Below are 55790 nucleotides of genomic sequence, written 5' to 3' on the forward strand. Positions count from 1 at the left end.
GGCACGGGCCCGGTGGGCAACTCCCCTGCGGGAGAAGCCGCATAATGCTGGCGGGCGGCATACGACGGCAGTTGTGGAGTTATGTGGTGCTGTGCACCTGGTGTTGCTGGTGTGCCGTATGCGGGGCCTGACGGAAGCAAGACTCTGCCGGACGCCGACGCCGCAAGGCAATTCTTCGTTGCGTGTGAAAGCTCACACCCCGTTTGCGCCAGGTGTTTTACGGAAACCGGCGGACAGCAAGGCGCCGCCCGGCTACGCTCTTGCGCTTCGCCGGGCGGCGCCAACTGCCGCATTCCGTACTAGATCTGGCCTTCCTCCAGCATTTCGGTCACGAGCGCGGCGATCTGGGAGCGCTCGGAGCGAGTGAGGGTGACATGCGCGAAGAGCGGATGGCCCTTCAACTTCTCGACAACGGCGACGACTCCGTCATATCGGCCGACGCGCAGATTGTCCCGCTGTGCCACGTCATGTGTGAGAACGACCCGGGAATTCGCCCCGATTCGGGACAGAACCGTCAGCAGAACATTCCGTTCCAGTGACTGGGCCTCGTCGACGATGACAAACGCGTCGTGCAGCGAACGGCCACGGATGTGGGTGAGCGGCAGGACCTCCAGCATGCCGCGCCCCAGGACCTCCTCGATCACCTCACGGCCCGCCACGGCCGAGAGGGTGTCGAAGACCGCCTGCGCCCAGGGGCTCATCTTCTCGGCCTCGGTGCCGGGCAGATAGCCGAGCTCCTGCCCGCCCACGGCGTACAGCGGCCGGAAGACCATCACCTTCTGGTGCTGCCGGCGCTCCAGGACCGCTTCGAGGCCGGCGCACAGCGCCAGCGCCGACTTTCCGGTGCCTGCCCGGCCGCCCAGCGAGACGATCCCGACGTCCGGGTCGAGGAGCAGATCGAGCGCGATGCGCTGCTCGGCGCTGCGGCCGTGGATGCCGAAGGCCTCCCGGTCACCGCGCACCAGCCGGACATTGCCCTCCGCCGTGACCCTGCCGAGCGCCTTGCCGCGCTCGGACTGGAGGACGAGCCCTGTGTGGACGGGCAGCTCGGCCGACTCGGGGACGTAGAGCGTCTCCTCCGCGTACAGCAGATCCACCTGTTCGGCGGAGAGGGACAGGTCCGACATACCGGTCCAGCCGGAGTCGGTGATGGCCAGTTCGGCGCGGTACTCCTCGGCCAGCAGACCGACCGAGGACGCCTTGATACGGAGCGGCAGGTCCTTGGAGACGACCGTGACGTCATAACCCTCGGCCTGCAGATTGCGCGCTACCGCCAGAATCCGTGAGTCGTTGTCCCCCAATCGGAAGCCGGCCGGAAGGACGCCGGGATCGGAGTGGTTGAGCTCGACACGGAGCGTGCCGCCGAGGTCGCCCATGGGGATGGGGGCGTCAAGACGGCCGTACCGGACACGGAAGTCGTCCAGCAGGCGCAGTGCCTGGCGGGCGAAGTATCCGAGTTCGGGATGGTGCCTCTTGGCCTCCAGCTCTGTGATCACCACGATCGGGAGCACGACTTCATGCTCGTCGAAGCGGCTCAGGGCGTTCGGATCGGCCAGCAGAACGCTGGTGTCGAGAACATAGGTGCGCCTGTCGGGCATGCGGCGCTTTGTGCTGTTCACCACGGAAGGACGTACCCCCTCGGATGAGGTCGGGGTGCGACGGCGTCGCGGGGGAGTGGGCCGGGCTCGGGCACCGATGCGCGGGCCGAGCTCCGGCCCTCCGCGCGGTCCGCACGATCAGTGCGGTCCTTCGTGTGCAAAGGGCCTCCCGGGTGAGCGGTCTCGGCCGCTCACTGAGATACGACGTTCGTGGATCGGACGTCGACCTGGAAGGGATATTCCCTCGAACATGCGCTGCCATGCCAGGGCATATGACGACGCGTGGATGAACAGAGGGTGATCACCCCGCTGGAGGAGGGTGCGCGGGCCCGTCTCTTGGACCAGGGCCGATCGGGTGAGCGGGGGGTCAGGTGCCGTAGCGGCGGTGGCGCGCCGCGTAGTCGCGCAGCGCGCGCAGGAAGTCGACTTTGCGGAACGCGGGCCAGAAGACTTCGCAGAAGTAGTACTCGGAGTGGGCGCTCTGCCAGAGCATGAATCCGGACAGCCGCTGTTCGCCGCTGGTACGGATGACCAGGTCCGGGTCGGGCTGACCGCGGGTGTAGAGATGCTCCGAGATGTGTTCGACGTCGACGATCTCGGCGAGCTCCTCGAAGCTCGTCCCCTTGTCCGCGTGCTCCAGAAGCAGCGAGCGGACGGCGTCCGCGATCTCCTGCCGTCCTCCGTAGCCGACGGCGACGTTCACCAGTATTCCGTCGATCCCGTCGGTCGCCTGTTCGGCTTCCTTCAGTACGGACTGGGTGCGGGCGGGCAGCAGGTCCAGCGTGCCGACGTGGTGCACGCGCCAGCGGCCGTCGGCGGCCAGGTCGCGGACAGCGTTCTCGATGATGCCGAGGAGGGGGACGAGCTCACCTTCGGGCCGGTCGAGGTTGTCGGTGGACAGCATCCAGAGGGTGACGACCTCTACATCGGTCTCGGCGCACCAGCCCAGCAACTCCTGGATCTTGCTCGCTCCGGCCTTGTGTCCCTGCTCGGCCGTGCCGCCCGAAGCCTTGGCCCATCGACGGTTGCCGTCGAGGATGACGCCGATGTGCTTGGGCACCTGGGCGTGGTCGAGTCGGCCTTCCACCCGGCGCGCGTAGAGCCCGTACACCAGGTCGCGCAAGTTCACTGAGTCCACCTCTCGGTTCTGTCGGGCTCACCGGCCCGTCGCGCCGGGGGTCCGGGGGACCGCGGCGCCAGTCGTCGGCGTGCCGGTCCCCGGGAGACGCGGCACTGTCCCTGACCCCCGTGCGTGCAGCAGCCCCGAAGCCGCCACAGTACTGCGCGCGGGCCACGGCAGCCCAACCCGGTCTGTCACAAGTCCGTGATAAGGAGGGATGCATGACTGATTCCCCGTTCTACCGAGCCGACGGGAACCGCTACGAGTCGATGGAGTACCGGCGCACGGGCCGCTCCGGGCTCAAACTTCCCGCGATCTCCTTCGGCCTCTGGCACAACTTCGGCGACGACCGCTCTCTTGACTCCCAGCGCGCCATCCTGCGGCGCGCCTTCGACCTCGGCGTGACGCACTTCGACCTGGCGAACAACTACGGGCCGCCACCCGGATCCGCCGAGGTCAATTTCGGCAAGATCTTTTCGCAGGACTTCTCGGCCTATCGAGATGAACTGGTCATCTCGACCAAAGCAGGCTATCTGATGCATTCCGGACCTTACGGTGAGTGGGGTTCGCGGAAGTATCTGTTGTCCTCCCTCGACGCCTCCCTGCAGCGGATGGGCCTGGACTACGTCGACATCTTCTACTCCCACCGCTTCGACCCGGACACTCCGCTCGAGGAGACGATGGGCGCGCTGGCCTCCGCCGTGCAGCAGGGCAAGGCGCTGTATGTGGGTGTGTCGTCGTACAGCGCCGAGCAGACCGCGGAAGCGGCCCGGGTGCTGACGGAGATGGGTGTCCGTCCCCTCGTCCACCAGCCGTCGTACTCCATGATCAACCGCTGGATCGAGGACGACGGCCTGCTCGACACCCTGGAGAGCGCGGGCATGGGCTGCATCTCCTTCGTACCACTTGCTCAGGGCCTGCTCACCGGCAAGTACCTCAAGGGCATCCCCGAGGGCTCACGGGCCTCCCAGGGCAAGTCCCTGGACCCGAACCTGCTCTCCGACGAGGTCACCCGCCGGCTGAACGGCCTCAACGACATTGCCGCCGCGCGCGGTCAGTCGCTCGCGCAGCTGGCGCTGTCCTGGGTGCTGAGGGACCCGCGGATGACGTCCGCGCTGATCGGCGCGTCCAGCGTGCGGCAGCTGGAGGAGAACGTCGCGGCGCTGGCCGGCCCTCCGTTGAGCGCCGCGGAGCTGAAGGAGATCGACGCCTTCGCCGTCGACACCGCGGGCACCAATATCTGGGCCGGACGGAGCTGACGCATGCACCGCGGAACAGAAAACGGGCCGGTCCGTGGGGGGATACGGACCGGCCCGAGGGGGGGTTTCCACCATAACCCTTCCCCTGCGGCACGGAGCGCCACGCCATGCCGAAGCCGTCCACGGGAATCCCCTGACGGCCGGGCCCCGGCAGCCCCGGGCCGGTGAGCAGCCGATTCCGGGCCCGCCGCCTGCCGGGACCGTACCTCCCAAGAGGGACCCCCGGGCGCGGGCCCGGGGTTGACGAGCGGACTTCCGACTTTCCGTCAGACTGCTGAATACCTAGCCGTGTTGGCGAGAATCTGCCCCATGAAGGCGTCGCCCCACTCGCCGAGCGGCAGCAGTGCGGTGTTGGGCGCCTGGCCCAGTTCGATACCGTTTCGCCAGTACATCACCCACCGGAAGTCAGGGGCGCGGGATCCGGCCGCACCAGCGCCGGATCCGGTGACGTACGAGGCGGAACGAGGACAGTAACTGACCCAATTGGCTCCTAGGGTCGCCGTATGACCAAGCGCAAGGTGACGTGGACCGAGGCCAACGCCCGCCGCATCGAGCGACAGGGACTGGCCGCCCCCGCGAGCACCTCTCCCGCCGGCATCGCCGCCGCCCTGCTCGGCGCGCACGCACAGGTACTGTCCGCCGCCGAGCTGTCGCTCGCCCTGCGGCTGGCAGGCGGTGCGACCCGGGCCGATGTGCGCGCGGCACTGTGGAGGGACGGCAGCCTGGTGAAGACGTTCGGGCCGCGCGGCACCGTCCATCTGCTGCCCGCCGCCGATCTGCCCCTGTGGACCGGAGCGCTCTCCGCGATCCCGGCCGGGGCGAGTCCGATGCCGGCGGACGTACGGATGACGGCAGCGCAGACCGATCAGGTCGTCGATGCCGTCCGGGACGCCCTGGACGGCGTGGAACTGACCGTTGACGAGCTGACCGACGCGATCGTGGCGCGCACCGGCTCCTGGGCCGGCGACCGGGTGATGGACGCCTTCCAGGACAAGTGGCCGCGCTGGCGGCAGGTCATGCACACGGCCGCGCACCGCGGCGCGCTCCGCTTCGGGCCGGACCGCGGCCGGAGAGCGACCTACACCAGCCCCGGTGTCACGCCCATGGACGGGCCCGCCGCGCTCGACGGGCTCGTGGACCGCTACATGCGCGCCTACGGGCCGGTGACGGCGCGGCACTTCGCCAGGTGGCTCGGCGCGCCGAAGGGGTGGGCGGGGCAGTTGTTCGCGTCGCAGGCGAAGGCGGGACGGATCGAGGAGGTGTCGTTCGAGGGCTGCCCGGCGTGGGTGGCCGCGGGCGACAACGTGTTCACCGCCGGGCCGCCGCCCGGTGTGCGGCTGCTGCCCTACTTCGACGCCTACACCATCGCCTCGCAGCCCCGCGAGCTGCTCTTCCCGGGCATCGCCTACGAGCGGGCCCTCGCCGGCGGTCAGGCAGGGAACTTCCCGGTGGTGCTCGTCGACGGGTCCGTCGCCGGTGTGTGGCACCAGCGGCGGTCCGGGCGCCGGATCGCCGTGACCGTGGAGCCGATCGGGGACGCCCTCACGACGGCCGCGCGGCGCCGGGCGCTGGAGCGGCAGGTCGAACGGGTCGGTGAAATCCTTCAGGGGAACGCCGAGTTGACGGTCGGGAACGTCAGTGTCGGGCCGCACGCCTGAGGCGCAGCAGGGTGATCCCGTCCCGCCGGTCGACGCGCTCGTATCCGTAACCGCGCTGCGCCTCGTTCAGTTCGGCGGTCTGCTGCTCGGGCGGATAGGGCCAGTGGCCGGTCTTGTAGGGCCATGCCTCCGGCGCTCTGCTGTCATGGATGATCCACTCCGCGGTCGGGCGGGGCAGCTTCCCCGTGTCGTACTCGTACAGCCGGGAGCCGACCGGGAAGGTCGGGAAGAGAACCACCTGGCAGCGCGAAGTGAGCTGCGGGACCAGGCGGTTGGAGGCGGCGACCGTGACGCCGTCGGGGATCTGGGCGAGCAGCGCGCGGGCCGCCCTGATGTGGGGCGTCGTGTGCCAGGTGGCGCGCTGGGCCAGCTGGGCGAGGGGGAACGAGGGCAGCATGACCACGGTGACCGCGAGGACGGTGACGAGCGAGGCCCGCAGATGGCGGTGGGTGAGCGGATGGTCCGAGCCGCGCCACTGGCGCAGCGTGTCGATGAAGCCGGCGAGGACGACCGGCATCAGGACGGCGCTGTAGTGGAAGGCAGTGCCCCAGTGGAAGCCGTTCTGCGACAGCATCCGCCAGGTGAGCGTGGGGACCGCGATCAGCGAGAGCGGCGAGCGCAGCGCGAGCAGCGCGGACGGGGCGAAGACCAGGATCAGGGTCATGGCCTTGATGTCGGGGCGCAGCGCGTCCAGCGGAGCGAAGGCGACGGTGGTCAGGAGAGAGCTGTGGGAGCCCTCGGCGAGGTTCTCGCCGTGCGCGTAGCCGCCGGCCGGATTGAAGGCGGGCAGCAGCAGCTTGATCTCGATCGCGGAGGCGAGCAGTCCGGTCGCGGCGGCGACGATGCCGAGTCGCCGTGGGCCCTTCCAGGCGACGTAGACGCCGAGGGCGGCGAGCGTGAGCCCCAGGTCCTCCTTGATCAGGACGAGCGGGGCCGCCCAGACGACGGCCGTGACCCAGCGTCGCCGGCCCAGTGCCTCCAGGGCGAAGGAGACCAGCGGCACGGCGAGCGCGACCTCGTGGAAGTCGAAGGCGGCGGCCGACGCGATGCCCCAGCTGAGGCCGTAGCCGATCGCGACGACATGGGCCGGGCGGCGGCCGAGGTCCCGATGCGCCCAGCGCACGAGCGGTACGGCGGCGAGCGCGAGCAGCGCGGACTGGGCGAGGAGCAGACAGACGGGGGACGGCCACAGCCGGTAGAGCGGGGCGAGGACGGCGAGCGCGGGATGGAAGTGGTCGCCCAGCAGATTGAAGTGGTCGCCGCGCAACGGGACGACGGGGGAACGCAGTTGGGAGTAGGCGCGCACGGCCTGCTCGAAGATGCCGAGATCGTAGCCGGTGGTACGCATCAGGACATGGCGGCGCACGGCGACGGTGGCGTAGAGGAAAAAGAAGGCCGCCGCCCAGCTCCAGGGGAGCAGAGCGGCGGGGAAGCGGGCAGCGGGCCGGAACCCGGGCTCCGGCGAGGGGGCGGGGATGAGGGAGCGCAGTACTCCGCGTCGAGCCGCCGCATTGTCAGAAAATGTCCGCATACAACCGGATGCTAGACGGGGACCTGCGCGCTACCCGGGCTTGACCGCCTCGATGAGGAAGCGCGTCGTCGTGGCGACGAACGGCCCCTCGGCCTCGATCTGCTCATGCAGGGCCGCGAGCTGTGGACGGTACTGCTCGACCGTGAAACCGGGCACCATCCAGATCACCTTCCGCAGGAAGTAGACGACTGCGCCGATGTCATGGAACTCCGTACGCAGCGACTGGGCACGCAGGTCCACCACATCGAGCCCCGCCGCCTCGGCCTCCTGCTTCGCCCTCCGGGGATCGCGGGCGTTCTTGACCTCGGGCCGCTGCGGCCCGAGAAAGTACTCCACGAGCTCGAACACGCTGGCCGGGCCCACCTCCTGGGAGACATACGTGCCGCCGGGCCGCAGCACCCGGGCGACCTCGCCCCACCAGGCCTTCACCGGATGCCGGCTGACGACGAGGTCGAACGCCTCGTCCGCGAACGGCAGCGGAGGCTCGTCGGGATCGGCCACCACCACGGCGCCGAGCGGATGGAGCAGGGCGGTGGCGCGGGCGATATTCGGCGGCCACGACTCCGTCGCCACGGTCAGCGGCGGCAACCTGGGTACGGACGCGAGGACTTCACCCCCGCCGGTCTGGATGTCCAGGGCGGCAGAGGCACGGGCCATCCGTTCGGCCATCGAGCGGGCGTAGCCCCAGGAGGGGCGCTCTTCGGTGGCCCGCCCGTCCAGCCAGGAGAAGTCCCAGCCGTCGACGGAGACGGATCCGGCCTCCGCGACGAGTTCGTCGAAGCTGCGCTGTGTCATGAGAGGGCGTGTCCCGTGGTGCTGTCGACATGACCGGGGATCTCGCCGTCGTGCCGGTCGCCGGTCGACTTCGTACCGGAGGGCTCGAACATCAGGATCGAGCCACCGGGCGAAGAGGGCTTGTGCTCGGTGCCCTTCGGGACGACGAAGGTGTCGCCCTTGTGGAGCTCGACCGTGGACTCGGTGCCGTCGGCGGCGCGCAGGGCGATGTCGAACCGGCCGTCGAGTACGAGGAAGAACTCGTCGGTGTCCTCGTGGACGTGCCAGACGTGCTCGCCTGCGGTGTGGGCGATCCGTACGTCGTAGTCGTTCATGCGGGCGACGATGCGAGGGCTGTAGACCTCGTCGAAGGAGGCCAGGGCCTCCGTGAGATTGACCGGCTTCGCGTGGATGGAATCCATGCGACCGATTCTTGTGCGCGGAACGGGCCGTGTCGTGCGGATATCCGCGCCGCGGGTGCGTGGCGCGGGGTGCGCGTGGGAGGCGCTGACGCTGGGTGCGCGTGGGAGGTGCGGGGTCGCGCGGGCACGGCGGCCGGTCAGCCCGTCGCGGCGAGGGCTCCGAGCAGCATCCCGGCGAGCGCGCCCACGATCATGAAAGGGCCGAAGGGGATCGCGGTCTTGCGGTTCGCGCGGCGCAGGGCCATGAGCCCGAGTCCGTAGAGCGAACCCAGCAGAAATCCCGCGAAGGCACCCGCGAAGAGCACCGTCCAGCCGTACCAGCCGAGGACGACGCCGAGGGAGAGTGCGAGCTTGACGTCGCCGAAGCCCATGCCGTTCGGGTGGATCAGAAAGAGCATGAAGTAGGCGGCCCCGAGAACGAGCCCGCCGAGCAGTGCTGAGGGCGAGGAGCCGCCGTCGCCGGGGAGCAGTTCGGCAAGCCCGAGGAGGACGGCGGCACCGGCGGCGAGCGGGAGGGTCAGGCCGTCGGGCAGACGGTGGACCGTGCGGTCGACCAGGGCGAGCAGCACGGCGAACGGCGTGAGCAGCAGCCAGACGGCCAGCTCGGGACGCGCGCCGGTGGTGGCGGCGAGGACCGCGCAGACGAGTGCGGTGACAAGGGCCGCGCTGATGGGCGCGGCGACGAGGGCCGTGTCGGCGGGGGCTTCGTCGGTGGGAGCTTCGTCGGTGGGGGCGGGTGAGCCTTTGGGGGGCCGGTCCGACGTCCCGGGGACCGGAGTTTCCGGGCCTTCGGCGGACGCCGGAGTGCCTCGGTCTTCGGCGGACGGGACCGGGGCGGCGTCGGGTTCGCGGGGCGCCGTGGCCTCTGCCGTACGCCGGGAGCGGGCCGAGAAGACGGCGGTGCAGCGCGGACAACGGGACCCGCCGAGCCAGCCCCGCGCGGGCCCGGTGAACGGGTGCCCGGCCGGGCACGCGGAACGCCACTCCTCGTCCGGCTCAACGGAGAGCCGGTACGCGGCACGCGGGACGAGGAGCCCCGTGACAGAGCCCCAGAGGGCGGCGACGGCGATCAGCGTGGCGTACACGGCAGCGAGCGTAGGGGGCCCGGCGGCCCCGGTCATGGGCCCTGGGGCCCACTCCTGATGATCCGGGCCCAGGGGCCGGACCCCGGGCGCTACGGTCTACGACCATGGGTCGACGACGTCAATGGCACAACGGGACAGGGACGTTGAGGGTCACCGGGCCGAACGCGCCGGGGACGGTCCCGGGGCAGGATGCCGGCCCCTGCCCCGGCCCCGTGCCGGTGACGGTTCCGGTGGAGATCGCGGCCTCGTACGGAACACGGCGGCGCGGGCTGCTCGGGCGCGACGGCATCGCGGGCGCGATCCTGCTGACGCCGTGCAGCAGCGTGCACACCTTCCGGATGCGCTTCACGATCGATGTGGCGTATCTGGACAAGGAGTTGAGGGTCGTCGACGTCCACACGATGAAGCCGGGGCGGCTGGGCAGGCCTCGTCTGCGGGCGCGCCATGTGCTGGAGGCGGAGGGCGGGGCGATGGCGGAATGGGGCGTACGTCCCGGCGTACAGCTGAGTGTGGAGACGGCCGCGACCACCGCCTGAGCCCGTCGCGCCACGTGCGCGGCCACTGTCGCAGTTTGACCGCTGTCGGACCTTGACGACTGTCGGACCTTGCCCCTCCTGTCGGAGCTTGAGGGCTGTCGGAGCTTGAGGGCTGTCAGGGCTGGAAGACCAGGGGGACCGGAACGCCTTCGAAATCGCCCGTGACCTGGTAGGCGAAGGCGTCATCACCGGCCCTGGCGACCGGCAGGGCTGGGTGGTCGTCGGCGGAGTCGGCGGCCTGGACGCCGCCGTCCGTGCCTTGACCGACGCCGCAACTGCCGCTGACGGCCTGGCAGATCTTTCCCGATCGCCCTGCCCACCTCGGGCACACCACCGGTCGCCACCAGCGCATCCATGATCGCGATGACGACCACGACCAGGCCGATGTACTCCACCGCGGTCTGGCCCTGACTGCGACTTCCGCAGCCCGAGTGCCTCGCCTCGGTGCATGGCACCAGCGCACGCACCCGCCGGCGAAGCTGACGCACTACCCCCATACGCGGCATGGGCACGACGCTACGGGCGGGCGGGTACGCAGTCGTGGGCCCCAGGACCCAAAGCCGGACTCACCTGGGCAGCGCGGAAAATGGGCCCCGCCGGGGACTGCGGCGGGGCCCACCGGAAGCGGCTAGGAAGCGGTGCCGCGCGGGAACGAGACCTCCACGCGCCGGTTCTTCCGGCGATTCTCCTCGGAGTTGTTCTCGGCGATCGGGAACTGTTCGCCGTACCCACGGATCTCGTACGAGATGCCCACGGCGGCGAGCTCGTTGGAGAGCTGTCCGTGCACCGCGTCGGCGCGCTGCTTGGAGAGGACATCGCCGTGCTCGGACGAGCCGAGGTCGTCCGTGAAGCCGAACACCCGTACCTTCTTGGCGTTCTGCTTCCTGATCTCGTCGGCGATCGCCCTGATGCGGGAGTTGGCCGCGCTGCTCAGCTCGGCGCTGTCCTTGCCGAAGAGGACCTCGGCCTGAAGGCTGAACTTGACCTCGGAGTTGGAGTCCTCGCGCTGCTCGTTGCCGGCCTCGTCGCCGACGACCTGCTTGATCTCCAGGACCTTGCCGGGAGCGAGGGTGGCGCCGTCGACCATCTTGAGGTCGGGGTCGCTGACGTCGATCTTTCCCTCGTACACCGAGGTGGCCTTCGGCCGTGGCCCGTCCTCGGCGCCCGCGGAGGGGACGGCACAAACGGTCAGAGCGAGGGCGAGGGAACCGACGACGACGGCCCGCCCGCACACAGAAGCAGTACTGACTCGCATGAGCTCACTCGCTTCCGAGCCGAAGCGTCACCGACTGGAAGGTGGGCAGCGAGAAGGTCACCTGGTTGACGGTCTCGGGAGGGGCCGGGAACTGCATGAAGACAGGCACGCTGGCCTTGGCCTCGACGCTGCTGAGGGTGGTGACCAACGGCCGGTTCTCGGTGTCCCGCAGCACGTAGTAGCGCTTTTTCTCCTTGGCGTCCACAAAGGTGGCTCCGGCGAGCGAGCCGCCTCCTACGGCCTGCGCGATCTCCAGCTCGGAGCCGCGCCAGTCAGTGGTGTCCTGGAAGTCCTTGTCGGTTGTGTTCCGGAGATTCCCTTGGATCGTCACAAAGCCACCGGTGTCCCGTACCGCTGCGGTGATATCCAATTCGATGCCCTTTTCACCTTTCAAGGTGGCGATGACCTTGTCCGACGGTGGTTTGGCACTTCCGGGATCCCCATTGCCTCCCTGATCCACCGCGCCTCCGTTGTCCGGAGTGGAGGACTGGCCGGCAGGGGAGGGCTTGTCCTGCTTGTCGCCGCTGCCACATGCGGCCAGCGCGAGAGTGAGCGCCACCGCCGCGGTGACGGCCGCCGCCGCCCTGCGCGCCTGCGAGATCTGCCGCATGCTCATCACTGCGATTCCTCTGCTAGTCATCACTCGGTCAGTCAACGTCGATCAAACGCACGGTGAAGAGATCGGCCAGATCCGGCACGCTACCGAGGTCGTGGGGGTCGATCAAAGCGTCCAGGCCGTCGCAGTCCAGCTTCGCTCCATTGAGCGAACACTTCGGTACGACCACGCCTCTGGCCACGGCGGCGCCTTTTCTGTCCGCCGTGCCCGGGATCACCGAATCACCGATGGTCTTCTTCGTTTTGACTCCGACCGTGAACCCCCAGTACTGCCCGTAGTAGGTCAGGCACGTGGTCCTGTCCGAGTCGTTCTTCTGCGCGTAGGCATCGGCGGCAGCACATGCCGTGCCGGAAGGGAAACCTCTGCCGAGAATGAGATCGGCCCAGTTGACGGGCAGTTCCGGTCCGAGCAACCGCTCCACGATCTGATCCCGTGCGTCCTTGGCTGCTGCCAGCGCGGCGGCGTCGGCAGCGCCCTGCGCCCGGTTGCGCTGATCGGCGGATTCACCGACCACGAAATACGCGAACGCGAGGAAGAGCAGGCCCGCCACCACCGTGATGTAGATGGGGAAGGCCTGCCCTGCCTCGCGTTGTCCGCGGGGTACTCGCCGCAGTGTCAGCCGCCGGCGGTGCCGACAACGTCCTTGATCTTCTTGCCGATCGTCTCGCCGATGTCCTGCCTCATGGTCACGATGATCGCAATGATCGCGATGACCGCCACCAGCATGCCGATGTACTCGACCGAGGTCTGCCCCTCGTCCGCCCTCCGGCGCATCCGCTCGATCGCCGTGTTCCTCCAGCCGCTCACACGAAGCTGTGTCGCAACGGCCGCCTTGAGCGCGATGTCCTTCGACATGGTGTTCCCCTCCGGGTCCGGCCGGCCGTGCACCGGCCGGTTCGCACGTCTCGTCAGTGCCTTCCGCGTAACCGGCTTCCTCCTGGCCGGTGCCGCTCTCGACACGAGAAACGTACGGCGGGAGAGGGGTTCCCGAAGAGGGTCCCAGGGCCCAATCCAAGGCCCAAAAGGAGGGTTGGGCCCGGCCCTCCGGCAGCCGGGGCCGGGGAGGCCCGTAGCGTGTCGCCGTCCCCTCAGCCATGGCCCGTCCCCCCTCCCCTCGGCCCACCGCCACCGCCGTGACCGTGTGCCGTGCCGAGCCAGACCGCGATGGCTTCGCTGCGGCTGGCGCTGTGCAGCTTGGCGAAGATGCGGTTGATGTGGTTCTTGACCGTCTTCTCGCTGATGAAGCAGGTGGCGGCGATCTGCTGATTGGTCATGCCCGATGCGATCAGATCCATGACCTCTGCCTCCCTTGAGCTCAGTCCGAACGCCGCCGGGGAACCCGCTCGTCGAGCCACGCCCTGCGGCGCATCCGGTGATGCCGGCTCCCGCACCCCCGAAGACTGTCCCACACTTGATTGCATACGCGAAGTCTCGTACCGCGACTGCAATGAGTTCGATACAAACGACCCTTGCGCTGAACGCGAGTTGGCACGCTGACGCGGGTCCGGCTGCGAGGGGATGCCGTGTGCAGTCGCACCTTGATATGGCGGGGGGACGCCCGGAGCGCCGCCGCCCTGAGCACCGGAGGTGAACATCTGCCCCAGCCCGTCCGGCAGCGGCAGCGGCTCCGTCGGCGCGGACGACTCGCCCCTCACATGGGCGAGCAGCGCGTTGGCCGCGGTGGCCGTGAAATGGGCCCGGCCGTGACGGATGTCCCGTACGGCGTCCACCAGCTGGTCCGCGGTGAACTCCCCGTGCACCAGGTAGCCGCCCGCCCCCAGTCGCAGGGCCTCCCGCACGATCTCGCTCTCGCGGCTGTACGTCAGCATCATCACCGGGGCGATCCGCGCCAGATGGGGCAGCGCGGAGATGCCGTCGACGCCCGGCATCCTGACGTCGAGCAGCACCACGTCGGGCCGGTGCCGCTGAGCCGCCTCGTAGGCCGCGCGTCCGTCGGCGGCCTCGGCGACCACCGCGATGTCCTCGCGGCCCGAGAGCAGCACATGCAGTCCGGCCCGTACGACGGGATTGTCGTCGGCGACGACGACGCGGAGCGGGGGCGGGGTCGGCGGAGCGGGGAGGTCGGGGAACCCTCCGGGTGCCGCGGCCGGCGGGGGGAGCGGTACCTGGGCAGGAGTGTGCTCGGAGCGGATGAAGGTGCTGTGCGACGACGTGTGCTGGGACACGTGCGAGGCAGGCAGGTGCTGTCCGGATGTGTACGACGAGTCGTCCGGCATGATGCGGCCTCCTTTCGGTGTGTGGGGGCTGAGGTGGGGGGATCGGCTAGTGCGGGGTCCACGGAGGCGCAGCGGCCGGGGGCCCGCCGGGCAGGAGTGCGTTGACGGGGATCTCCAGGCGGACTTCCGTTCCTTGGGTCGCCCGTCCTCGTCCGATGCGGATACGGGCGCCGATTCCGGCCGAGCGCTCGACCATGCCGACGAGTCCGAAGTGGCCCGCCTTTCGGAGGTCGTCGAGCGATGTGCCGGGAGGCAGGCCGCATCCGTCGTCGTAGACGCTGATGCGCAACGCGCCGTCGACGACTCCGACGGACACGTCGAGACAAGTGGGGCGTGCGTGGCGGTGGGCGTTCTCCATCGCCTCGGACGCGATGGTCAGTAAGTGCCGTGCCACGGCGTGCGGCACTTCGGGCACGGGCTGGTCGCCCAGGGTGCGCCAGGTCGCTCGCATGCCCGTTCGCCGGGCGAAGTCGTCGGTGCGCGCGCCCAGTTCGGCCACCACATCCACGCCGGCGGCGCCGGGATCCGTGCGACGGCGCAGGTCGGAGAGCAGCTCGCGGGACTCGGCGGCGGCGCGGCGGGCCGATCTGGCGACCACCTCTGCCTGGTGCTTGACCGTCAGCGGGTCCATGCGGTCGGCCGAGGAGGCCAGACCGTCGGCGGCCAGTGCCACTCCGTGGAGGGTCTTGGCCACGGAGTCGTGCATCTCGCGGGCCAGACGGGCGCGTTCGCCTTCGACGGCCTCGGTCACCGCGAGCCGCGAGCGTACGTCGCTGAGCGCCTGGGTGGCAGTGCCGAAGCGGAGCATCAGCTGGCGCAGGCTGACGCCGACCGCGCCCAGCACGGCGCAGAGGCCGGGCAGGAGTGTGGAGCCGGCGAGCGAGACGTTGAGGTCGGGGTTGGCGGCGTAGGCGGCGAAGATGATGAGGATGGTGAGCGAGGCGAAGACCCCGGCTCCGCGCCAGCCGTAGACCAGGCCCGCCAGCAGCGGCGTGCAGATGGTGACGTAGCTCAGTGGGCTGGCCGGGGTCGCGGTGATCAGCAGCAGGGCGCCGAAGACGGCATCGGCACCGAGCAGCCAGGGGTGCTTGAGCAGCAGCGGGCCGAAGCGCTCCCAGTCACGGAACAGGACGTACGAGCCCATGAACGTGACCAGGACGGCCAGACCGACCAGGAGGGTGGGCCAGCCCGACGCCGTGCCCGTGATGGCGAACGGGGTGGCCAGCGCGATCATCGCCAGCCGGAAGCCGAAGACCTGGCGGCACATGGCCTGGAGGGCGCTGAGCTGAATCTTGAGCGCGGGCTCGGCGGGCGCGGGCTCGGGGGACGCGGGCTCGGGGGACGCGGAATCGCCGGGCGCGGAATCGCCGGGCGCGGAATCGCCGGGCGCGGAATCGCCGGAGGCAACGCCGAGCACACCGTCCGCCGTCAGGCGGCCGGCCGGTCCGGTGGACACCGGGTGGAGCGCCATGGGCCTTTCCCCCTTCCTCGGAATCCGCCGCTCAGCCGCCGAGGCTCATGCCGGAGCCGAGGAACATGCCCGCCCCGATCAGGAGGATGGTGGCCGGGACCATGAGCATGGTCACGATGCCGGTCGCCTGGGGGACGGCCTTGGACGCCCTGCGCCGGGCGTTCTGGGCGTCGGTGCGGCGCATGTCGTTGGCGATGGCGATCAGCGTGTCGACGATCGGCGCACCCAGTTCCTCTCCCTGCTGGAGGGCGGTGACGAACTGGGCGACCTGTTCGGAGGCGTTCCGCCTGCGCAGCTGCTCGAAGGCGTCGCGGCGGCTGACGCCCATGTCCATCTGACGCAGCGTGATCTTGAGTTCGTCAGCCCACGGGCCCTGATACCGCTCCGCCACCCGGTCGAGCGCCTGCCGGAAGCCCAGGCCGGCGGAGACGACGACCGCCAGCACATCGAGGAAGTCGGGGAGTGTGCGCTCGATGGCCGCCTTGCGGGCCCGTGTGGCCGCCCAGATGCCGACCTCCGCCCACCAGATGCCGAAGGCCACGAACAGCAGGGCGAAGAGGGGGTGGGCGTTGATGATCAGGGCGAAGGCCCCCAGCGCACCGATGAAGCCGTAGACCGCGCGGCGGGCGGCGTAGCGGTCCACGGTCAGACCGCCGGGGTTGCCCGCCATGTCGAGCCTGACGCGCAGCTTGTTGACCCGCTTGGGTCCCATCATCCGCAGCACGGCTGGTGCGTAACGCATGCCCAGACGGTCGATGCCGCTGCCCACGGCGCCGGTGCGTGTGGAGCCCACTTCGAGGGCGAGGAGGAGGTCCGTCGGCAGTCTGGCGTCCGCGCGGTACAGCCGGATGCCGTAGAACATGCCGGTGACGCAGAGGGCCCCGGCGAGTGCGAGCAGCAGTTCCATGGCGTCCCCTCAGACTTCGATCTTGGCCAGTCGGCGGACGAGGAAGAAGCCGACGAGATACAGGCCCAGGGCGGTCAGGACGACCGCCTGGCCCAGGGTGTTGCCGGTTATCTTCTCCAGGGCTCCGTCCCAGACGCTGTCCATGAGCATCAGCATCGCCAGGCCCATCCCGGGGACGATGTACGCGGTCAGCGTCACCTGCGACAGCTGTGTCCTGACCTCGCGCCGGGTCTCCTTGCGCTCTTCCAGCGTCTCGGTGAGGTTCCGCAGAGAGCTCACGATGGCGCCACCGGACCGGTTCGAGAGGACGAGCGTGGTGACGAGGACGACCAGTTCGCGTGAGGGCAGCCGGTCGGCGAGCTCGCCGAGCGCGTCGTCGACGGAGTGGCCGAGCGCGAGGGCGTTGGCGACCTTGGCCAGTTCGTCGCCCGCCGGTTCTTCCAGTTCCTCGGCGGCCAGGCTGATCGCCATCCGCAGCGCGAGTCCGGCCTGGGTGGCGTTGGCGATGATGCGGGAGAGCTCGGGCAGCTGGTTGATGAACTTCTCGATGCGCTTCTGGCGCTGCCAGTTGAGGAAGGCGAAGGCGGACCAGAGCGCGATCAGCCCGGCGATCGGGCCGAAGAAGGAAGCGAGCACCGAGCTGGCGAGGAGCCAGAAGCCGGCGACTGCGGCGACCATGTAGACGAAGAACTCACCGGGTGTGAGGTCGAGTCCGGTGGCGGAGAGGCGCTGCTCGATCCTCTTGCCGAAACGGGTCTTCTTCAGTCTGCGGTCGATGCCCTGGAAGCGGCGCCGCCGTCCGGGCGTGGTGATCTGCTGCGTCGAGGACAGACGCAGTTCGAGCGCGGCGCGCTGGGCCCGGCCGGACGCGTAGGTGTGGACGCCCGCGATCAGCAGCACGCTGAAGAGCAGGGCGGCGCCGATCGTCAGCTGATCCAGTCGATTCATTTCCTGGCACCTGCTCGTTATTTGGCTTCTCTGGAGGCGAGTTGCTCGACGGACTGTGCGATACCGAAAACCTGAGGTACGGGCTGTCCGGCCAGGTAGAAGCGCTCGGCGACCCGCCGGGTGAGGGGGTAGTACTCGAAGTGCCCGTGGATCTTTCCGTCGGCGCTCATGGGCTGGGCGAGGAAGCGGCACACCGAGACGATCCTGAAGGGCTCGCGCCCGTGCGAGTCGAGGACGGCGATCTCGGAGATCTTGCGTGAGCCGTCGGCATGCCGGGTGAGCTGCACGATCACATCGAGGGCGGAGTTGATCTGGTCCTGAAGGGCCGCGAAGGGAACCTCCACTTCGGACATCGAGGCGAGTGTCTGCAGCCGCATCAGCGCGTCCTCGGCGCTGTTGGCGTGGACGGTGGCGAGCGAGCCGTCATGACCGGTGGACATGGCCTGGAGCATGTCGAGGGTCTCGCCGCCGCGGACCTCTCCGACGATGATGCGGTCGGGGCGCATCCGCAGCGAGTTGCGTACGAGATCGCGGATGGTGATCCGCCCCTTGCCCTCGACGTTCGGCGGACGGGACTCCAGCCGGATCACATGGGACTGCTGGAGCTGGAGCTCGGCCGAGTCCTCGATCGTGATGACCCGCTCACCCTCGGGAATGAGCCCGGAGAGTGCGTTGAGCAGGGTCGTCTTGCCGGTGCCCGTGGCGCCCGACACGATGATGTTCATCTTGGACTGCACCAGCGCGGCAAGCAGATAGAGCATGGGCTCGTCGAGCGATTCGAGGCCGATCAGCTCCCGGAGCGTGAAGGCCCTGGGGAAGCGCCGGATGGTGAGGATGGGGCCGGTCAGCGAGAGCGGCGGAATGATCACGTTGACGCGCTCACCGCTGGGAAGGCGTGCGTCGACCATCGGGTTCGACTCGTCCACCCGGCGGTTGACCGTGGAGACGATGCGCTCGATCGTCTGCATCAGCTGGTCGTTGGAGGCGAAGCGCATCGAGAGCTGCTCGACCCGGCCGCCACGCTCGACGAAGATCTGGTCCGGGCCGTTGACCATGATCTCGGAGACGGAGGCGTCCTCCAGGAGGGGTTCGAGAATGCCCAGTCCCAGGGCTTCGTCGACCACCCGCCGGATCAGCTGGGCGCGCTCGACCGTGGAGAGGACGGGTCCCTCCCGGCTGATGATGTGGCCGAGCACGCGCTCCAGACGTACGCGGCGCTCCACCGCGGCGAGCGCCGACATCTCCGCGAGGTCGATCTCCTGAAGCAGCTTCGCCCGGTAGGTCGCGACGAGATGGCCGTCTTCACGGTTACCGCCGTTCTCCTCGGGGGCGCCTCTGCGCTCCAGAAGGCTCATCGGTACTCCAACTCTTCGGCTGTTCGGGTCTCTTCGGCCGTTCCGGTCTCTTCGGCTGTTCCGGTCTCTTCGGTCTGTTCCGGTCTCTTCGTCAGTCGCGCGGCATGGTGGACGTGCGCTTCACCGGATCGAAGGAGAACCCGGGAATGATCGAGGGGATGTCCACCGTGGCCGTCGCCGTGGCATCGTCGGCTGATCCGCTCATGGCGATGTGGGTGCCTCCTTTGACAAGGTCGCTGACGGCCGCCTCGCCCGCCGCCTTGCCCGCTCCGTCGTCGTCGTGAGAGCTCACGCGGGCGGCGGTGCGCGCCGCCGTGCCGGCCTGCTGCATGGCGAATGCCGCCAGTCCGAACTGGACCAGGCAGATCCCGATGAGGATCAGGATCGGCAGGAATCCGATGTACTCGACCGCCGTCGCGCCCTTGTCGTCTCTTCGCCTGGTCATTTGTCCAGCCCCTCCAGCGGCGAACTGGCCTCGGCGGTCACGGTGCCGAACGAGAAGCCGGTCAGGCCCGGTATCAGGACCGGTACCCGCACCCCCACGCTCGCCCTCATGGTCCCGTGCGCGCCGTCCCTGGTGCAGCCGGCGGTGAAGTCGTAGTCGTCGTCGGCGACTCCGAGACGGGCACCTTCGGCGCAGCCTGCGTCGGTGTCCCCCACTCCGTCCTTCACGGCCGCGTCGTGGGCCGCTCGGTCGGCGCCGTTGCCCGCCAGGGTGTAGGCGTATCCGAACAGCACGGCCTGCCAGAGCAGCACGCAGGTGAGGAGAATGACCGGCAGCATGCCGACGAACTCGACGGCGATCTGGCCGCGGTCGCGCACGCGTAACCGCTCAGGGACCCGCCGGTGGATCCGGCCAGGGACCCGCGCCCGGATCCAGTCGCCGGGCGGACGCTTGCGGCCGGGCCGGTTGGCTCTCATCCCCCTGCCCCTCACTTCCCGTCCCTCGATGGGTCGACTCGTGAGCGCCGTCCGAAGACGAACGACCCACGGTCGTTCGCCGAACGTCCGCCCCTGCCCCTGGTCCTGCCCTCGTTCTCCGGCGTCTGCACCAGCCCGAGCTCTCCCGCCAGACCCCACAACGCCTGCTTGACCGAGCTTCTGGCTTCCAGGTCCTGCATCCGGCCGGCGTCGACCGCTCCCTGCAACTCCTTGAAGTTCGACGGAATCGTCACGCGCGCCACCCGGGTGCCGGTGACCCGCTCGATCAGCGGCGGCTGGATCTCCGTCGTACGCACATGCCGGTTGACCACCGTGACCGTCTCCTCCGCCTTGCGGATCTGGAGCCGGTCCCAGAGGCGGACCATGCGCTTGGCTCCGCGCACCGCGACCACGTCGGGGGTCGTCACCAGCACAGCCTTCTCCGCCATCTCTATGGCGGTGGCGTTGGCGCTGTTCATCTGGGAGCCGCAGTCGACGACCACGACCTGGTAGCGCTGGCGCAGTGCGCTGACGACCTGCCGGGCCACCCGGTCGGTGACTTCTTCGCCCCGCTCGCCCTCGCCGGGAGCGAGGAGCAGTCCGAGCCCGCTCTCGTGGTGGAAGACCACGTCCTGGAGTACCCGGGGAGAGATGTCCTGGATGCCCGCCAGGTCGACGATGGAGCGGCGGAACTGCACATCGAGATACGAGGCGACGTCGCCGGACTGCAGATCCATGTCGACGAGCGCGGTGTGCCGGCCGGAGGCCTGTGCGGCAAGGGCGAGTTGGACAGCGGTCAGGGTGGTCCCTACGCCGCCCTTGCCGCCCGCGACGGCGACCACGGTGCCGCCCGGCCCGGAGAACACCTCCGGGGTCTGGCCGAGGTGTCGGCGTACGCCCACGGACCATCCGGCCGCCGCCTGGACCCGGGTGACCAGTTCCTCGTAGCTCAGCGGCAGTCCGATCAGACCCCGCGCACCCGAGTCCATGGCCGCCGAGAACAATCCCGGGCTGGCGTCGGACGTGATGAGTACGACGCCGACGGCAGGGAAGCGCAGGGCCACCTCCCGGATCACCTCGAGTGCCGGTACCGGCCCGATCCGCTCATGTACCAGGACGACCTCGGGCAGCTCGTCGATCGACTCCCCGGCCAGCCGGGCCAGGGTGTCGAGGAGCGTGGTCGAGTCGCCCACCGCACTGGCCGGCTCCGCGTCGGGGAGCTGGCTGAGCAGAGTGGTGACGGAGCGGGCGGCATCGGCGTCGCCGACGGCCGGGATGATTCGCGTGGTCATACAGCCCTCACCTGTTCTTGTCTTCGTCGAGGGTGTAGGTGCTGTCCCCTGGGCGCAGCGTGGTGGGGGTGGAGTTCCCGAGGAGGGCCAGCCGGACGTGCTCGGCGAAGGACTCGGCGTAGGCGAGCCGCTGGGCGTCGGTGGTGTTGAGAGCGAACGTGATGGGCACGGCCTGGCCGACTCCGCTGCCCCGGTCGTTCTTGTCGGGCTGAAGTGCGGTGATCCGGCCGACGTCGATGACCCTGGCGTTGGGGACGATGATCCGTGACTGGTTGGCCTCGCCATCGGTCTTGCCCGCGAACGTGGCGAAGATATTGACCAGGGAACCCGGCGTGATCTTTCCGGCCACACCGGTGGCGGCGTCGATCATGATGGCGATTTCCTGTTCGCCGTTGCCGACGGCGGGCTTCTTCACCATCATGTCGTCCTGCAACAGCGAGCCCCGCTTGAGCTGCGTGACGGCGATCTTGTCCCTCACCACCGCGAGATCGGTGACCGCATTGGGTGAGAGCCAGCGCTTGGGCATCGACATCTTCTCGAACTGCCCTGGGTCAAGGGATGTGTACGGCGCCACATCGGACTTGATCCGGTAGGCCGTGACCTCGGGACCCACCTTGGAATTCACATCGCTGATGACGGAGAGGACTCCGGCGAACACACCGAAGGCGCAGAGCACCGAGAGGAGCAGAAGTATGACGCCACGGCGCTGACGTGAATTCATGGTCGGGAGAACCTCGTTCAGGAGCGTTGAGGAGCGGACAGAGTCGGAACTGTGCACGTACCTGAGCTGCTGCGGCTGGGCCGGTGAGGTGGAGCCTCCGGGAGCGGCCCGAGCGGCCGGTTACGAACTCTGGTGCATCGGGGCCCCTTGAATCAGGACACCAGCCGTGTGCGTGTGGTTCTCGGCCGGGGCGAGCGGCGCCGAGCAGAAGCCGCAGCGATCACCTATGAGTTCAATGCCGCACCAGATGCACACCTCTCGCCGTACGGACGAAACCAACTGGTAGAGCACGGAGATATCGGGTAGATAGGCGGCGAATTCGATCAGCCGGGAGGTGCCCCACCAGCGGGGCGAATCGGAAGGGAGAGCGGTTTCCTGAACTCCCTGCGCCTGCCAGGCCGGAGCGAGTTCCGAGGCTGCCCAATCGCTTTGCAACTGTCCTTTTCCAACAAGGAGTTGTGTGCTGAACTCAGGGCCCGCCAGCTCTCCGGATCCGACTTTCACCAGTTGGGGGGCGGGGTTGGCCAGCACGGCGAACTGGGACCCCGGGACCCAGGACTTGGCGTGGGACTTCAGGCCGACCGGCACACGGTCCAGTTTGGTGACGGAGTTGAGCAGCGCGCCCGCGTAGATGTAGTGGGAGAGCAGCCGGGCGGCCGAGGCGACGACACCGGGGCTGAAGTCGCAGACCGACAACTGCCGTAGCTGACGCACCAGAACGGCCACGCCCAGGGGCGGAAGATCCAGCTTCAGACAGGCGATCCGGTCGCTCTCCAGGACCGAACGGACAGTGTGCAGCCGACGTTCGTGAGCAAGGGGGATGGTCGCCGGATAGACGGCGATCACGTAGCCGTGCTGTTCGAGAAGGACGGTCATGTCGGCGAGCGCCGCGTCCAACGACTGGGCATCCGGGGCATGCAGCAGAGCCGCCGTGGGTGTCTGGTGATCGGTGGGCGGCAGCACCAGATCGGCGCTCGTGACAGCTATCGCGGTCGGCACGCTGGTTCCCCGTTCAGCCCCGGACGCCGGGGGTCCGGCGGCCGCAGATACCTACTACTCCGTGCTACTGCCCCAGCACTTTATCGGCGTCATACAAGGCAGAGAACACCTTTCAGATCTCTCGGCCACAACTCGCACACGCTCCGCACAGGCGAAAACGGGCGAAGGCGTCAGAGGTTAACTCCCGTTTCATGAGAGCTAATTCGCCCTCCTCTGCATGGGGCCCGTGCCCGCCTCCGGGCCCTAGTCGCCCGGACAGCCCTTAGCCTCGATCCACCGAGCAATAGCCGGTCCAGGGCTTGGACATGAAGACGCGGATGCCCTCTGAGCTGGGATGATGGGACTTCCTACGGTTCCATATCCACAGAGCAAGAGAACATCCGCGAGATGCAATCTTCCCATGCCGCTTCGGCGGTGTCCGCCGCGTTCGATGACACGAATCTGATCGCGCATGCCGGGCTGGTCCCGGTGATGCGGCTGGCCGAGCGGTGCGGTCTGTCCCGGCTGGTGACGGAGAAGGTGAAACTGACCGGGGCGAAGAACGGCGCGGGTGCGGGGGCGGACGCCAAGGTCACCAGCATTGTGGCCGGGATGGTCGCGGGTGCGGACAGCATCGACGACCTGGACGTGCTGCGGCACGGGGCGATGCCCGTGTTGTTCGGCGGTATCCGTGCCCCGTCCACGCTGGGCACGTTCCTGCGCGCGTTCACCCACGGTCACGCCCTCCAGCTCCATGCCGTGCACCGCAGGTTCCTGGCCGTGCTGGCCGCGCACACCCCGCTGCTGCCCGGCGCCGGCGACAAGGCGTTCATCGACGTCGACTCCACCCATAAACGCGTCTACGGCCGTACCAAGCAGGGCGCCGAGTACGGCCGGTTCAAGGGCATCCGCACCCTGCACCCCCTGCTCGCCACGATCTGCACCCCGCACTCGCGGCCGGTGATCGCCACCGTGCGGATGCGCCGCGGCAAAGCGGCCGATTCCCGCGGCGCCCCGAAGTACGTCAGCGAGGCGCTGGCCACCGCGGTGGAAGCGGGCTGCACCGGCCTGCGCATCCTGCGCGCGGATTCCCAGTTCTACAACGCCGGGGTCATCGCCGCCTGCCGCCGGGCCGGTGCCCGCTTCTCCCTCACCTGCGGCATGAACCCGTCCGTCAAACGGGCCGTTCACAGCATCCCCGACACCGCATGGCAGCAGATCACCTACCCCACCGCTGTGCCCGATCCCGACACCGGAGAGCTCATCTTTGACGCCGAAGTCGCCGAGATACCCGCCTACACCGCCTTCGCCGGCCGCAAGAAGAGCGAACAGGTCACCGCCCGGCTGATCGTGCGCCGCGTCCGCGACCTGGCCAAACCCCCGGTGATCGGCAAGCAGGGCGAACTGTTCCCCGTCTGGCGCCACCACCCGTTCTTCACCGACCAGCCCGCACCGACCCTCCAGGCCGAACGCGAACACCGCCACCACGCCGTCGTCGAGCAGGTCATCGCCGACAGCAAAGCCTCCGCCCTGGCCCACCTGCCCTCCGGACACTTCAACGCCAACGCGGCCTGGCTCACCCTGTGGGCGATGACCTACAACCTGCTGCGGGCCACCGGCTCGCTGACCTCCGCTTTCCATGCCAAGGCCACCACCGCCACCCTCCGCGCCCACCTGGTCCAGGTTCCGGCCCGGATCGCCCGCTCCGCACGGCGCATCACCCTGCACCTACCGAACAACTGGCCCTGGCAACACGCCTGGACGCACCTGTTCGACACGGTCCACGGCCCACCCGCACCGGCCTGACAGTCCTTGCCCATCCCGCCCGCCAGGGCCAACCGGAACCGAACGTGGAAAAGCTGGGCAGACCAGCGGCTACCACCCGCCCACGCCCAAGCGCCGACCCGAAAGCGGCCCGAAACCGGTCAGGAGATCACTTCCAAAAACACGTCGGTGGATCGAGGCTTAGCGCCCCGTCTCGTGGTGCTGTTCCTGAGCGAGTACGCGCAGGCCACGCTCGCCCACTGTCCGGATGCATATATGCGAATCGCTGCCACAGGTCTTGACAACCCGATTGGTCTGGACCAACTTGTACGCCCAGCGGTGGCCACCGTTCCCGTACCTCACCTCCACACCCCCAACTCCCCCACCGGAGGCAGCAAGTGGACCGCACCACACGCTCTCGCGGACGACTCTCACGAAGATGGCTCGGCGGAGCTCTTGCGCTCGCCGTCGGGACCGGTCTCACCCTCATGGGCACCGTAGAAACCGCGCAGGCCGCCGACGTCAATGTCGCCAAGAACGCCGGCTTCGAGTCCGGTCTCGCCAACTGGACCTGCTCCAGCGGCAGCGGGGCCACCGTCTCCTCGCCCGTGCACGGCGGCGCCGCCGCTCTCAAGGCGACGCCCGCCGGGCAGGACAACGCCAGGTGCACACAGACGGTCGCCGTCAAGCCCAACTCGACGTACACGCTGAGCGCCTGGGTACAAGGCGGCTACACCTACCTCGGAGCCACCGGCACCGGCACCACCGACGTCTCCACCTGGACGCCGGACTCCTCCGGCTGGAAGCAGCTCTCCACCACCTTCACCACGGGCACGAACACCACGTCGGTGACGGTCTACACCCACGGCTGGTACGGCCAGGCGGCCTACTTCGCCGACGATGTGAACGTCTTCGGCCCCGACGGTGGCGGTGGCACCGACCCCTCGCCGACCGTGCCCGCCGCACCCGGCGGCCTCGCGGTGGGGTCCGTGACCTCGTCCTCCGTGGCCCTGTCCTGGAACGCGGTGTCCAACGCGACGGGCTACAACGTCTACCAGAACGGCACCAAGGTGCAGGCGGTGACCGGGGCCTCGGCCACGGCCACAGGTCTGAGCGCCTCCACCTCGTACCAGTTCCAGGTGACCGCGACCAACGCGGCGGGTGAGTCGGCGAAGTCCGCGGCGGTCACCGGCACCACCTCGGCCACCGGCGGCAACCCGGGCGGCGGCACGGTCCCCAAGCACGCGGTGACCGGCTACTGGCAGAACTTCAACAACGGCGCGACCGTACAGAAGATCAGCGATGTGCCGGCCAACTACGACATCATCGCGGTCTCCTTCGCCGACGCGACCGGTACGCCGGGCGGTGTCACCTTCAATCTCGACACGGCCGGGCTCGGCGGCTACACCGTCGACCAGTTCAAGGCGGACATCAAGGCCAAGCAGGCGGCCGGCAAGTCCGTGATCATCTCGATCGGCGGCCAGAACGGCACGGTCTCGATCAATGACTCGGCCTCCGCGGCGAACTTCGCCAACTCCGTCTACTCGATGATGCAGACCTACGGCTTCGACGGCGTCGACATCGACCTGGAGAACGGCCTCAACGCCACCTATATGACCCAGGCACTGCGCTCGCTGTCGTCGAAGGCGGGATCGAAGCTCGTCATCACCATGGCGCCGCAGACCATCGACATGCAGTCGACGTCGAACGAGTACTTCAGGACGGCGCTCAACATCAAGGACATCCTGACCGTCGTCAATATGCAGTACTACAACAGCGGTTCGATGCTGGGCTGCGACGGCAAGGTCTACTCGCAGGGCTCGGTGGACTTCCTCACCGCGCTCGCCTGCATCCAGCTGGAGGGTGGCCTCGCGCCGTCCCAGGTCGGACTCGGCCTGCCCGCCTCGACCAGCGGCGCGGGCAGCGGCTACGTCTCGCCGACCATCGTCAACAACGCCCTGGACTGCCTGGCCCGCGGCACCAACTGCGGTTCGTTCAAGCCGTCCAGGACGTACCCGGCGCTGCGCGGCGCGATGACCTGGTCCACGAACTGGGACGCCAGGTCGGGCAACGCCTGGTCGAACGCGGTCGGGCCGCACGTCCACGCCCTTCCGTAACCCTGTTCGACCCCTCGCTCAGGCCGGGGGCGCCGCCGCTCTGCCGGTGGCGCCGCCGGCCCCAGGGGCGCGCACTCGCACACGAATGTGCCTCACATGTGCCTCACATCACCGTGGTTGAGCGAAATGGCGCAAGAGGGCGTCCGCGGGCTTGAGCGCCACGGCGCAGCTGCCGATAAGTCCCAGGTCGGCAGGGGTGGCCGAAGGTAGCCCCTTGACCGGATCATGCCATTGCCGCACGATGTGGCCCAATGCGTCGCACTGGCGACCCCCCACATTCCCCACCCCAGGAGACAGCATGCGACATCGCATCCGCGGCAGAGGCAGGAGGGCCGCCGCACTCGCGGCCCTGCTGGCGCTCGCCGTAGCGGCCCCGATCACCGCCAAGGCCACAACCCCGGAACGGACCGCCCCCACCGCGTCCGACGAGGAGCAGATCCGGCAGTACGAGATCAAGGGCCCGGCCGACGCCGCCGCCCGCACGGCCCTCGCGGCCACCGGCGTCTCCATCGACGAGGTGGACGCACGCTCGGTCGTCGTCAGCGCCAACGGCGCCCAGGCCAAGCAGCTGCGTGCACGCGGCTACACCCTGAAGGCGCTCCCGGCGCCGCCTGAGAGGGCCAAGGCGGGCGTGGCCGCCACGTCGTCCGACTTCCCGTCAGCCGACGCCCGCTACCACAACTACGCCGAGATGAACGCCGAGATCGACCAGCGCATCGCTCAGCATCCGAGCATCATGAGCAAGCGGGTCATCGGCAAGAGCCACCAGGGCCGGGACATCATCGCCGTCAAGGTCAGCGACAACGTCGCGAAGGACGAGAACGAGCCCGAGGTGCTCTTCACCCATCACCAGCACGCGCGCGAGCACCTCACCGTCGAGATGGCGCTGTATCTGCTGCGCGAGCTCGGCGAGGACTACGGAACCGACTCACGGATCACCAAAGCCGTGAACGGGCGCGAGATCTGGATCGTCCCCGACCTCAACCCGGACGGCGGCGAGTACGACATCGCGACCGGCTCCTACCGCAACTGGCGCAAGAACCGTCAGCCCAACACCGGATCGTCGAACGTCGGCACCGATACCAACCGCAACTGGAACTTCAAGTGGGGCTGCTGCAACGGCTCCTCGGGTTCCACCAGTTCCGAGACCTACCGCGGCAAGACCGCCGAGTCGGCGCCCGAGGTGAAGGTCGTCGCCGACTTCACCCGCAGCCGGGTCGTCGGCGGGAAGCAGCAGATCAAGGCGGGCATCGACTTCCACACGTACAGCGAACTGGTGCTCTGGCCGTACGGCTACACCAACGCCGACACCGCACCCGGCATGACCAAGGACGACCACGACGTCTTCGCGGCGGTCGGCAGGAAGATGGCCGCGAGCAACGGCTACACCCCCGAGCAGGCGAGCGACCTGTACGTCACCGACGGGTCGATCGACGACTGGCTGTGGGGGAATCAGAAGATCTTCTCGTACACCTTCGAGATGTATCCGACGGGCTTCGGCGGCGGCGGCTTCTATCCTCCCGACGAGGTCATCGAGCGCGAGACGAGCCGCAACCGGGACGCGGTGCTGCAACTGGTCGAGAACGCGGACTGCATGTACCGATCGATCGGCAAGGAGGCGCAGTACTGCACCGGCTGAGCCGGACCGCACGCGCAGGCGCCCCGGGACGGCTGTCCCGGGGCGCCCTGCGTACGGTCCGGGGGGGAACCAGGGCCATCGCCTGCGGGCCGGACCGCGGACGCTCCCAAGGGCCCTTACACGAGCAGGCTGATCGACGCGGCGACCGCGAAGCCCGCCACCGAGAGCACCGACTCCAGGACCGTCCACGACTTGAGCGTGTCGCGCTCGGAGATGCCGAAGTACTTGGCGACGATCCAGAACCCGCCGTCGTTGACGTGCGAGGCGAAGATGGAACCGGCCGAGATCGCCATGATGACCAGCGCCAGGAAAGCCTGGGAGTGGCCGCCGTTCTCGACCAGCGGCAGCACGATGCCCGCCGTCGTGACGATCGCCACCGTCGCCGAGCCCTGCGCCACGCGCAGCACCAGCGAGATCAGATAGGCGAGGCCGATGACCGGCAGACCGACATCGTTGAAGGTGTCGGAGAGCGCCTGGGCCACACCGCTCGCTTTGAGGACGGCGCCGAAGATGCCGCCGGCGCCGACGACGAGCAGGATGTTGCCGACCGGCTTCAGGGACGAGGTCGACACCTGCTCAAGGGACTTGCGGGACCAGCCGCGGCGGATGCCGAGCAGGTAGTACGCCATGAGCAGCGCGATCGTCAGGGCGACGAAGGGGCTGCCGAAGAACTCGACGACCGAGCGCGGGGTGGAGGGGTCCAGCGCGATGGAGGAGAACGTCGCGGCGAGGATGAGGACCAGCGGGGTTCCGATGATGAGGAGGACCGTGGCCGCCGAGACCGGCCGCTCCTGCGGGCCGTGGCCCTGCGCGGTCCGCTCGGCGGCGACGGCGGCCCTGGCGTCCTCGGCGGCCTCCACCATGTCCTGCGGGACCTCGACGAACAGCCGTTTGCCGATCCATGCCGCGTAGCCCCAGGCGGCGAGGACCGCGGGGAGGCCGACGACGATGCCCATCAGGATGACCCAGCCCAGCGAGACATGGAGCAGGCCTGCGGCGGCAACCGGGCCGGGGTGCGGCGGCAGGAAGGCGTGGGTCATGGACAGACCGGCCAGCAGGGGCATCGCGTAGAGGATGACCGACTTGCCCGAGCGCTTGGCGGCGGCGTACACGAGCGGCGCGAGGACGAAGATGCCGACGTCGAAGAAGACGGGGATGCCGAAGATCAGGCCGGTGAGGCCCATGGCGAGCGGGGCGCGCCGCTCGCCGAAGAGGGCGAGCAGACGGGAGCTCAGCACCTCGGCTCCGCCGGACACTTCGAGGATCGCGCCGAGCATGGTGCCGAGGCCGATGATGATCGCCACATGGCCGAGGATGCCGCCCATGCCCTGCTCGACGACCGAGACGGCGGCGGACTTCTGGACGGTGCCGAAGAGTTCGGTGACGGAGAGACCGGCCGCGAGGCCGACGGCCAGGGAAACGGCGAGCAGCGCGACGAACGGCTGGAGCCTGACCTTGATGATGAGGAAGAGAAGAAGCGCTATGCCGAGGGCGGCGACGGTCAGCAGACCGGCGGTGCCGTCGATGAGGAGGAGCAGCCCACCGGTGTGCGGCGTGGGTGGTGGGGGCGCGTCAGCGGCTATGAGCATGGGGATTCTTCCTGTTTCGGGCAAGGGGGGACCGCGGGACGGCGCCCGGGGAAGTGGCGCCGTCCCGTGGAGCGGGGGGTGATTCAAGGCCGGAGCAGGGTCAGCCGAGGACGGCCAGGGCGTCGATTTCGATGAGCAGGCCGGCGGGCAGGCCCACGTACACCGTCGTACGGGCCGACGCGGGCTCCTTGAGGCCCTGCTCGTCGAAGTACGCGTTGTAGATCTCGTTCATCTCCGCGAAGTGGCCGACGTCGGTGAGGTAGACGCGGGTCATCATCACGTCGTCCCAGCTCGCCCCGCCCGCTTCGAGGACCGCCTTGACGTTGGCGAGCGTCTGGAGGGTCTGTTCGCGCAGGGTGGGGCCGGCGGGGGCCGGCGGCTGCCCCTCGACGGCGGGCAGGAAGCCGACCTGCCCGGCGACCTGGAGGATGTTGCCCTTCCTCACCCCGTGGGAGAACTTCGCCGGCGGGGCGGTATGGGTGGCGGGGGTGATCGCGGTCTTGTCGCTCATCGGGTTTCCTTCGAGGGTGTGTTGCCGGAGTACTCCCGGGTGATGGCGTCGGCGGTGCGACGCACCAGCGGGAGCAGCGTGAGAAGTTCCTCGGCGGTGACGACGACATTCGGCGCGGAGACCGACATGGCGGCGACGACCCGGCCGTCCGCACCACGGATGGGCGCGCCCACGCAATTGATGGACTCCTCGTGGCCGCCGAGGTCGGTGGCCCATCCCTGTTCGCGTACGACGGCGAGTTCCTTGACGAAGGCGCCGGCGTTCGGGATCGAACGGGATGTGTACATGGGGTAGTCGAGCTTCTCGGCGAGGGCGCGCAGCTCGGTCTCGGGCAGGTCGGCGAGCAGCAGCTTCGCCACCGCGGCGACGGTGATCGCGACGGGCTTGCCGATCCGGGAGTACATCCGCACGGGGTAGCGGCTCTCGACCTTGTCGATGTAGAGGACCTCGCCCTCCTCGTACACGGCGAGGTGGACGGTGTGCCCGATCTGCTCGTTGAGGGCGACGAGGTGGGGGTGGGCGATCTCGCGCACGTCGAGGTTCTCGACGGCTTCCTGGGCGAGCGCGAAGAGCCGGGTGCCGAGGCGGTAGCGCTGGTCCTGCTGGCGGTAGACGAGCCCGTGCTCGTGGAGCGTGCGCAGCAGCCGCAGCGCGGTGGACTTGTGCACGCCGAGACGTTCGGCGACCTGCCCGAGGTCGGCGGGTCCCTGGGCGAGCAGCGGAAGGATGCTCAGCGCGCGGTCGACGGTCTGGCTCATGGGATACGTACCTCCTGCGGGTCCTGCGGGCCCTGCTCCGCGGCCGCGGTCCAGCCGGGGCCGAGTCGCAGTCTCCCCCAGGCGTGCGGGTCGAGTGCGGCCAACCGGTCGGCGTACGCGCGGGCGGGCGGCGCGGCGAGGTCGCCCGCGACGGTGAGCGCGGCGGCGGCCGACAGATGTCCGTGCCGCAGCCGGTCGTGGGGGCCAAGGCCGCGCAGGGTGGCGGAGAGGAAGCCGGCGGCGAAGGCGTCACCGGCGCCGACGGGGGCGACGACGTCGACGCGGAGCGCGGGCACGGAGATGACGGCGTCCGGTCCGCTCCCGGGTGCGGCACCTGCCTGCCGTGCGTGGACCGTCGCGCCCGACGCGCCCCGCTTCACCACCAGCACGTCCGGCTCGGGAATCGCCTGGCGGATCGCGCGGTCGCCGTGCAGGCCCCAGGCGGCTTCCGCCTCGTCCTCGCCGACGAAGACGATGTCCGCGCCCCGGGCCAGGTCGAGCAGGACCCGGGGGCCTGCGGGCCCGCCGTCCGGCCACAGGCTCATGCGGTAGTTGACGTCGAAGGAGACGAGCGGGCGGCCGGGCCCCCGGGTCAGCAGGGAGCGCAGCAGGTCGAGGCAGTCCGCGGAGAGCGCGGCGGTGATCCCGGAGAGGTGCAGGATCCGGCCGGACCACACGTCGTCCTCGCGCAGCGTCGCGCGGGACATGGCGGAGGCGGCGGACCCGGTCCGGTAGTAGACGACCTCCGACCGGTCCGGGGCGTCGCCGGACCCGGGCCGGGCGCCGGACGTGGCCCGCTCTCCCGCCGTACGGAAGTAGATCCCGGTCGGCCGCCGCGGATCGCGCTGCACCGCCGCTGTGTCGACGCCGTACGCGGCGATGGCCGCGACAAGGTGCTCGCCGAAGCCGTCCGCGCCCACCCGGCCGACCCACTTGGCGCTGTGCCCGGACGCGGCGAGCGCGCACGCCACATTGGACTCGGCTCCGCCGATGCCCCGGACGAACGACGGCACGTCGGCGAGCCGCCCCGGAGCCATGGGCGCGAACGTGACCATGGACTCGCCGAGGCAGACGACGTCCACGGCTGCGGTTGCGGTCACGGTGGCGGTCACGGTCGCTCCTGCTCCTCACTGGACGGCCGCCGGGCACCATTGACCCGGCGTTGGCTCGGATGTTAGACAGCGCTGAGCGGAATACGCAATGGGCGTTGCAGGATACGCAACGCCCTCGTGGGGCACGGCAATTCGAGGAGGACCCATGGCAGGCGACAGCGCGGTCGGACGACTCGCCGACGAACCGGTCGACCACCGGTTCAAGGCACTGCCCCCGGACGCCGAGAGCGCGGGACTGACCGTCGGCGCCCTCGCGGCAGAGCGCCGCAACCTGTTCACCGGCGGCTTCACGACCCCTGTCCTCGCACTCTCCGCCGAGTCCGTCGAGCACAATCTCGCTCTGCTGGAGGTGTACTCCGAGCGCCACGGTCTCGCGTTCGCGCCACACGGCAAGACCTCGATGTCCCCCCAGCTCTTCGCCCGCCAGCTGGACCACGGCGCCTGGGGCATCACCGCCGCCGTCCCCCACCAGGCCCGCGTCTACCGCGCCTACGGCATCCAGCGGATCTTCCTCGCCAACGAGGTCGTCGACCCTGCCGCGCTGCGCTGGCTCGCCCAGGAGCTGGAGGCCGACCCCGACTTCCGCTTCATCTGCTACGTCGACTCCGTACGCGGCGTCGAGCTGATGGACGAGGCGCTGAGAGGCACGAGCCGGCCCCTGGACGTCGTCGTCGAACTGGGCGCCGGAGAGGGCGCCCGCACCGGCGCCCGTACGGAGGCCGACTGCGCCGCGGTCGCCGACGCCGTGGCCGCCACCGGCACGCTCCGCCTCGTCGGCGTGGCCGGTTACGAGGGCGAGGTCCCCGACGCCGACGGCGAGCGGGTACGCGCCTGGGTACGCCGCCTCACCGCGCTCGCCGCCGAGTTCGACAAGGCAGGCCGCTTCACCGCCGCCGAGGAGATCGTCGTCAGCGCGGGTGGCAGCGCCTGGTTCGACGCGGTCGCCGATGTCTTCGCCGGCATCCCCGCTCTCTCCCTCCCCGTGCTGAAACTGCTCCGCTCCGGCGCGTACGTCTCGCACGACGACGGCCACTACCGCCACCTCACCCCCTTCAACCGCATCCCCGACGAGGGCGTCCTCCAGCCCGCATTCCGCCTCTGGGCCCAGGTCGTCTCCCGCCCCACCCCCGAGCAGGCCTTCGTCAACGCGGGCAAGCGCGACGCCGCCCACGACCTCGACCTGCCCGAGGCCCAGGTCGTCCGCGACGCGCGTACCGGCGAGATCCGCCCCGCCGACGGCATCACCGTGAGCGGCCTGTCCGACCAGCACGGCTGGATCCGCACGGCGCCCGACGCCGACCTGGAGGTGGGCGACTGGGTCGGCATGGGCCTGTCCCACCCGTGCACCAGCTTCGACAAGTGGCAGCTGATCCCCCTCGTCGAGGCGGACGGCACGGTCACCGACTACATCCGCACCTTCTTCTGAGAGGCCCGGCCATGGACCTCGTCATCCGTGACGTGCGCGTCGTCGACGGCTCCGGCGGACCCTCCTACCGCGCCGACGTGGGCCTGGACGGCGGCCGTATCGCCGCCGTACGCCGGGAGGGCGACCCCGCCCTGTCCGCCCGGCGCACCCTGGACGGACACGGCCTCGCCCTCTCCCCCGGCTTCATCGACATGCATGCCCACAGCGACCTCGCCCTGCTGCGCGACCCCGCGCACGAGGCGAAGGCCGCGCAGGGCGTCACCCTCGAAGTCCTCGGCCAGGACGGCCTGTCGTACGCGCCCGTCGACGACGCGACCCTCGCCCAGGTCCGTACGTCCATCACCGGCTGGAACGGCGGTGCGCCCGGGGACACGTCCGTCGACTTCGACTGGCGCACGGTCGGCGAGTACCTGGACCGCCTGGACCGGGGCATCGCGGTCAACGCCGCCTACCTCGTCCCGCAGGGCACCGTCCGGATGTACGCGGTGGGCTGGGACGACCGCCCGGCCACGGACGCCGAACTCGGGCGGATGAGGCAGCTGGTCGCCGAGGGCCTCGAACAGGGCGCGGTCGGCATGTCCTCCGGGCTGACCTACACGCCCGGCATGTACGCGAACGGCGCCGAACTGACCGAGCTGTGCCGGGTGGTGGCCCGCTACAACGGCTACTACTGCCCGCACCACCGCTCGTACGGCGCCGGCGCCCTGGAGGCTTACGAGGAAATGGTCGCCCTGACCCGCGACGCCGGGTGCGCCCTCCACTTCGCGCACGCGACGATGAACTTCGGCGTGAACAAGGGCAGGGCACCCGAACTGCTCGCCCTGCTCGACAAGGCCCTCGACGCCGGAGCGGACATCAGCCTCGACACCTACCCGTACACCCCGGGCTGCACCACGCTCGTCGCGATGCTGCCGAGCTGGGCGGGCGAGGGCGGCCCCGAGGCGGTCCTCGCCCGCCTGAGGGACCGGGAGAGCGCCGGGAGGATCCGCCACGACCTGGAGGAGACGGGATCCGACGGCTGCCACGGCGTGCCCATCGACTGGGACACCATCGAGATCTCGGGGGTGAGCGCCCAGGGGCTCACGAGCTGCGTCGGCATGACGGTCCGGGGCCTGGCCGGCGAGCGCGGTGAGGCTCCCTGGGAAACCGCCCGCCGGCTGCTGATCGCGGACCGCCTCGGCACGACGATCCTCCAGCACGTCGGCCACGAGGAGAACGTCCGGCAGATCATGCGCCACCGGGTCCACACCGGCGGCAGCGACGGCATTCTCCAGGGCATCAAGCCGCATCCGCGGGCGTACGGCACGTTCCCCCACTACCTCGGCCGTTACGCGCGCGAGCTGGGCATCCTCAGCCTGGAGGAGATGGTCGCCCATCTCACCTCCGGCCCGGCCGCCCGGCTGCGGCTGCCGGACCGCGGCCTGGTCCGCGAGGGATACCGCGCGGACCTGGTGCTCTTCGACCCGGACACGGTCGCGGCGGGCTCCACCTTCGAGGCCCCCCGCACCCTGCCGGTCGGCATCCCCCATGTGCTGATCGACGGCAGGTTCGTGATCGAGGACGGCCGGCGCACGGATGTGCTCGCGGGCCGTTCGGTGCGCCGCACGCCTGGCTGACGGGCCCGGTTCAGTTCACCCCGGGCGGCCGGAACTGGATGCTGATGCGCGGCCCCACGGAGCGCGCCGTCTTCGGGACGGCGTGCTCCCAGGTCCGCTGGCAGGAGCCGCCCATCACGATGAGGTCGCCGTGCCCGAGCGGGCGGCGCAGGGGGAGCCGGCCTCCGTTGCGCGGACGCAGCACGAGATCGCGTGGGGCGCCGACGGAGACGATGGCGATCATGGTGTCCTCGCGGGACCCGCGCCCGATGGTGTCCCCGTGCCAGGCGACGCTGTCCTTGCCGTCCCGGTAGTAGCAGAGCCCGGCCGTGGCGAACGCTTCGCCGAGCTCGGGGAGGTAGTGGGCGGACAGCGCGTCGCGGGCCTCGTCGAGGACGGGATGCGGGAGAAGATCGTCCGCGCGGTAGTGGGCGAGCAGTCGGGGCACGTCCACCACCTGCTCATACATCTGCCGCCGCTCCGCGCGCCATGGCACCGAGGAGAGCAGTTCCTCGAAGAGGGCGTCCGCACCGCCGAGCCAGCCGGGCAGCAGGTCGATCCATGCTCCGTCACCGAGCACGGTCCGCCGGACGCCCTTCAGCGGACCGAGACGTATCTCGTCGGTCTGGTCGAAGAGGGAACCCTGGAGGTGTGGTGCCATGCCTCCAGGGTACCTCGCTATTCGAACATACGAACGGTTTACCGGGCGGGCAGGAGCTTCCCGCCCCGATCGACGGCATCGACGACCGGGGCGAGCATGCCCCCCTTACCTTCCAGACGGCCCCGGAGGCGTTACGGCTTGGGCAGCGTGCAGCCCGCCCGGCCCAGGTCGATCTTGCTGTCCGGGCCGACGCACGGCACGATCCCGTAGGTCTCCTGGCCGTAGTTGATCCCCTGGCGGACGGTGACCCTGCCGTTCTCGTCGACCTCGCAGGGGTTGTTGTCCGTGCAGCGCTGGCCGTCCTCGTTGCCCGTGTTGTTGACGGCGACCACCGTGCCGGTCGCGTTGTCGATCACCGGCGAGCCCGAGGTGCCGCCGATCGTGTTGCAGCTGGAGGTGTAGCGGACCGAGTCCTTCCAGGTCCACTCCCCCTCCTTCAGGCGGTAGGCGAAGCCGTCGATGCTGCAGCTGTAGATCCGCTTCCAGTACCCGGACACGACCTTGATGGCGGCGCCCTGCACCGGGTGCGCGGCGTTCAGTTCGAGCGCCTTGATGCCGTAGCTGCTCTGTATCTGCGCATAGGTGCGGGTGAGTTGGTACAGCGAGACGTCGGTGTCCGTCATCGTCGCGTACGCGATCTTGCCGGCCCGCAGCGTCGCGACCCTGCTGCCCGCGGAGTTGAGCAGCGAGAAGCTGCGGCTGGACGGCTGATCGACGATGACCTCGCCCGCGGCCGGGAAGCCGCTCTCGATGCAGTGACCGTTGGAGAGTACGAGGGCGGGGTCGTCGGGCTCCGAGGCGGGCGTGCGCACGACCGAACCGGAGCAGTTGCTGAGCGCCACCGTGCCGGCGAAATCGACGGCCTTGACGGCGGGCGACGCCGCCGTCCGGAATGCGGTGGCTGTACCGGCAGGCGCCTGGTCCGCGGCGGCGACCGCGAACGCCGGCGCCGCCCCCGCCCCGAGGAGTGTCAGAGCGAGGAACGTGCCGACGAGAGGCTTCTTCATGTGGGGGTCCCCTCTTGCGACTTCTGTGACCGAAGGGTCTTCGGTTTGTCATGCGCATTGTTAGGGGATCCGGGTCGGCCGACAAGGGTCGGTTTCCGGTCAGGTGTGCGCCGGGCGCAGCTCCATGACGATGAGTTTGATTTTCATCCGTTACCGGCCCTGCGTTGAGGCGTTGAAGGAGCGTGAAGGCCGCAAGCCCTGCGGCCGGGCTCTCGTCTTGCAAGGAGAACTTGATGTCGCGTATCGCGAAGGCAGCCGCTGTCGTAGCCGGCACGGGCGCCATCCTGGCGGGTGGCGCCGGAATGGCCGCCGCTGACGCCGGAGCGCACGGTGTCGCCGCTCACTCTCCCGGCTTCCTGTCGGGCAACCTGGTCCAGGTCCCGGTCCACGTGCCGGTCAACGTCTGCGGCAACACCGTGAACGTCGCCGCGCTGCTCAACCCGACCTTCGGCAACCAGTGCGCGAACGCCTCGGAACACGGCGGCTACGGCGGCTGATCCCCATCGCAAACATCGCGGCCTCCCCCGAGCACCAAGGGGGAGGCCGCGGTCGTGTGCTGCCGGCGTATGGCGCCCGAACGCCGCGCGCTACGCGTAGCGGTAGAAGCGCCTGTGGTCCAGGAGCGACGCCGGCGTCACGTTCCACGGGGGCATCGGCTCGTCGAGACTGAAGACCCGTCCGTGCTGCGCATCGGACTCGGGCAGCTTCCTGCGCGGCAGATAGCCGGCGTCCGGATGCGCGCTCCGCCAGCGGGTCCAGAGCAGGTCCATGAACGCGTGATGCAGCCAGAACACCGGGTCGTTGGGCGAGGTGGCGCCCATCATCAGCCCGCCGACCCAGCGGTGGACGCGGTTGTGGTTGCGCCACCGGTCGTTGCCGCCCGCCTCCCAACCCTCGATCTCGTTGCGGAAGCCGGTCCGCACGGTGCTGTCCCAGGGAGCGGCGTCGTAGACCGGCCGGCGCAGCGCCCGGTCGACATCCGCCTTGGTCGGGAGCGAGACGGGATGGGAGGGGCGGCCGAAGTTGCGGGTGAGGAACGTCCCGTCGGTGATCCGGGCGTTGATCTTCCAGTTCCCGTTGGCGTAGGCGAAGGGTCCCGTCATCACCTGCCGGTCGCCGCTCCTGCCGTTGCCGCCGAGGAAGTCCTCCGCCCACAGCGACGACGCGGGGGTGTTGTCCGTCGTCCAGTCCCAGTACGGAATCGACACCCCCGGGTCGACGGCCTGCAGCGCCCGTTCGAACTCCAGCAGGAACCGGCGGTGCCAGGGGAAGAACGACGGGGTCATATGAGCCGCCCGCCGGCCGTCCTCCGCGTCGGAGACGTAGTACTGGCCGTGCATCCTGACGAACTCGTCGTACCGTCCGGAGCGCTTCAGCTCCAGGAGCGCGGCAACCAGGCGCTTCTTCTCCGTACGGGTCAGGTTCCGCTGGTTCTTGCGGGTGTACACCGGTGCAGCCCCTCCCGGTTCGGACGCTGTGCCGTGTTCAGACGGTGTGCAGGGGAGTCATCGACAACTGCGCGGCGCCGAGCTCGTCGACGGCGGCACGGGCCACCTCGCGCAGCGTCGGAAACGACTCGTAGTGGTTGACCAGGCTCAGATAACTGCCGTCGGCGCGCCGCATCACATGCAGCGGCCGGCCGTCGATACGGACCTCGACGCTCGGCATCGCGACGGCGGCGGCCTGCCGTGCGCCGCCGGGGTCGGCGGGACTGCTCGCGGGCACCATGAACGTCTCCGAGCCCTGGATGTGCCGGCCGCGGTACATCTCGGTGAACTGCTCCAGCTCGGGCCCCTTCCCCGACGGCCGTCCGGCACGCGGCGCGGGTCCCGCCCTCCGGCCGAGGACCGGCGCGAGCACCCCGGCCGTACCGGCGATCACGCCGATGGTGAACGCCGCGCGCAGTGCGATGCGCCGGGTGACTCCTCCGCGCGGGCCCATCGCGCCGCGGTACGTGATCAGGCCCATGTCGTACGCCCTCCTATGAGTCCGCTTCTCGGCGTGGCCGTGCTTCGGAGGTGACAACGACACGGCGGCGAAAGGGTTCTTGCCGGGCGGCCGGGCGGCCGGGCTGCGGGCTTCCGGCCACCCGGATGCCCGGCCTCAGTGCACCAGGAGGTTGGCCGCCGGGGTGCCCCCGTACGTCCCTTCTGTGCGCAGGCTCTCTGCTGCCCCGCCCAACGAGCCGGATGGCTGAATCAGTGCAAAGTTCCCCTGTCCGCAGCAAGGGGATCTCGTCGTTGACCGCCCCCGGAAGGTGGGAATCGGCCGCCTTGCGGGTCGTGTTGACGCGCTTGCCGCCATGGAGTGGGCCAGCATGGCCAGCTCGGACTCCAGGAGGTTTGTGGCTATGAAGGTCCCGATGCAGTCACCGGCGGTGGCCCCGCCACTGGCGCAGGATGCCGATCTCGCCGATCTCGCCGATCCGTCGTTCTGGCAGCTGCCGCGCGCCGACCGTCTGGAGGCCTTCGCGCGCCTGCGGAGGCTGGACGCCCCCGCGTACTTCGGTGCCCCCGGGCGGGGGTTCTACGCGCTGGTCAGGCACGCCGACGTGACGGAGGCGAGCCGTGATCCGCGCCATTTCGCCAGTGCGCCCGGTGTGACCACGCCGGAGCCCGCCGCCTGGGCGAAGGCGGTGTTCGGCAATTCGATGGTCAACATGGACGGTGCGGAACACGCCCAGATGCGCAAGATCGTCTCGCGGGCGTTCACCCCGCGGCTGCTCGCAGCCGCCGAGGAGGACGTACGCGCGGTCGCCGCGCGCGTGGTGGACGAGATGCTCGACCGGCGGCCGGACGACTTCGTCGCCTCGGTGGCCTCGCGGATGCCGTTCGAGGTCATCTGCAATCTGATGGGCGTCCCCGAGAACCACCGCCGGGAGATTGCCGAACGGATCGATCAGGCATCCGAGAACGTGGGTGTGAAGCGCGGTCTGCGGATGCCGGGGCGCGGTCTGCGGGCGCTCGCCCATATGCAGCTGGTGATGGCGAAACTGGCCCGGGAGCGCCGCAGGCACCCGACCGGGGATCTTATTTCGGCCCTGGTGTGCGCGGACATCGACGGCCAGGCGCTCTCCTCGCGCCAACTCGGCGCGTTCTTCTCGCTGCTGCTGGTCGCCGGCGTGGAGACGACGCGCAATGCCATCGCCCATGGGCTCGCACTGCTGACCGAGCATCCGGACCAGCGAGATCTGCTGGTCCGCGATTTCGAGACGTACGCGGACGGCGCGGTGGACGAGATCGTCCGGCATTCGACGCCGATCATCCAGTTCCGTCGTACGGTCACGGCCGAACGCGCCCTCGGCGGGCGTACCTTCCGCCCCGGTCAGAAGGTAGTGCTCTTCTACGCCTCGGCCAACCGCGACGAAGCGGTCTTCAAGGACCCCGATGTCTTCGACATCACCCGCAGCCCGAATCCGCATCTCGGGTACGGCGGGGGCGGTCCCCACTACTGCCTGGGGTCTCATCTGGCGCTCCAGGAAATGAAGGCCCTCTTCCACGAACTGCTCACCAGGCCCCGGGACCTGCGCGCCGTGGGACTTCCCGAACTGGTCGACTCCAGTTTCGACAACCGGGTTCGTGCGCTGCGTTTCGCCTTCGAGACGCGCTGAGCCCGCCGTGAACCGGCGCCGACCAGGGATCCCGCTCGCCCGGTCAGCGGCGCAGTTGGTTCACGGGCAGCAGGGCGTGGGCGGCGCTGGTGAGCGTGGCCCCGTCGCCGAGGTAGTTCTGCAGGACCTCCTCGGTGACGGGGCGGCCCGGGGCCGCCTCGGGCCAGGGGCGGCTGGCGACCACGAAGTGCACGGCTCCGCGCTGCTCCACGGCTCGGAGCCACTCCGGCGGGGCGGGGCACTGGGCAACCAGTTGGGGCATGGTGAGGACGGCCTGGCCGGCCTCGACGAGCAGCCTGATCGGGGAGTTGGCACGGGTCAGGTCGTGCAGCAGGTCGCCCGGCGCGAGACCAAGCTCCTTGATCAGCGCCAGGGCCGCCTTTTCGCCCGCTTCGGCGCCCGCGCTGCCGTCGCCGAGCGAGTAGGCGATCAGATAGGGCGTGTCGTGGCCCTCGTCGGGATCCCCGGTCCAGGCGAGCGCCGAAAGGGTGCCCAGATGACTTCGCTCGACGGTGGTACTGGAATGGGAAGCAGTGGTCATGGCTCGGCACCCTAGTGCCCGGCCCAGGGTATGAATGTCACCCGTTCACCTGGATGGCGGTAGGGTCTTTCGTTTGGATCGGGCCGACCCGGCACGATCCAAACGAGACCTCAGAGATGCCAACTGCGGGACGAGGCTCCCACGGTGCAGTCGAGCCGTACGATCCGAGCATTGTCCGGAACTTCGAACACCAGCCAGCCCTGCATCTGTTCGCCCGCCGAAAGGGCTTTCGGTTTGAGTGGAGAGCCTGTGGTGATATCCCCTGCCGCGACGGCCCGATAGGCGGTTCCCCGGGAGTCGACGACCCGCGCCGTGGTGAGGGGCGAGGCGTACGCCCTCCCGCCCACATTGGCCAGGGACACATCGGCGCCCACCCAGCGTTTTCCGCGGTGCGGTCGCACAGTCGCCCGGGTACTGATGGCCGGATCCACAAAGCCGCGCAGCGAGATCTGAAGGTGCTCGCCGAAGGTCCGGCCGCCGAGATCAGCGGTGTCGCCGACCCACCCGACAGCCGCCCCGTGCTTCCGCGTTCCGTTCTTCGGCGTTCCGTCTCGTTCCGTCGCGCCGTCGCCATGCGCGTTCAGCGCCGTCGCGTCGACGCCCGCGGGCGATGTCCGTTTCTCGAGTTCGCCTTCGGAGCTCTGGCAGGCGGTGACGCCCATGAGAAGCACCGGCAGCAGCAACACGGACGCTACCTGTCGCATCGGTCCCCTTCCGCGGGCCGTTTTCCGTATCTTCACGGCCTCGCGGGCGAAATGCCCCCACTTGGCTTCGTGTCGCGCGCATGAATCTCAGCAATACGCGCGACCGGATCGAAAAACCGTTCCTGCCGTACCCCGTTGACGTACCGGGACAGTGACTCCACCCGCGGCTGCGCGTTGGCGTCTTATGGCAAGCACCACCGCGCCCGCTCGATGGCAGCGGGTCCAGTCGGTCTCCGGCCCGAATCCGACGAGTACGCCCGCCGGCTCCAGTCCCCTCTACGAACAGCTCCTGCGGGAGTGGGCGGCAGCCGGCCGTACGCTGCCCGGCAGGCCCGACGTGGAGTGGGCCCGCCTCTCCCACTATCCGCCGCAACCGGCGGGCGAGTCCGAGCTGCGCCCCGGTCCCCCGCCACCGCGCAGGGGCTGGCTCCACGACCGTCACCCCGCCTGACCCAGCGGACAACGATCACGGGCGGCCCGCGTCACTCCCGCTCCGCACCGCCGCGACCTGCCGCGGGGCACGGCTCAGGGGCGCGGAGCCGATCGCCCCGCCCCGCAGCCGCCTGCGCACTCCCGTGACCAGACGGGCGGCGGTATACGTCGCGCCGTGGACGAAACGCATGGACGGCCCGAAGGAGGGGGCGCTCAGCAGCCCGGCGAAGAACAGCCCCGGGTACGAGGACTCGAAGCCGGCGTTCAGCTCCGGCGCGCGGGTGCTTCCCACCGTCGTGATCGCGCGCCGCAGTCCGGCGTCGAGCAGCCGCAGCCGGTCCAGGTCCGGGGTGAACCCGGTCGCCGCCACGACATGGTCCGTCTCAATGGACGTCGGATGCCCGTCGGGTCCGCGCAGGCCGACCGTGACCCGGTCCCCGGCGAGCGTGGCGCTGTGCAGGCTGTGCCCGAGGAGGGCGGGCACCTGCTGCTCGTACCGCTGTCTGAGCCACCACGCGCCGGCGGGGCCGAGCGCCGTGCCCGCGATGTGTTCCCGCAGACCCGCGGGCAACTGGCGTACCGCCCAGGGGATTTCGGACCAGACCCAGCTGGTCCAGCCGGTGCCCAGTCCGCTGTGGGGGTTGCGGAGCGAGCGCCACGGCCCGCGCCGCAGGGGCTCGGGCACGGTGTTCCAGTTCAGTCGGCCGGTCCTGGCCACCAGGCGCGGGCGGGCCCCCTCCTCGGCGAGCAGAGTGGCCGTCTCCAGGGCCGCCTGGCCCGCGCCGACGACCAGGACCTCCTTGCCGCGGAAGCCGCTCAGGTCCCGGTGCCCGCTGCTGTGCGAGCAGTACGGGGCGGGCAGCGCGGCCAGCGGTTCGGGGATGTTCAGGAACGGCATCACGCCCACGGCGAGCACGACCGTCCGGGCGTGCACACTCTCGCCCTCCGCCGTCCCGACGCGGAATCCGCCCGCGGCGGGCGCGACCAGCGTGACGGTCCGCTCCTCGACGGGCGGGGCCGCGTGCTCGGCGAACCACAGGCCGTAGTCCGTGAACGTGCCGATCGGGAGCGGGCTGCCGTGCACGGCCTCGAAGCCGCGGACCGTGCCGAAGCGTCCGAGGGTATGGGTGCCTGCCGGGTCGGAGAGGTTGGAGGACCAGGGTTCCGACTTGAGGAACATGCCCTCGGGCATGTGGTCGCGCCAGGACGCCATGGTCCTGCCGAACACCCTGAGTCTCATCCCGGCCGCGGCGGCGTGTGCCGCGACGGACAGCCCGTACGGGCCCGCGCCGATCACTGCCAAGTCGTACATGGTTCGGTTCTCACTCCTTCGAATCAGGACAGGGATGTCCGGTCGGGCCGGGTTGCGGAGCCGTGCGTGGGGGCGGCGGCGTGCCGACGGGGCGTCAGTTCACGGGTCGTGGCCCGCGATGCGCGCAGCAGCCTGGTCAGCTGCCGTGCGCCCTCGACGAGGCCCCGCCCCAGCCAGGCCCGGGTCATGGCGAGAAAGGGCAGCATGTCGTCGCCCGCGAACCAGGCCGTCTCGACGCCGCCCTTCGTTGCGGTGGCCCCGGCCGCGCCCCGGCGGGCCGAGGCGACCGCGGAGAGCAGGGCGTAGTTCTCCGCGACGAAGACCCGCCCCGGCGAGCTGACAGGCTGCGGGACGCGCTGCCCGGTGAGATCGAGATAGAGGGCGCGTACGACATCGAGACCGCCCGGGTCGGTGAAGAGCCGGAACTGCGCGCCGGGACGGGGGTTGACGTCCAGCAGCTGATACGTGCCCCCGGTCTCCTCCCACCGGAAGTCGAGGTCGAGGATTCCGCGGTAGCCCACATGGGAGACCAGCCGCCGGGCGGCCTCCTCCACCTGGGCGTTGGGCTGCCAGCTGCCCATCGCGGTGAGTCCGGTGCGGGTCGGCCACGACAGCTCCTTGCGTCCCGACCCGGCGAGCAGACAGCGCGAGTCGCCCGAGAAGTAGCCGTGGAAGAACCAGTCGGTGCCGGGTCCGTCGGGCAGATAGCGCTGGAGCAGCAGACGGCTGCCGGCGAGTTCGCTGCGTTCGAAGAGCCGGCGGGCGTCCGCGGGCGACCGCACGAGCGTTGTGCTGCGCAGTCCCCCGGCGGTGCCGAGGAGCCAGGGCCGGCTCCACTTCGCCACCAGCGGCAACCCGAGCGTGCGCGCCGCGTCGGCTGCCTCGGCGGCGCTGTGCGGCACGACCGTACGGGGATGCGCGATCCCCGCCCGTGCGCACAGGCTCGCGAGTTCGGCCTTGTCCGCGAGCCGCCGCGGCAGCTCGGCGAGCTGTTCGGGGAAGACGTAACGGGACGCGAGCCGGGGTGCCTGTGCGGCGGTGTGGATGGCGCTGAGGTCGTCCATCGCGATCAGCACCGCGCGCCGGCCGATCCGTTCCGAGACCGTGAGCAGTGTCTCGACGAAGGCCTTCTCGCTCATCGCCCCCGGAGGTCTGAGGTGAGCCCGGTGCAGATAGCGGGAGCGGGCGACCGGGCTTTCGCCCGCCTCGACCACGGCGTGAACTTCCACTCCGGCACGGCCCAACGACCGTACGGCTCCCAGGGTGCCGTGGTGAAAGGGATTTCGGTCGAGTCGAAGCACAAGGGCGGGAACTCCGGCGTCGAACGGTGGCATGCGAATCTCATCTTTCACCTGGATGGTCCTGAATGACGCGTCAATCACGTCGCGAATGGCCTACTGACGGACTGTCAGACAGTTCACTAATAAGACTTTCTGCTTACTGTCGTGTACGACGCACCATCAGTTCCCTTTCGACAGACCCAAGGAGAAGTCATGGCTCTACGGCACCGACTCACCGGCACCTGCATCGGGACGGTCGCCGCCGGTCTCCTTGTGTCCGGTGGCGTATTCGGAGAGAACTCGGCACACGCGATGCCGGCCGACGACGGATATCCCGTTCCGGCGGGAGTCGCGTCGATCCCCATGGGCGCGTATCTCGACTACGGCCCGGTCGGCATCCAGCGAATGGAACAGCTGTCGCGCTGGCTGGGCGGAGCGGAACTGAAGGTCGGTCACACGTATCTGCCGGGTGATCGCTGGGTCAACATCGAAGGCGGTCACAGCTTCCTCGACGCCTGGGCGGAGTGGCGGCAAGGCGCGGACGACCGGCTGTTCGTCCTCAACGTGCCCATGATGGAGCGGAACGAGAGCCGCCTCTCGGACCGGAGGGTCCGGCGGCTGCTGCGTGCGGGGGCCGCGGGCCAGTTCGATCACCACTTCCGGACTCTTGCCACGCGCCTCGTCGACCTGGGCGTACCGGACACGGTGATCGTCCTGGGCTGGGAGATGAATGGCGTCACGTACACGCATCGGTGCGGACCCGACCCGGAATCCTGGAAGACGTACTGGAAGCGCATCGTCACGGCCATGCGTTCCGTCCCGGGCCAGGAGTTCCGTTTCGATTTCGCCCCGAACCGCGGGAGGGACGCGATCCCCTGGACCGAGTGCTATCCGGGGGACGATGTCGTGGACATCATCGGGATGGACAGCTACGACCAGCCTCCCGGCGGGACGTTCGAAGACCAGGTGACGACTCCGTACGGACTACAGAAACAGGTCGAATTCGCGGCTGCTCACAACAAGGTGATCTCGTATCCGGAATGGGGACTCTTCCGGAACGGCGACAACCCCGAGTACATGCGGGGCATGCTCGACTGGATCGAACAGCACAAGCCGCTGTATCAGACCATCACAGACTACTGTCCGCACGGCGTTTGGCAGTGTGATGACAACCCCATGTCCTCGAAAGTCTTTCGGTCCAAGCTCCTTGCACAACCGACGCCGGTGGAGCCGACGCCGTCTCCGGTGACGCCGACGCCCGTCCCGACGCCGTCTGCGGTGACTCCGACACCAACGCCGGTCGAGCCGACGCCGTCTCCGGCCTCGCCGACGTCCACGATGACGCCGACGCCGACGCCGGTGGAGCCAACACCCGTCCCGACACCGACACCGTCTGCGGCCACGCCCACTCCAACGCCAACGCCGGTGGAGGCGACGCCGACACCGACACCGTCTCCGGCCACGCCGACGCCCACGCCAACGCCCACGCCGGTCGAGCCGACACCCGTCCCGACACCGACACCGTCTGCGGCCACGCCCACGCCGACACCGACACCGTCTCCGGCCACGCCGACACCGACACCGACACCCGTCGAGCCCGAGCCCGTGGAGTCGACACCGGTGCCCGCACCCGCCTCCTCCAAACCGCCCACCCCCAAGCCGGTCCCCCCCACGCCCACCCCCAAGCCGGTCCCCCCCACGCCCGGCCCGGAAATGAACAGCGACGAGTGGTGCGTCAAGCTGGACCTGGGTGCCTGGGTCAGTCAGTGGATCTCGCCGCAGAAGATCTGCGTGACGTTCCCCTGGCCGGTCAGCTGGCCCTTCTAGGAGGTGGACACAGCCCCGGGAGTGGACGCGACCTGACGACGTCCGGTCGCCCGCCAGTCGTTCAGCCGGGCGCGCCACTCCTGCGCGGCGGGGAACCGTGTGGTCACGGCCCCCGCCGCGCGGCCCCGCCAGCCCGCCTGCGCCGCGCGCAGCCGCAGCACGGGTTCAAGGGCGGACGGGGCCAGCAGCAGTCGCTGATTGGTGACGGTCTCCGGTCGCCAGTGGTTCTTGTACGGCTCCTCGCCCCGCAGCAGGCTCAGCACCCGCCGCCCCGTGCCCGCGGCGAGGTCCGCGTCGTGCCGGAGCAGCATGGTGGCGACATCGACCTTCTTCTCCCTCAGCTCCGGGTGGGCGCCATAGAGATAGCCACCGGTCAGATGACCCGAGTGCAGCGCCACATTGGCCGCCACCACCTCCCCGGCCAGCCGGAACTCGGTCAGCGCCGCATCCCCGTCCCGCACCATCCGACGGGTCGCCCGCACCAGATGCTCCGAGAAGCGTGGCCTCAGGTGCTCCACGGTGACCCCACGGCCCCGCCACTGAAGTTCGTGCAGCCGCAGCAGATGGCGGACGGCGTCGGGCACCTCCTGTTCCGGCACCGTGTAGTTCTCGATCTCCAGGGCGTCGATCTTGCGGAGCTTGGCCCGTACGCGCTGCGCCCGGCTCGTCGTCAGCCGCTTGACGAGGTCGTCCATCGGCGCGGCCGGGAGCTCCAGGCAGACCGAGTCCGCCAGTCGCCGCCGCGCGCCCGTCCATGCCTCGTACAGCCGCTCGGCCGCCGCGCCCGGACGCACCTCCCGCAGATCGATCACCGCCCGTCGGGCCGCGCGGTGCAGACCGCGCTCCAGGGCCGCCAGGGCGCATCCCGCGTGTTCGTCGTCGACGAGGATGTCGCTGAAGTCGCTGATGGTGCCGCCCATCTGGACCAGCAGCGGCATCGGCCGGTGCACGAGCATCAGCGGCGCGAGAGCGATCAGCCGCCCGCCGCGGCGTACGAGCACGAGACGGAGCAGACCGCCCGAGGCGTACGAGAGCCACCAGGAGTGCAGCCAGGCGTGGCTCTGGAAGGGGGTGGCGGTGGCGCACCGGCGGTGCAACTCGTCCCACTCCGGCTGGAGTTGGGCGAAGGTGCGCGCGTCGCGGCAGAGCCTGACGGTGACGACCGTCCGCTCGCCGGCCATCAGACCCGCTCCCGTTCACCGGAGGGTTCCGAGGCGTGCGCCGGTGCGGGCACGGCGGTCGTGCCGGACCACCGGGGGCGCCGCGGGCGTACGAGCAGGATCAGACCGCCGATCAGAACACCGGTGCTGCCGCCGACCGCCGCGCTGATGGGGACGGACGGCGAGACGGGCTGGGCCGGGGGGATCGCCTGGGAGAAGCTGAGGAGCTGAACGCCGGTGCTCTTGGCCACCTGATTGCTGCTCACGAACACGGCGTCGGCGACCGCGTTGGCGATGTCCGCCGCCTCGCTCGGCCGGTTCGACGTACCGGTGATCGCGATCATCGGCGAGTCCGGGGAGGTCTCCGTGCGCACCCTGGTGCGCAGGGTCCTCGCCGGCAGCCCGGCGGCCACCCGCGCGTACGAGATCGTGGAGTCGCTGGTCGCGATCCGTCCGTACGCCTGGGCGAAGCCGATGGCCGCCCCCGGCTGGGCGTCCTTGGCGGACACGGCGACGACATAACTGGTCGCCGCGTACTGGGGCGTGGCCAGCAGACCGTACGAGACGCCGCAGCCCGTGCCAAGGAGTACGCAGGCGGGCAGCGGCCACCAGGCAGGCGGAGGTGTGATCTTCCGCAGGAGTGCGCTGATCCGTCCGCGCGTTGCCGGCTCCTGCTCGGGCGATTCGGTCATGGGCGTGCTCTCTTGGTCGATGGAGTGGAGGTGGGGGCGAGGGCGTGCGCATAGACGTCCATGAGGCGTCGGCTGCTGCGCGCGATGTCGTAGTGGCCGACGGCCGGGGGCGGCAGATGGCGTCGGGTTCCGCCCGTTATCTGCCGTCGCAGGGCCGCCGTCAGTTCGTCCGGCCCGTCGCTGTGCCCGATGCGCCGGGCACCCGGCGCATGGCCGTGCGGCAGGTCGTCGATGGCGGGGCAGGCGCTGTGCAGGACGGGCAGCCCGGCGGCAAGCGCCTCGATCACGGCCAGGCCGAAGGCCTCTTCGCGGGAGGCGGAGACGAAGAGGTCCATCGCCGAGAGGAGCGCGGGGATGCCCGGCCGGTCCGTACCGCCGGCCGCCGGGACACCGTTCGCCCTCTCCGCGCCGCTCCCCGCCCGCCCGCCGCCGCCTGTTGCGTCGCACTCGCCCAGCAGCCGGATGCGGTCGCCGGCGCCCATCCGTGCGGCCAGCGTGCGCAGTGCCTCCCGCTCGGGTCCGTCGCCGGCCAGCAGGAGCCGGGCTCCGGGCACCGCGGCCACCGCCCTGACCAGCAGGTCGAAGCGTTTGCCGGGGACGAGCCGGCCCACTCCCCCCACCACGAAGGCGTCTGCGGGAAGGCCCAGTTGCGCGCGGGTGGCGAGCCGGACGTGTTGGTCGAAGCGGAAGCGCCGGGCATCGATGCCGTTGGGTACGACATGGATGCGCGCGGGCGGCACCCCCCAGTCGAGCAGCCGTCCGGCGACGGTGGCGGAGACCGCGACGGTCGCCGAGCCGAGCCGTTCGGTGGCCAGATACAGGGCCCGCGTGCCACGTGTCAGCGGCCGTCCCTCGATCTCGGCCTGCCCGAGCGAGTGCTCGGTGGCGACCGTGGCGCGGACACCCGCCAGGCGGGCCGCGATCCGTCCGTACACACAGGCGCGGTACAGATGGGTGTGGACGAGGTCGTACTTTTCCCCGCGCATCATCCGCGTCAGCCGCGGGAGCGCCACAAGGTCCCGGTTGCCGCGCATCCCGAGGTGCGTGACCCGGACCCCGTCCGCGCGCAGCCCGTCGGCGACCGCTCCGGGATTGGTCAGCGTCACCACGTCGCAGTCGACCGGCAGATGGCGCAGCAGCAGCCTCAGCTGCTGCTCGGCGCCGCCGACACCGAGGCCGGTGATGACGTGCAGGGCCTTCATCGGCCGAGGCGGTGCCGCAGCCGCTTCACCCGCAGACGCAGGTCCCGGTCGGCCTGGCTGATGTGCGTACGGGGCAGGGCATGGTCCCCCGCGAGCCGGCCCGGGACGATCGCGCAGCCGTAGCCGTAGCCCGCCTCGCGCACGGCCTCGACGGCCCGCGCGTCGATCACTCCGTACGGATAGCAGAAGCCGTCCGGGGCCCTGCCGGTGATCTCGGCGAGCAGCTCACGGCTGCCCCGGGTCTCCTGCCGCAGCTCGTCATCGCCGAGCCGTGTCAGGTGCTGGTGGTGGAGGCCGTGCGAGCCGATCTCCATCCCGGCCTCGGCGACGCGGCGGATGTCGTCCGCGCTCATCAGTGGTCTGCGCGGGCCTTCGGGGTCCCATTCGTTGCTGCCGCCGAGCCGCCCGGGCAGGACGAACGCGGTGGCCGTGCAGTCGTGGTGGCGCAGCACCGGCAGCGCCTCGTGGATGAAGTCGGTGTACCCGTCGTCGAAGCTCAGCCCGACCAGGCCGCGGGCCCGGCCGCTCGCGCGGGCCCGTAGGAGCGTGCCGACGTCGACGCCGGTGAGTCCGCGGCGGCGCAGCCAGGACAGGTGGAGATCGAGCCGGTCGCGGGCCACCGTGATGCCGTACGGGTCGTCCCCCGGATCGGCCACGGAGTGGTACATCAGGATCCACGGCCACCCGGCTCGTGCCGTGCCGGGTGCGGGGGCGCCGCGGGTCGCCGTGTCAGCGGACATGACGGAACCTCTGTTTGGTGAGTGCCAGCAGATGGATGACTTCGGGTGCTCGTAGTGCGAGTGCGGTGAGGACGAAGCAGGCGGGGACGAGCAGGACGCCGACGGCCGTGCTCAGCAGCGGGTCGGCCACCAGCGGGCCTGCAAGCACGCCCGCGGCGGCGGCCACCGCCGCCGCGAGGGCCAGCCGCCCGAGAGCGACGCTGATGGAGCGCACCTGGATGGAGACGATGCGGGAGCCGAGGCCGCTGAGGAGGAGCACCGCCGTGGTGCTGATGCCGGCGGCGTTGCCCGCGGCGATTCCGTACACACCCCATGTGCCGACGGCGGCCGCGCCCGCCGTCGTGGTGACGACGAGCCCGGCGGCCATGGCCGCGGCCGGGTACCAGGTGGGCCGTCCGGAGGAGAAGAACGGCCGGCCGAGCGCGCCGACGAGACTGTGGCCGAGCAGCCCGGTGGCGTAGACGCGCATCACGGTCGCGGTGGTCTCGGTGTCCTGGGCGTCGAAGGCGCCCCGCTCGAAGAGGACTTCGATGATCTGGGGGGCGTAGCCGAGGACGAGCGCGGTACCGAGGAGGACGACCGTCCCGGCGAGGGCGAGATCGTGCTCGACCCGGCGGCGGGCCCGCTCCCGGTCGCCGTCGGCCATGGCCTGCGCGACCACCGGGAAGGTCACCGTACAGATCATCAGGGAGAGCACCATCGGCATCTGCGCGACCTTCTGCGCGTAGTTCAGATGGGAGATCGCGCCGCCGGGCAGCGACGAGGCCAGGAAGCGCTCGACGAGGACCTGGGACTGTCTGCTGATCGTGAAGAGGATGACGGGGGCGAGGACGGCGGCTCCGAGCAGCGGCGTCGGGCGCCGCTCGGCCCGGCGGTTCATGCGCCGCGGCCGGACCCGGGTCACCTGCCGTACGAACGTGGGCAGCTGGGCCAGGACCATCAGCAGACCGCCGACGGCGACTCCGGCCGCCGCGGCCCGCACACCCCACAGGGAGTGCAGCACGAGAGTGGTGGCGATGATGCCGACGTTGTACGCGACGTAGACCCCGGCGGGCGGCAGAAAGCGGCCGTGCGCGCGCAGGGCGGCGCTGAAGTAGCCGGCGATGCCGAAGGTGAGGACGGTCACCGCGGTCAGCCGGGTGCAGTCCACGGCGAGTTGGGGGTCGGCGAAACCGGGCGCCAGGATCCGTACGACCAGCGGGGCGCCGAGCACCAGCAGCCCGGCCCCGCAGGCGAGCAGGGCGAACAGCCGCGGGAACGTGGCCGAGACCAGATCCCGTACCTCGTCCCGCGCGCTGCCCTCGGCCCGCCGCGCGAGGGCATGGCTGAAGGCGGGGACGAGGAGCAGGGCCATCGCGTCCTCGATGAGGAGCGTCGACGCCATCTCCGGCACGGTCCAGGCGATCAGGAAGGCGTCGCTGTCGACGCTCGCGCCGAAGATCTGGGCGATGGCCTGGTCGCGTACGAGCCCGAGCAGCGACCCGGCGACGGTGAGTGAGGCGGTGACGGCGGCGGCTCGGGCGAGGAAGCTGCCGAGCCTCGGTGGCCCGGATCCCGTGCCCGGGGATCCCACGGTGCCCGGCCGAAGGCCGGGGCGCGGGCCCGCTTCGGGGATGGGCGACGCCGAGTGCGGGGCGCCTGCTTCGGGGATGGGCGGGGCGGGGACACGGCCCGCCGCGGGCGTCGGGACGGGCGTCGGCGTCGTGTCGTTCACCCGGCCGTCGCCTCGTCCTGAACCACCAGGGCCCACCACGCGGCCAGCCCCAGCACGACCCCGGTGAGCACGGTCGAGGGCCCGCCGATGTCCGCGTAGAGGAAGTCGACCATCTGCCAGATCATCAGGCCGACCGCCGCGAGCCCGCAGTCGGCCGCCGTTCTGCGCGTCCGGTGCTCGCGCGCCAGTCGGCGTACGCCCCCGATGAGCACCGCCGCCCAGCTGCCGGCGAACGCCGTGAACCCGATCAGCCCCTGCTCGCTGAGAACCAGCAGATACATGTTGTGCGGCGACAGCAGCGGCTGCTTCTGGAAGGCCTGGCCCGCGCCGGCGGTGTCGCTGCCCGCGGAGAGTCCGATCGAGGCATGCCCGTCGCGGTGGGCGGGGAAGCCCTTGAGGCCGACACCGGTCGCGGGCTCCTCGCGCCACATGCTCGCCGCCGCGGCCCACATCGTGTACCGGTCGGTGACCGACTGGTCCGGGGCCTCGGCAACTTCGGTGATGCTGGTGAGCCGCTGGGAGATCATCTGGGATCCGATGCCCAGGCCCCCGACCAGGACGACACCGACGGCGGCCAGCACGGTGAGCGCGCGGACGGCCTGGCGCAGTCCGGTCAGCAGGATCACGGCGAGCGCGGCGGCGGCGGTGGCGATCCATGATCCGCGGCTGAAGGACAGTGCCAGCGGCACGACCAGCGCCGCGGCAGCCGCGAGTGCGCAGGGCCGCAGCCAGCCGGGTGCGCCCTCGGGTGTCCGCAGCGCGAGAGCGGTGGCCGCCAGGAGTCCGTACGCCACGACCGTGGCCATTCCCATGACGTCGCCGGGACCGAAGGTGCCGACGGCCCGGATGTTCGCGCCCATGTAGGACGCGCCGGTGCCGGTCGCGAACTGGTGGACGCCGACGGCGCCCTGGACCAGGGCGAGGGCGACGAGGCAGCCGGTCACAACGCGGAAGTCGCGGGCGTCGCGGATCACGAGTACGACCGCGACGGGCACCAGGACGAAGACCTGCAGATAGCGCACGAAACCGGGCAGGCCCGCCTGCGGATCGGCGGCGGTGACCGTGGCGACGGCGAAACCGATCGCCGGGATGCCCAGGACGACCGCGGCGGCCGGGGTCAGCGGCCGGGGTCTGCGGTGCAGCACGAGTCCCAGGCAGCACACCACCAGCAGGCCCGACGCCACGTCCGCGGGTGCGACGCCGCCTCCTTGGGCATTGCTCGCCGCGGGGAGCGGGGCCATGAGCAGCAGCACGGTCGCGATGAGCGGCAGCAGCGGCCACCGTTCGGCCGCCCACCGCCCGGTGCGGTGGTGCGGCACTTCGGACGCCGCGGGGGGTGCGGCGGTCCAGGTGACGGTCATGCTCAGCTGCCTCCGAGCCGGAACAGGGAACCGGCGGTGCGCGCGAGGATGCACACGTCCTGCCAGGGCGACCAGGTCTCGATGTAGTGGTTGTCGAAACGGGCCCGGTCCTCGATGGAGGTGTCGCCGCGCAGGCCGTTGACCTGGGCGAGTCCCGTGATACCGACGGGCATCCGGTGGCGGGCCCGGTAGCCGGGGTGGGCGTGGCTGAATTTGGCGACGAAGTAGGGGCGTTCGGGCCGCGGCCCGACGAGGCTCATGTCGCCCCGGAGCACGTTCCACAGCTGGGGCAGCTCGTCGAGGGAGCTGCGGCGCAGCAGGTTGCCGGTGAAGCTCATCCGCCGGTCGAGGGCGACGCTCCAGCGGGTGGCGGACTCGTGCGCGTCGGCGGGGCAGAGCGTTCGGAACTTCAGCAGGACGAACGGCCGTCCGTCCTGGCCGATGCGTTCCTGCCGGAAGATGACGCCGGGCCCGTCCGCGATCCGTACGGCGAGGGCGCAGAGCCCCATCACGGGCGCGGCGGCGATGAGGGCGAGTGCGGCGAGGAGGGCGTCCATGGCCCGTTTGACCGCGCGCGCCAGGGGCCGGTGGAGTCCGCTGCCGAGGGGCTGCACGGCGAATCCCCACAGATGGTCGGTGCCGGGCGCGCGGCGGGCGGTGAGCCCTTCCGCGGCGCCGCCGTCGACGAGCCAGAGACGGCAGCCGTGCTGGGCGAACAGACCGACGAGGGCGGCCGATTCGGGGGCGCACTCGGGCGGCCGGGTGAACACGGCGTGCCGTACGGAGTTCTGGATGATCGCGCGGCTGACGTCCTCCCGTGTGGCGAGGACGGGCAGCGGAACGGTGTCCGGCGGGGGACCTGCCGGACCGTCGTCGACCTGGCCGACCGGTCGCAGACCGTACTCCGCATGCTCGTAGAGCGCGGCGGTCAGCTTCTGGGCGAGCGGACCCCGACCGACGACGAGCGTCGACTGGGGTCTTCGTGCGGCCGAGGCGCGCCGCATCTCAAAGATGACGGCCCGTCCGCAGCAGCTGAGCAGCGCCTGCCCGGCAGCGGCGCAGGCCAGGACGGACCAGTCGGCCGCGAACCGTGCGTCGTAGGCGGCGAGCGCCTCCGCGGTGGCGTACCACTGGAGCAGGGCGAGGCCGAGCAGAGCGGGCAGCTCGGCCAGCGCGGAGGGGGACAGGCTGGGCCGGTAGAGGCCGCGGCAGGTGTGCAGAACCGGCAGGACGAGCGCGAGCAGTGCGCACGCCGGTGCCGGCCAGGGCAGTCGGGGCGCCAGCGCCACAGCGAGGACGGCGAGCGCGAGTGCGTCGGCGACGACGAGCCCGAGGACGGGTCCGCGCCGGCCGGCGTTGTACGGACCGACCGGCGCGGCCTTGCGGGCGGGGGACCGCCGCGGGGCGTGGATCGCCGGGGAAGGTCGGGTGGCTGTCGCGTGGGCGGTGTGGGGGGCTGGTGCACTCTCCGTGGTCATCGCTTGGTGTGCTTCCTCGTCATCGATCGGGGCGAGCTCGGCAGCTCCTGGTCCAGCAGCTCCCGGTAGAGGCCGCAGACGGCCGCCGTGGTCTGCTGCACGTCGCAGGTGGCCCGCGTGTGGATCTGGGCCTGACGGCCCAGGGATTCGCGTAGTTCTGGCCGCGTGAGCAGCGTGGTGAGCGCCACCGCGAGAGCCTCGGGGTCCTCGGGCGGCACGAGTGCGTGCGCTGCGTGGCCGGGCGGCAGGCTCTCTCTGGCCCCGCCGACGTCGGAGACGACCACGGGACGGCCCAGGGCCATCGCCTCCAGCGGGGCGAGAGCCATGCCTTCCCAGCGCGAGGGAAGTACGACGACATCCGCGGCGCGGAGCCACGGGCGGGTGTCCCTGCTCGCCCCGGCGAACAGCACGCCGGGCGGTGCGCCGCGCATCAGCCGCTCGCGGTCGGGTCCGTCCCCGACGAGCACCAGATGGGCTCCGGTCACCGTCGCGTTCACCCGCGTCCAGGCGCGCAGCAGGATGTCCTGGCCTTTCTGACGGCAGAGCCTGCCGACGCAGACCACCAGCGGGGCATCGGCGGGGAGGTGCCTCAGCTGCGGGAGGCCGGCCCGAGCGGTCCTGTGGGCCGGGTCGGGGTCGCCGAAGTGGCGCAGATCGATGCCGTTGCGGATCACGGTCCAGCGGGCGGCGATTCCGGCCCGCTCCCCCGCCAGGCGTTCGGTCTCGCTGACGCACAGGGTCCGGGTGCTCCAGCGGGTTCCGTACCGCTCCCATGACAGCGCGAGTTCGGCGGTGCGCCCCTCGACCGCGTCGAAGGACCAGGCGTGCGGCTGGAAGACGGTGGGCAGGCGCCCGCGTACGGCGAGCCGGCCGG

54 protein-coding genes (1 of these 54 running past the window's edge) are annotated in these 55790 nt (G+C 70.2%); 12 read left to right on the top strand and 42 right to left on the bottom strand.

The annotated features are described in order from the left end of the window. Positions 1-299: 299 nt before the first annotated feature. Positions 300-1622 (bottom strand): PhoH family protein, encoded by a 1323-nt coding sequence (locus OG293_RS12025; protein ID WP_405998788.1) that lies wholly within the window; start codon positions 1620-1622, stop codon positions 300-302. Between the two features lie 343 nt (positions 1623-1965). Continuing rightward, the gene (locus OG293_RS12030; protein ID WP_405998789.1) at positions 1966-2727 is read right to left on the bottom strand and encodes an isoprenyl transferase; all 762 of its coding nucleotides are present in this window, start codon (positions 2725-2727) and stop codon (positions 1966-1968) included. A 212-nt stretch (positions 2728-2939) separates the two neighbouring features. Between OG293_RS12030 and mgrA the strand changes: the two genes are divergently transcribed. After that, entirely contained in the window at positions 2940-3977 is a 1038-nt protein-coding gene (gene mgrA / locus OG293_RS12035; RefSeq protein WP_405998790.1) for an L-glyceraldehyde 3-phosphate reductase, read from the top strand. 266 nt (positions 3978-4243) lie between these two features. Here the strand turns inward: mgrA and OG293_RS12040 are convergent, their stop codons facing one another. Then, the gene (locus OG293_RS12040) at positions 4244-4369 is read right to left on the bottom strand and encodes a hypothetical protein (protein ID WP_405998791.1); all 126 of its coding nucleotides are present in this window, start codon (positions 4367-4369) and stop codon (positions 4244-4246) included. 111 nt (positions 4370-4480) lie between these two features. On the opposite strand from OG293_RS12040, the gene OG293_RS12045 reads away from it, so the two are divergent. Further along, on the top strand, positions 4481-5635 hold the full coding sequence (locus tag OG293_RS12045; protein WP_405998792.1) for a winged helix DNA-binding domain-containing protein: 1155 nt from the start codon (positions 4481-4483) through the stop codon (positions 5633-5635). Here OG293_RS12045 and OG293_RS12050 read toward each other — a convergent pair. The 4 genes from OG293_RS12050 to OG293_RS12065 form a co-directional block, all read right to left on the bottom strand. Continuing rightward, complete coding sequence (locus OG293_RS12050) at positions 5613-7166, bottom strand: DUF2079 domain-containing protein (protein WP_405998793.1); 1554 nt, start codon at positions 7164-7166, stop codon at positions 5613-5615. The two genes, OG293_RS12045 and OG293_RS12050, sit on opposite strands and share 23 nt — an antisense overlap. A gap of 30 nt (positions 7167-7196) precedes the next feature. Beyond that, a complete protein-coding gene (locus OG293_RS12055) occupies positions 7197-7961 on the bottom strand; it encodes a class I SAM-dependent methyltransferase (RefSeq protein ID WP_405998794.1) in 765 nt (254 codons plus the stop codon). After that, on the bottom strand, positions 7958-8362 hold the full coding sequence (locus OG293_RS12060; protein ID WP_405998795.1) for a cupin domain-containing protein: 405 nt from the start codon (positions 8360-8362) through the stop codon (positions 7958-7960). Before OG293_RS12060 ends, OG293_RS12055 begins: the two co-directional genes overlap by 4 nt. A 137-nt stretch (positions 8363-8499) precedes the next feature. Further along, positions 8500-9447, bottom strand: coding sequence for a prepilin peptidase (locus OG293_RS12065; protein ID WP_405998796.1), 948 nt, complete (start codon positions 9445-9447; stop codon positions 8500-8502). Positions 9448-9551: 104 nt separating this feature from the next. Between OG293_RS12065 and OG293_RS12070 the strand changes: the two genes are divergently transcribed. After that, the gene (locus tag OG293_RS12070) at positions 9552-9983 is read left to right on the top strand and encodes a DUF192 domain-containing protein (protein ID WP_405998797.1); all 432 of its coding nucleotides are present in this window, start codon (positions 9552-9554) and stop codon (positions 9981-9983) included. A gap of 115 nt (positions 9984-10098) precedes the next feature. Here the strand turns inward: OG293_RS12070 and OG293_RS12075 are convergent, their stop codons facing one another. The 15 genes from OG293_RS12075 to OG293_RS12145 all read right to left on the bottom strand — a co-directional run bounded on the left by OG293_RS12075 (position 10099) and on the right by OG293_RS12145 (position 22705). Beyond that, positions 10099-10335, bottom strand: coding sequence for a hypothetical protein (locus tag OG293_RS12075; protein WP_405998798.1), 237 nt, complete (start codon positions 10333-10335; stop codon positions 10099-10101). Between the two features lie 276 nt (positions 10336-10611). Further along, complete coding sequence (locus tag OG293_RS12080) at positions 10612-11238, bottom strand: OmpA family protein (RefSeq protein WP_405998799.1); 627 nt, start codon at positions 11236-11238, stop codon at positions 10612-10614. Positions 11239-11242: 4 nt separating this feature from the next. Beyond that, entirely contained in the window at positions 11243-11854 is a 612-nt protein-coding gene (locus tag OG293_RS12085; protein ID WP_405998800.1) for a hypothetical protein, read from the bottom strand. Positions 11855-11885: 31 nt separating this feature from the next. Then, the gene (locus OG293_RS12090) at positions 11886-12404 is read right to left on the bottom strand and encodes a pilus assembly protein TadG-related protein (RefSeq protein WP_405998801.1); all 519 of its coding nucleotides are present in this window, start codon (positions 12402-12404) and stop codon (positions 11886-11888) included. A 65-nt stretch (positions 12405-12469) separates the two neighbouring features. Further along, positions 12470-12709 carry a hypothetical protein gene (locus tag OG293_RS12095; RefSeq protein WP_405998802.1) on the bottom strand — a complete coding sequence of 80 codons (240 nt, stop codon included), beginning with the start codon at positions 12707-12709 and terminating at the stop codon, positions 12470-12472. Between the two features lie 233 nt (positions 12710-12942). Further along, a complete protein-coding gene (locus OG293_RS12100; RefSeq protein WP_405998803.1) occupies positions 12943-14091 on the bottom strand; it encodes a response regulator in 1149 nt (382 codons plus the stop codon). A 46-nt stretch (positions 14092-14137) separates the two neighbouring features. Next, positions 14138-15562 carry a sensor histidine kinase gene (locus tag OG293_RS12105; protein ID WP_405998804.1) on the bottom strand — a complete coding sequence of 475 codons (1425 nt, stop codon included), beginning with the start codon at positions 15560-15562 and terminating at the stop codon, positions 14138-14140. Between the two features lie 31 nt (positions 15563-15593). Then, on the bottom strand, positions 15594-16469 hold the full coding sequence (locus OG293_RS12110) for a DUF5936 domain-containing protein (RefSeq protein ID WP_405998805.1): 876 nt from the start codon (positions 16467-16469) through the stop codon (positions 15594-15596). 9 nt (positions 16470-16478) lie between these two features. Next, positions 16479-17417: a type II secretion system F family protein gene (locus OG293_RS12115; RefSeq protein WP_405998806.1), complete on the bottom strand. Its 939-nt coding sequence runs from the start codon at positions 17415-17417 to the stop codon at positions 16479-16481. A gap of 17 nt (positions 17418-17434) precedes the next feature. Next, positions 17435-18772 (bottom strand): CpaF family protein, encoded by a 1338-nt coding sequence (locus OG293_RS12120; RefSeq protein WP_405998807.1) that lies wholly within the window; start codon positions 18770-18772, stop codon positions 17435-17437. Between the two features lie 91 nt (positions 18773-18863). Continuing rightward, positions 18864-19217: a TadE/TadG family type IV pilus assembly protein gene (locus OG293_RS12125; RefSeq protein ID WP_405998808.1), complete on the bottom strand. Its 354-nt coding sequence runs from the start codon at positions 19215-19217 to the stop codon at positions 18864-18866. After that, complete coding sequence (locus tag OG293_RS12130; protein WP_405998809.1) at positions 19214-19693, bottom strand: TadE/TadG family type IV pilus assembly protein; 480 nt, start codon at positions 19691-19693, stop codon at positions 19214-19216. The genes OG293_RS12125 and OG293_RS12130 overlap by 4 nt, the downstream gene beginning before the upstream one ends. 11 nt (positions 19694-19704) lie before the next feature. Next, the gene (locus OG293_RS12135) at positions 19705-20985 is read right to left on the bottom strand and encodes a CpaE family protein (protein ID WP_405998810.1); all 1281 of its coding nucleotides are present in this window, start codon (positions 20983-20985) and stop codon (positions 19705-19707) included. A gap of 7 nt (positions 20986-20992) precedes the next feature. After that, a complete protein-coding gene (cpaB, locus tag OG293_RS12140) occupies positions 20993-21706 on the bottom strand; it encodes a Flp pilus assembly protein CpaB (RefSeq protein ID WP_405998811.1) in 714 nt (237 codons plus the stop codon). A 120-nt stretch (positions 21707-21826) separates the two neighbouring features. After that, positions 21827-22705: a hypothetical protein gene (locus OG293_RS12145; RefSeq protein WP_405998812.1), complete on the bottom strand. Its 879-nt coding sequence runs from the start codon at positions 22703-22705 to the stop codon at positions 21827-21829. A 387-nt stretch (positions 22706-23092) separates the two neighbouring features. On the opposite strand from OG293_RS12145, the gene OG293_RS12150 reads away from it, so the two are divergent. From OG293_RS12150 to OG293_RS12160, 3 genes are all read left to right on the top strand, one after another. Continuing rightward, positions 23093-24490, top strand: a complete 1398-nt coding sequence (locus tag OG293_RS12150) for an IS1380 family transposase (RefSeq protein WP_405998813.1) — start codon at positions 23093-23095, stop codon at positions 24488-24490. 446 nt (positions 24491-24936) lie between these two features. After that, positions 24937-26565 (top strand): chitinase, encoded by a 1629-nt coding sequence (locus OG293_RS12155; RefSeq protein ID WP_405998814.1) that lies wholly within the window; start codon positions 24937-24939, stop codon positions 26563-26565. A 298-nt stretch (positions 26566-26863) separates the two neighbouring features. After that, complete coding sequence (locus OG293_RS12160) at positions 26864-28204, top strand: M14 family metallopeptidase (RefSeq protein ID WP_405998815.1); 1341 nt, start codon at positions 26864-26866, stop codon at positions 28202-28204. A gap of 116 nt (positions 28205-28320) precedes the next feature. Here the strand turns inward: OG293_RS12160 and OG293_RS12165 are convergent, their stop codons facing one another. The 4 genes from OG293_RS12165 to OG293_RS12180 all read right to left on the bottom strand — a co-directional run bounded on the left by OG293_RS12165 (position 28321) and on the right by OG293_RS12180 (position 32174). Beyond that, a complete protein-coding gene (locus tag OG293_RS12165; RefSeq protein ID WP_405998816.1) occupies positions 28321-29793 on the bottom strand; it encodes a GntP family permease in 1473 nt (490 codons plus the stop codon). Between the two features lie 100 nt (positions 29794-29893). After that, entirely contained in the window at positions 29894-30304 is a 411-nt protein-coding gene (locus tag OG293_RS12170) for a RidA family protein (protein ID WP_405998817.1), read from the bottom strand. Continuing rightward, positions 30301-31062, bottom strand: coding sequence for an IclR family transcriptional regulator (locus OG293_RS12175; RefSeq protein WP_405998818.1), 762 nt, complete (start codon positions 31060-31062; stop codon positions 30301-30303). Before OG293_RS12175 ends, OG293_RS12170 begins: the two co-directional genes overlap by 4 nt. Next, the gene (locus tag OG293_RS12180; protein ID WP_405998819.1) at positions 31059-32174 is read right to left on the bottom strand and encodes a sugar kinase; all 1116 of its coding nucleotides are present in this window, start codon (positions 32172-32174) and stop codon (positions 31059-31061) included. The genes OG293_RS12175 and OG293_RS12180 overlap by 4 nt, the downstream gene beginning before the upstream one ends. Positions 32175-32319: 145 nt before the next feature. On the opposite strand from OG293_RS12180, the gene OG293_RS12185 reads away from it, so the two are divergent. Together OG293_RS12185 and OG293_RS12190 are read left to right on the top strand one after the other, a co-directional pair. Next, on the top strand, positions 32320-33600 hold the full coding sequence (locus tag OG293_RS12185) for an amino acid deaminase (protein WP_405998820.1): 1281 nt from the start codon (positions 32320-32322) through the stop codon (positions 33598-33600). A gap of 11 nt (positions 33601-33611) precedes the next feature. Next, complete coding sequence (locus OG293_RS12190) at positions 33612-35216, top strand: amidohydrolase family protein (protein ID WP_405998821.1); 1605 nt, start codon at positions 33612-33614, stop codon at positions 35214-35216. Between the two features lie 10 nt (positions 35217-35226). Here the strand turns inward: OG293_RS12190 and OG293_RS12195 are convergent, their stop codons facing one another. Further along, complete coding sequence (locus OG293_RS12195; protein WP_405998822.1) at positions 35227-35856, bottom strand: alpha-ketoglutarate-dependent dioxygenase AlkB; 630 nt, start codon at positions 35854-35856, stop codon at positions 35227-35229. Between the two features lie 131 nt (positions 35857-35987). Further along, positions 35988-36863, bottom strand: coding sequence for a serine protease (locus tag OG293_RS12200; protein ID WP_405998823.1), 876 nt, complete (start codon positions 36861-36863; stop codon positions 35988-35990). A 233-nt stretch (positions 36864-37096) separates the two neighbouring features. Between OG293_RS12200 and OG293_RS12205 the strand changes: the two genes are divergently transcribed. Then, on the top strand, positions 37097-37360 hold the full coding sequence (locus tag OG293_RS12205; protein ID WP_405998824.1) for a chaplin: 264 nt from the start codon (positions 37097-37099) through the stop codon (positions 37358-37360). 90 nt (positions 37361-37450) lie between these two features. On the opposite strand, the gene OG293_RS12210 is transcribed toward OG293_RS12205, so the two are convergent. After that, positions 37451-38311: a tyrosinase family protein gene (locus OG293_RS12210; RefSeq protein WP_405998825.1), complete on the bottom strand. Its 861-nt coding sequence runs from the start codon at positions 38309-38311 to the stop codon at positions 37451-37453. Between the two features lie 37 nt (positions 38312-38348). After that, entirely contained in the window at positions 38349-38831 is a 483-nt protein-coding gene (locus OG293_RS12215) for a tyrosinase family oxidase copper chaperone (protein ID WP_405998826.1), read from the bottom strand. Between the two features lie 394 nt (positions 38832-39225). On the opposite strand from OG293_RS12215, the gene OG293_RS12220 reads away from it, so the two are divergent. Beyond that, positions 39226-40473: a cytochrome P450 gene (locus tag OG293_RS12220; RefSeq protein WP_406003571.1), complete on the top strand. Its 1248-nt coding sequence runs from the start codon at positions 39226-39228 to the stop codon at positions 40471-40473. A gap of 43 nt (positions 40474-40516) precedes the next feature. On the opposite strand, the gene OG293_RS12225 is transcribed toward OG293_RS12220, so the two are convergent. Further along, positions 40517-41014, bottom strand: a complete 498-nt coding sequence (locus tag OG293_RS12225; protein WP_405998827.1) for a DUF5949 family protein — start codon at positions 41012-41014, stop codon at positions 40517-40519. A gap of 110 nt (positions 41015-41124) precedes the next feature. Further along, positions 41125-41718, bottom strand: coding sequence for a DUF4352 domain-containing protein (locus OG293_RS12230; protein WP_405998828.1), 594 nt, complete (start codon positions 41716-41718; stop codon positions 41125-41127). Between the two features lie 184 nt (positions 41719-41902). On the opposite strand from OG293_RS12230, the gene OG293_RS12235 reads away from it, so the two are divergent. Then, positions 41903-42169 (top strand): hypothetical protein, encoded by a 267-nt coding sequence (locus tag OG293_RS12235; RefSeq protein WP_405998829.1) that lies wholly within the window; start codon positions 41903-41905, stop codon positions 42167-42169. A gap of 15 nt (positions 42170-42184) precedes the next feature. Here the strand turns inward: OG293_RS12235 and OG293_RS12240 are convergent, their stop codons facing one another. Further along, complete coding sequence (locus OG293_RS12240; RefSeq protein WP_405998830.1) at positions 42185-43462, bottom strand: NAD(P)-binding domain-containing protein; 1278 nt, start codon at positions 43460-43462, stop codon at positions 42185-42187. A 23-nt stretch (positions 43463-43485) separates the two neighbouring features. Next, positions 43486-44796, bottom strand: coding sequence for an ATP-grasp domain-containing protein (locus OG293_RS12245; RefSeq protein ID WP_405998831.1), 1311 nt, complete (start codon positions 44794-44796; stop codon positions 43486-43488). 159 nt (positions 44797-44955) lie between these two features. On the opposite strand from OG293_RS12245, the gene OG293_RS12250 reads away from it, so the two are divergent. Continuing rightward, a complete protein-coding gene (locus OG293_RS12250; RefSeq protein WP_405998832.1) occupies positions 44956-46569 on the top strand; it encodes a glycoside hydrolase family 26 protein in 1614 nt (537 codons plus the stop codon). Here OG293_RS12250 and OG293_RS12255 read toward each other — a convergent pair. The 8 genes in view from OG293_RS12255 to OG293_RS12290 are tightly spaced (at most 2 nt apart) and all read right to left on the bottom strand, a layout consistent with a single transcriptional unit that may run on beyond the window. Continuing rightward, positions 46566-47750 (bottom strand): GNAT family N-acetyltransferase, encoded by a 1185-nt coding sequence (locus OG293_RS12255; RefSeq protein ID WP_405998833.1) that lies wholly within the window; start codon positions 47748-47750, stop codon positions 46566-46568. The two genes, OG293_RS12250 and OG293_RS12255, sit on opposite strands and share 4 nt — an antisense overlap. Further along, positions 47750-48421, bottom strand: coding sequence for a lipopolysaccharide biosynthesis protein (locus tag OG293_RS12260; RefSeq protein WP_405998834.1), 672 nt, complete (start codon positions 48419-48421; stop codon positions 47750-47752). The genes OG293_RS12255 and OG293_RS12260 overlap by 1 nt, the downstream gene beginning before the upstream one ends. Beyond that, on the bottom strand, positions 48418-49623 hold the full coding sequence (locus OG293_RS12265) for a glycosyltransferase (protein ID WP_405998835.1): 1206 nt from the start codon (positions 49621-49623) through the stop codon (positions 48418-48420). The genes OG293_RS12260 and OG293_RS12265 overlap by 4 nt, the downstream gene beginning before the upstream one ends. Further along, complete coding sequence (locus OG293_RS12270) at positions 49620-50363, bottom strand: polysaccharide deacetylase family protein (RefSeq protein WP_405998836.1); 744 nt, start codon at positions 50361-50363, stop codon at positions 49620-49622. Before OG293_RS12270 ends, OG293_RS12265 begins: the two co-directional genes overlap by 4 nt. Next, positions 50353-52077: a murein biosynthesis integral membrane protein MurJ gene (gene murJ, locus OG293_RS12275; protein WP_405998837.1), complete on the bottom strand. Its 1725-nt coding sequence runs from the start codon at positions 52075-52077 to the stop codon at positions 50353-50355. Before murJ ends, OG293_RS12270 begins: the two co-directional genes overlap by 11 nt. Then, positions 52074-53438: an O-antigen ligase family protein gene (locus OG293_RS12280; protein ID WP_405998838.1), complete on the bottom strand. Its 1365-nt coding sequence runs from the start codon at positions 53436-53438 to the stop codon at positions 52074-52076. The genes murJ and OG293_RS12280 overlap by 4 nt, the downstream gene beginning before the upstream one ends. Positions 53439-53440: 2 nt before the next feature. Further along, positions 53441-54916, bottom strand: a complete 1476-nt coding sequence (locus tag OG293_RS12285) for an exopolysaccharide biosynthesis polyprenyl glycosylphosphotransferase (RefSeq protein ID WP_405998839.1) — start codon at positions 54914-54916, stop codon at positions 53441-53443. Beyond that, a protein-coding gene (locus tag OG293_RS12290) for a glycosyltransferase (RefSeq protein ID WP_405998840.1) crosses the window boundary here: on the bottom strand, positions 54913-55790 show its 3' portion. The gene runs 316 nt beyond the window's last position; only the last 878 of its 1194 coding nucleotides appear in the window; the start codon falls outside the window, past its right edge; its stop codon occupies positions 54913-54915. The genes OG293_RS12285 and OG293_RS12290 overlap by 4 nt, the downstream gene beginning before the upstream one ends.

This window comes from Streptomyces sp. NBC_00829, assembly GCF_045161795.1.
Lineage (GTDB): Bacteria > Actinomycetota > Actinomycetes > Streptomycetales > Streptomycetaceae > Streptomyces.

Excerpts from the sequence above, each read along its gene's own strand:
- mgrA (WP_405998790.1), top strand. The coding sequence starts at position 2,940 with ATGACTGATTCCCCGTTCTACCGAGCCGACGGGAACCGCTACGAGTCG.
- OG293_RS12040 (WP_405998791.1), bottom strand. The coding sequence starts at position 4,369 with ATGTACTGGCGAAACGGTATCGAACTGGGCCAGGCGCCCAACACCGCA.
- OG293_RS12045 (WP_405998792.1), top strand. The coding sequence starts at position 4,481 with ATGACCAAGCGCAAGGTGACGTGGACCGAGGCCAACGCCCGCCGCATC.
- OG293_RS12050 (WP_405998793.1), bottom strand. The coding sequence starts at position 7,166 with ATGCGGACATTTTCTGACAATGCGGCGGCTCGACGCGGAGTACTGCGC.
- OG293_RS12055 (WP_405998794.1), bottom strand. The coding sequence starts at position 7,961 with ATGACACAGCGCAGCTTCGACGAACTCGTCGCGGAGGCCGGATCCGTC.
- OG293_RS12060 (WP_405998795.1), bottom strand. The coding sequence starts at position 8,362 with ATGGATTCCATCCACGCGAAGCCGGTCAATCTCACGGAGGCCCTGGCC.
- OG293_RS12070 (WP_405998797.1), top strand. The coding sequence starts at position 9,552 with ATGGGTCGACGACGTCAATGGCACAACGGGACAGGGACGTTGAGGGTC.
- OG293_RS12075 (WP_405998798.1), bottom strand. The coding sequence starts at position 10,335 with ATGCGCTGGTGGCGACCGGTGGTGTGCCCGAGGTGGGCAGGGCGATCG.
- OG293_RS12080 (WP_405998799.1), bottom strand. The coding sequence starts at position 11,238 with ATGCGAGTCAGTACTGCTTCTGTGTGCGGGCGGGCCGTCGTCGTCGGT.
- OG293_RS12085 (WP_405998800.1), bottom strand. The coding sequence starts at position 11,854 with ATGAGCATGCGGCAGATCTCGCAGGCGCGCAGGGCGGCGGCGGCCGTC.
- OG293_RS12095 (WP_405998802.1), bottom strand. The coding sequence starts at position 12,709 with ATGTCGAAGGACATCGCGCTCAAGGCGGCCGTTGCGACACAGCTTCGT.
- OG293_RS12100 (WP_405998803.1), bottom strand. The coding sequence starts at position 14,091 with ATGCCGGACGACTCGTCGTACACATCCGGACAGCACCTGCCTGCCTCG.
- OG293_RS12105 (WP_405998804.1), bottom strand. The coding sequence starts at position 15,562 with ATGGCGCTCCACCCGGTGTCCACCGGACCGGCCGGCCGCCTGACGGCG.
- OG293_RS12110 (WP_405998805.1), bottom strand. The coding sequence starts at position 16,469 with ATGGAACTGCTGCTCGCACTCGCCGGGGCCCTCTGCGTCACCGGCATG.
- OG293_RS12115 (WP_405998806.1), bottom strand. The coding sequence starts at position 17,417 with ATGAATCGACTGGATCAGCTGACGATCGGCGCCGCCCTGCTCTTCAGC.
- OG293_RS12120 (WP_405998807.1), bottom strand. The coding sequence starts at position 18,772 with ATGAGCCTTCTGGAGCGCAGAGGCGCCCCCGAGGAGAACGGCGGTAAC.
- OG293_RS12125 (WP_405998808.1), bottom strand. The coding sequence starts at position 19,217 with ATGACCAGGCGAAGAGACGACAAGGGCGCGACGGCGGTCGAGTACATC.
- OG293_RS12130 (WP_405998809.1), bottom strand. The coding sequence starts at position 19,693 with ATGAGAGCCAACCGGCCCGGCCGCAAGCGTCCGCCCGGCGACTGGATC.
- OG293_RS12135 (WP_405998810.1), bottom strand. The coding sequence starts at position 20,985 with ATGACCACGCGAATCATCCCGGCCGTCGGCGACGCCGATGCCGCCCGC.
- cpaB (WP_405998811.1), bottom strand. The coding sequence starts at position 21,706 with ATGAATTCACGTCAGCGCCGTGGCGTCATACTTCTGCTCCTCTCGGTG.
- OG293_RS12150 (WP_405998813.1), top strand. The coding sequence starts at position 23,093 with ATGCAATCTTCCCATGCCGCTTCGGCGGTGTCCGCCGCGTTCGATGAC.
- OG293_RS12155 (WP_405998814.1), top strand. The coding sequence starts at position 24,937 with ATGGGCACCGTAGAAACCGCGCAGGCCGCCGACGTCAATGTCGCCAAG.
- OG293_RS12160 (WP_405998815.1), top strand. The coding sequence starts at position 26,864 with ATGCGACATCGCATCCGCGGCAGAGGCAGGAGGGCCGCCGCACTCGCG.
- OG293_RS12165 (WP_405998816.1), bottom strand. The coding sequence starts at position 29,793 with ATGCTCATAGCCGCTGACGCGCCCCCACCACCCACGCCGCACACCGGT.
- OG293_RS12170 (WP_405998817.1), bottom strand. The coding sequence starts at position 30,304 with ATGAGCGACAAGACCGCGATCACCCCCGCCACCCATACCGCCCCGCCG.
- OG293_RS12175 (WP_405998818.1), bottom strand. The coding sequence starts at position 31,062 with ATGAGCCAGACCGTCGACCGCGCGCTGAGCATCCTTCCGCTGCTCGCC.
- OG293_RS12185 (WP_405998820.1), top strand. The coding sequence starts at position 32,320 with ATGGCAGGCGACAGCGCGGTCGGACGACTCGCCGACGAACCGGTCGAC.
- OG293_RS12190 (WP_405998821.1), top strand. The coding sequence starts at position 33,612 with ATGGACCTCGTCATCCGTGACGTGCGCGTCGTCGACGGCTCCGGCGGA.
- OG293_RS12195 (WP_405998822.1), bottom strand. The coding sequence starts at position 35,856 with ATGGCACCACACCTCCAGGGTTCCCTCTTCGACCAGACCGACGAGATA.
- OG293_RS12200 (WP_405998823.1), bottom strand. The coding sequence starts at position 36,863 with ATGAAGAAGCCTCTCGTCGGCACGTTCCTCGCTCTGACACTCCTCGGG.
- OG293_RS12205 (WP_405998824.1), top strand. The coding sequence starts at position 37,097 with ATGTCGCGTATCGCGAAGGCAGCCGCTGTCGTAGCCGGCACGGGCGCC.
- OG293_RS12215 (WP_405998826.1), bottom strand. The coding sequence starts at position 38,831 with ATGGGCCTGATCACGTACCGCGGCGCGATGGGCCCGCGCGGAGGAGTC.
- OG293_RS12220 (WP_406003571.1), top strand. The coding sequence starts at position 39,226 with ATGCAGTCACCGGCGGTGGCCCCGCCACTGGCGCAGGATGCCGATCTC.
- OG293_RS12225 (WP_405998827.1), bottom strand. The coding sequence starts at position 41,014 with ATGACCACTGCTTCCCATTCCAGTACCACCGTCGAGCGAAGTCATCTG.
- OG293_RS12230 (WP_405998828.1), bottom strand. The coding sequence starts at position 41,718 with ATGCGACAGGTAGCGTCCGTGTTGCTGCTGCCGGTGCTTCTCATGGGC.
- OG293_RS12235 (WP_405998829.1), top strand. The coding sequence starts at position 41,903 with ATGGCAAGCACCACCGCGCCCGCTCGATGGCAGCGGGTCCAGTCGGTC.
- OG293_RS12240 (WP_405998830.1), bottom strand. The coding sequence starts at position 43,462 with ATGTACGACTTGGCAGTGATCGGCGCGGGCCCGTACGGGCTGTCCGTC.
- OG293_RS12245 (WP_405998831.1), bottom strand. The coding sequence starts at position 44,796 with ATGCCACCGTTCGACGCCGGAGTTCCCGCCCTTGTGCTTCGACTCGAC.
- OG293_RS12250 (WP_405998832.1), top strand. The coding sequence starts at position 44,956 with ATGGCTCTACGGCACCGACTCACCGGCACCTGCATCGGGACGGTCGCC.
- OG293_RS12255 (WP_405998833.1), bottom strand. The coding sequence starts at position 47,750 with ATGGCCGGCGAGCGGACGGTCGTCACCGTCAGGCTCTGCCGCGACGCG.
- OG293_RS12260 (WP_405998834.1), bottom strand. The coding sequence starts at position 48,421 with ATGACCGAATCGCCCGAGCAGGAGCCGGCAACGCGCGGACGGATCAGC.
- OG293_RS12265 (WP_405998835.1), bottom strand. The coding sequence starts at position 49,623 with ATGAAGGCCCTGCACGTCATCACCGGCCTCGGTGTCGGCGGCGCCGAG.
- OG293_RS12270 (WP_405998836.1), bottom strand. The coding sequence starts at position 50,363 with ATGTCCGCTGACACGGCGACCCGCGGCGCCCCCGCACCCGGCACGGCA.
- OG293_RS12280 (WP_405998838.1), bottom strand. The coding sequence starts at position 53,438 with ATGACCGTCACCTGGACCGCCGCACCCCCCGCGGCGTCCGAAGTGCCG.
- OG293_RS12285 (WP_405998839.1), bottom strand. The coding sequence starts at position 54,916 with ATGACCACGGAGAGTGCACCAGCCCCCCACACCGCCCACGCGACAGCC.